Below are 56,571 nucleotides of genomic sequence, written 5' to 3'. Positions count from 1 at the left end.
CGAAAAGGACACTGCATGTGTAAACCGATCACGTCACCACGAAGCCCAGCAAACTCAACCACACCCATGCCTGCAGCCCTGCCGACAGAGTGAACTTTCGCACCCTGGAGGAGTCCTCGGGTCTCAGCCATCTGATCGTCAACAGCCACCGAACAACCCCTTTCCCTCTTCCACGATTCGGTGATAGTCGTACCCCTGCCTAGTGACTCTATCATGCAGGGATCGACGCTCTGCGGGCGTTATCTCCCGACCAATGCTTCGTTCGACCTCGTGCAGCGCATCCCCTGAATTCCTTGTTCTCTGCCTGATTTCCTCGCGACGCATGATAGCCATCGTCATCGAGATCACCCGGATCCCAGTTCCTCTTGATATTCTCGAGCTCCCTCATTCCCAAGAACACGAAGCGCTTTCGACCACTCAACGAGGCGCGGATCAAGCGCTCCACTATCCTGCATCATCGCGAGCGATTTCATTAGATTTCGCTCCGCTATTCCATGAAGAGCCGCCACGCCTTCCAAGGTTCTACGAACCATAACCACGACCGCCGTGAAGGCATTCGCCTCCAAGCATTTAGTGGCCTCCGCGTGCTCTTGCCTCAACTCTTTAGGTATCGACCAGCTAAGCCTCCTAGGCGCTCCTGGCCAAACCCTGTCCATGTCATCCCAGGCATCTCCATCAGCTTGATATTGCCTAAAGACAAGCGGACCCCCGCATTCGTCACATGATACCAGGGTGGTCCTTTCCGGAATGAAGGTACGTGGACCGTCATCATGCACAACACCTGCCTCAGTCGCGTTTACCGCCTTTTTGCAGTAGTAACAGCGCACAAAGTGCTTCACTATAGCCCACGGGTCACTCATGGACGTTCCATCGAAACTGAACGACACTCCGTTACCTCGCGTTGCAAGAATGTTGCCAGCCACAGCGCGCGTCGTTCACCGCCACCATGCCCGAGAGTCGACACTGTTCACCATGCTAATCAGCCTTGCCGACGAAGCTACGGCAGCCGACTGGATTGCGGCCATCGGGCAAGCAGTCGGCGCAGTGTTCACCGCAGCAGCGGTCGCTGTTGCCCTATGGATCGCGCTTTCGGATCGTCGACGACAGACGCGAGCGGACTCGGAGAAGTCGTGGCGCGAAGCCCGCATGGTTCGAGTCGGCGGCACTGGCGTCAGAGAGGTTGGACATGATGAAAATGGATACCAATACGAACTGATGATCTACTTCACGAACTACAGCGAACAACCCATCTTCGACGTCCACGCGGAGGTGTGGCCGTCGGGCACAGCAGTGGACAAGCAACCAAGCTGGGCGGTCCAATCTGAGATCGTTCAACCCGGAGAACCAGCAGAGCCAAAGCGCTACTTCATGATGAAGGTGAGCACCCCGACACCTCCGCCTCTGGCACTGACGGCATGGCGGCTGCGCTGGAGCGATGCCGCCGGGCATCAATGGTGTGTCGATGAGCCCCGCCAGATACAACCACAGCCCTTCAAGGGGCAGGCTCCCCGCCTCTACTAGGCCGGACCCAACTGGCATCGCATAGTCACTCAGTTAGTCACTCGGAGACGCGTCAGGCCCTGTCCGCTGAACTGCGAACAGGGCCTGACCTGCGTAAACGACCGTCGGGCTGACAGGATTTGAACCTGCGACCCCTTGACCCCCAGCGTCGTTATCACAATCCCCTGACCTGCGGAAATAGAGAATCCCCTGCGTAAAGGAGGGTAGTTCAAGTCTGTTGAATGCAGTTCACGTCACCAACAGCATAGTGAACTCTCCCGATTTTCTCCTTCTCCTTCATCCACACTTGATCGCCCACAGCCGAATATTTTCCGTGTTTCTCCCCGGCCGAACCATCGTGACCGCATGGCCTCCATGTGCCAACCACCCCCGTGCCCCCAAGCCCGTGGTACGACTTGTCGTATGGCTACCTACCGCACCAAGGACGGTCACACCGTGGGCCTGGGCGCCACCGTGTGGGGTATCAACGGACAGGGTCCCTTCATTCTCGCCGCGCCCGACTCAGCTCCGCCCCACTGGGTCTGCGTGGTCAGCGTCGACGGCGAGGACTATCGCCTGCACGCTCCCGAAGACATCACGCTCTACTACAACGTGAACCGACGGGTGGAGATCTGACCATGCCTGAACCGCTTCCCGACCAGGGTGCCGCCCGCGTGCCGTACGCCTGCACGGTGACGGTCTCCGAGCTGGCCGACGTCGGTCCGCTGTTCCGCCGCCTCACCACCATCCCCGAGGCCACCGTCACCAGGCAACACGCCCGCCCCGAAGACGACGAACTCGGCGGCGCCGAGGTCCTACAACTGCTCGTGCCGTCCGCAGCGGTGCTCAGCCTCGTCATCCGGACTCTGCCGGCATTCATCCGGTCCCGGCGCTCGTCGGTCACCGTGACGATCACCCGAGGCGACCGGTCGGTGACCGTCGACGGCACCAACCTCCCTGACCCCGAGGAAGTCCTGGAGATCACCCAGCGTCTGATCGGCGATGACTGACCTGGCGCACCGGGACTTTTCCCGGTCACGTGCGGTCCTCATGGGCACATGGGAATACCAGGACTTCGACCAGGTTCCCGCGGTCAACCGCAGCTTCCACCGGATGCTGGACCTGCTCCATGACCCCGTGTGCGGCCCATGGCCGAACGACGACTCCGCCATCAGGCTGTTCGCCAACCGTCCCACCCTCGACAAGATCCGCGTCGAACTCATCGACACGTTCCTCGAAGCCACCGACGTCCTGTTCTTCTACTACGTCGGACACGGGATCTACGATCACCGCGAACGGTTGCACCTCACCGTGGGCGACACCCGGACCGATACGAACTACGTCGCTGCCACGGGCCTGCCGTTCGAGGCCGTGCGGGACGCGTTCCGTGCCAGCAAGGCCACCGTCAAGATCGCGGTGCTCGACTGTTGCTACGCGGGACTCGCCACCGAGGAGTACGGCCGTCTGTCCGCCAGCCGTCTGCCCCCGGTGTCCGGTGCCTACGTGTTGATGAGCAGCAGCGCGTTCGAGACCTCCTGGCACGAGCCGGAGACGGTCGCTGACGCACAGACCTGCTTCACCAAGGCCCTTGTCCAAACGGTGCGCGAGGGCATCCCCGGCGCACCCACCCAACTCACCTTCGACCACATCTTCACCGTGGTCGCCGACCGACTGATCGAGGACGGCAGACCCGAGCCTGGCCGACGCATCGAGGATCACGCGGCCAACTGGGTGTTCGCCAACAACAACTCCCCCGACCTCCCGACCGGGCCCGCCACCGACCTGAACACCGTCTTCCAGGAGGCCTACCGCCAGGAGACCAGAGACGGAATCGAGAGACTGCCGATGATCACCGCGACGTACCGCGCGGCAGCCGAAGCCGGTCACGCTCCTTCGATGAACCGGCTCGGGCAGATCGCCGAGGGCCGAATCCAGGCCAGGATGCAGGGTGTCGAGCCAGGGCCGATTACCGGGAAAGCCCTCCTGGAAGCCACGCACTGGTACACGAAGGCCTCGGAGGCCGGCGACCCCGTCGGTCCGCTACACCTCGGACAGCTCTACGAGCAGCGATACAAGGATCCGCGCCAGGCCGTGTTCTGGTATGACCTCGCCGCGCGCCGAGGCAACGGCGCCGCCAAGGAACTACTGGCAGGACTACGGCAACGCATCCGCCTCGGGATCGCCTCCACGGACCCCGAGACCGTGCGCCACGAGAAAGAGTCGGCGCCCACACGCCCCCGCCCCACCGCCGAGACGTCACGCCAAGGCTGGCTGGCCGACTGGGATGGCAGTACAGCGCTGGCAACCGCTCAGTGCCTCGACGTCCTCCTCGACGCCTGCGGCGGTCCGCACGGCGAGTGGTCCACCCTCACCACCCCAGAGCAGGAGCGCGTCCTCATCGACTTCCTCGCCCAACGGCCCCCCAAGGCCACTCTGGCGCGCGCGGCGCGCGACTACTACAACGCCGCCGGCCCGGGGAAGCTCCGCGACCACGCAGCCGGACTCCCCCGCACGACACCGAGCAACGAGGTGACCCAACCACACCCCAGGAGAGCACCATGACGACCCCCGACGTCAGCCCGGAACTCCGCCAATCCCTCGAACGTCATCGGTTCTCGCTACGACCAAGGCTCGGCGAGGACAAGGTGGACGTGGTCTGCGAGGAGAACGCGGAGACCTTCCACGCCGGCTGGGCGGAACACCACCTCGGCCTGTGGTCGGCCTTCGCCGTCGTCCGAAACACCGGACTTCTCCGTGTGGACGAGGTCGGCCGCCGCCACGAATCGTTCGAGGATGCGGTGCTCGACGTCCTGATGAGTTTCACCCACCTCGAATAGGAGGCCACCGTGCCAGTGGAACCGCGGTTTCGTGACCAGATCAGATGCCTCGTCCTCAAGGACCGCCGGACGAAGGCACTCAACGACGCCCTCTCACCGGAAGACAGAATCGCCTTCAACGGATTCCTCGTCTCCGTGACCGCAGTGCTCGTCGGACCACGACTGGCCAACCCCAGCGACATCAACGACATCGCCAGGTTCAGCAAACAGGTCGCGACCGCGCACCGCCGTGAGCGACGGCCGGTCAACGAGTTCGTGATCGAGGAAATCCTGCGCGAGATCTACGGGTTCCCACCGCTCTTCCGGACTTTCCAGCCGCCACCCGCCGCACTGTCCAACGCCGGCGCGGCGATCGTGCGCCACCTGACCAACACGGATGCCCGTGTCGCCGCCACCATCGACCACATCCTCGACACCGCAGAAGATTTCCACGAACGCCGCGTCCGACGCTGACCGGTACAGACCAGCCGATGTCACGTCGGTGGCGGCGGTGACGACGGGATGGCGCACCGCAGGCGTCTGATCGTTCGCAGGATCTCGTCGCGGTTCTTCGCAGTCTTGAGCCAGGTAGGTAGTCGTTCGACCAAGCTCTGCGGCGCTCCGGGTTCCATCCTGCCGCGCTCACGCAACCGGGCCGCCACGTACGACTTCAGCAGGTCGAGGTGGCGGCCGTTGTACGCCCACAACACATGTCCTCGACATGTCGCCCGTAACCAGACCGGCCGTCGGAACCAGGGATCGACCGGGCCGCCAACAACGACGGAGTTGACCGTCTTGTCCTTGGCGTAACCACACGCCGCGCAGCGCAGGCGCCGTCGGACGCTCGACCTCTCGGGGCACGGCGCGACAACCGCACAGCCATCGCAGTGAGGGCAGACCACCAGCACCTCGTCGACGAAATCATACCCGTACTTACGCTCCCGCCGATCCCGAAACCGACCAGGTTCCGTCACGCTTCCAACCACCCGGTCATTTTGTCAAAAGTGCGCCGAGGTGACCACAAACCAACATGCACGAATCGAACTTCAACCAGCGCCGATCCGGAGGCCCGGTGTTGGCGGCAGCAGACGACCTGACGCACGCCGTTGCAGGCCGTGCTGAACAGCTGTACGAGCAGCCCAAGAGCGGGCAGACCTGGACCCACGTGTTGCTCGCCAGTCGCACCGGCCTGCCGCCCGAAGACGGACGAGCCACCTTCGCATCACGATCGCCGTAGCCGCCGCGCTGGCCGCCGCCACGCTTGTGGTCCTGCGCGACCGGACGCTGCGAACCCGCCACCATCCGGTGCCCGCGAGAACGACCTGACAAACGACGACACGATCACCCTATATCAGAGCTACACGGCGGGCCGACCGTGTACGACTACGTCAACCAGTGGACCGTCGACATCACCGAGGTCCTCCGGCGCACCCATACCCACTTTCTCGCACGGATCGCCGCTGGTCATCGCTCGAGCCCGGAGCATCCGACAGATGAGAAACTCATGATATCCGCCACCCAGCGACCGTTCTCTCGATTCAGGTCGAGTTCCTCGATCCGACATTGTTCGTTGATGACGCCGGGGATGGCGCTGACTATCTTGATCTCTGCGGCACTGTCCTCCCTGACCTCGCCTGACTCCTCGCCCACAAGGTCGCTTAGCTCGATATCCTCCACTGCCAGACTCTGGATCCATTCTTCCAGATCCGGATTTTCCCCATACAACTCATCGAGCCATCGATCCATTCCTTGATCACATTTACCAAATGTCCATGTCCCCGAGGGGATGGCATCCTCGAATTCCATTTTGCTCTCGTCGGACATCAGGCCACACAGCTGTTCGACGTCCCGGTCCGCGAACGCATCCAGTACCGCTTCGGCGGTTTCCTGAGCACCAGCCGCACCGCGCTCCGTGCCGATCGTGGTCGGATCCGGAGGGCCGCTGCTGGCGGCGACCACCGCCCCGGTCGCGCCACCCAACAGGACCACGGCGGCTATGACCAACCAGACCAGGCCGCCGGTGCCGATGCGGATGTTGCGGCGCTTATCGATGTTTCCCCCGGCGAAATCGGCTCCGCGAATCGACAGGCGCCCGCTGCCGCCACTGACATTCACGGGGTGGTAGCGCCCCGCCTGTCCGACATTGCCCTGATGGACGGCCGGCATGCCCACAGGGAGAGGGATGGGGGCGGTCAGCGGCTCCGAAAGCACAGCCGGGTCGCCCGATTCCGCAATGTCGAGGCTGTCAGAATCGGGTGGGTACGGGCAGTCGGGCAGGGCGATCCACGCACGGTCGTGGACCTCCTTCACGGTCACGTCAACCGGCCGGAACGTGGCCAGATCCACCCTTGCGCTGTGCCGCACGACATCGTCGAAAATCAGTCGGGACACGATCATTCCCACGACGCCAGGCGATCGAACCAGCGCCTGCTTCAACGGCTCGGCGTCGAGCAGCCGGAAGGCCGTTGTCAGCGCGGTGGACGTGACACCGTGATCGTCGAAGGCGACCTCGCCGGCGTGGATCGCCAGGCGCAGTCGGGTCGCGGCCGCGCTGTGACTGGTGGCGTTATGCCCACGCGCCGCACGTGCCAGCGCCCCAGGCAACTCCTCCACCATCGGAGCCTTCGGAAACCTCGGCGGCACGAGCACGAACACGCTGTCGCCCCGGTCCTCGTGGTAGCACTCGTCCCAGGGCACCCCGGCGGCGGCCAACGCCTCGGCCACCATCGCATACAGCCCCGCCCGCGTGCGCACCTGGTGGGGCAGGGTGCGCGACGAGGCCCCAAACCCCTCGACGTCGACCAGAACCATGGTGTGGTGAACCGCGAAGTGACCAGCGTCAGCCATATCGATCCTCCGTCGGGAGAACGCCCAAGCACCGTGGAACTCAGGCCATGATGGCCCGCCCGGCCGTCGGACTCTGTGTCAGATGACGCGTAACCACAACCTCTGACGGGCTAACACCGTTAGCTTCGAACGCCGCTGGTGGCCAGCCGACGAGTTACGGCAGTGCACGGACAAGCTGCCGCCCGCCAAACTATCCGCCCTGCTCGGCGACTGGTCGCCGACGCGTTTAGCCCACACCCCTCACCCTCACAAGCAGAGGGCATTCGTGGTGGCCGACCTGGCAGGTGTGGACACCTGACCTACGGTGCACCGTGACCGACACTTCGCAGGGCCTCGCCGGGCATCCCGCCGAAGGCGCCGGCCGAGCCGGGCGCCTACGCCCAGCCACTCACGGGCGCGCAGTTGGCCGCCGTCGAGGACGCTGAAGGCCGGCGCTGCGCTGATCGCGCGGTCGTCGCCGCTCACGTGCGCACCGATGATCGCGGTGATGGACGCCACGGTCTGCTTGTCAGGGCTCTTCACCCGCGCGAACATCGTCCGCTTCACGCTCTTGGGAGCACAGCCTAGAAGGGTGATCTCGCGCTGCTCGGCTACGCCGTGAATGACGTCCCACGTCCTGGTGCCCTCGTGATACATCGTCACCCCCCGAGCAGGGGTCGACGTGATGCGGTCCTCGAAGGCGCCGATCAGAGAGAGCGAGAGGCCACCCTCAAGGTCGTACCGGAGCACTCCCGGGACCTGCTCGTCAGTGTTGTCCGGCAGCCACCACAGGCCAGCCCACTCGCCCGACTCGTCGAGATTCAGAGGATCGTTGGCCATCGTTCTCCCCCTGCGGCGAACACTTCTCCCCCGCTGCCAGGTGTTCCTTCGTGCCGGAGCTCGACCAGCACACTGCCCGCGCCTCAGCCGAGCGCGACGACAGGACGATCATCTTATGACTCGGCAACCTCATGCAATCCAGCTCCAGACCATCCAGAAGCGACAGCCCGAGAAAACCGAGACCCAGGCCTTCTTCCGGGCCCGCCATACGGACGGCCTGCTGAACGGCGAACGTCTGAGACATCCTCAGCTTGGGGAACCTCTCACTCAGGTTGTCCCGAAACGCCTGGACCGCTGGCCGCGGCCCCGAAGGTTGACACCACCGTCGAGCACACGCAACTGACCGCCTGTTCGACTTGGACGGCGCCGAAGGTGAGATGGCTTGATGATCACCATGAGAGCCGCCGCCAAGACCCAGCGGCCGTAACGTCGTCGGCGCGTTGTCGATGAGGGTAAGCCCGGCACCGAACACTGTGACCTCTAGCGGCGCGTTACGGAGCGGCATCGTGGCGGGTATTATCGCACCCTCCTCCAGATTCTCGAGGACCGCTTGCGAAACATGGGCTCCGAGACGCGTACTTCTCTTCCAGAGTTCCGCCAGCCGAAACATGCGTGATCGTCATGACCAACGTGCAACTCTAGGGTTTTCTCGCAGAACCCCTTTACTGTCTCGAGGATCATTGTTTCGTCATCCGGATCATCGGCATCAAACTCGACGGCATCAGAGTCATTTATGTCCAACAGAATGGTGGCCTCATTCAGTCGGATGTTGACCACATCGCCGTAAGCAGCGGCGGATTTCGCGGACAGTGCAGCATCGCCTTCGACTTGAAAAGTCGATACCTCCATCTCTTTCGCCGAAGCGCACCTCTCCAGGATTTCAACAAGGCTGCGATAAAGCTCGCCTGCATTCTGTTCCATACATCTACTTCCCAGACCAAAGGTCCCAATGCCTGACTTTAACATTCAGTCGCCTGCCACCGAACCAAGGTAGCCCTCGCTTGGAGTGGTCGAGAAGATCCAGACCGACAACGGTGCGGAGTTCCAGTCCACCTTCCACTGGCACGTCCTGGACCAGGGCATCGGCCACGTCTACATCCGGCCCGCCACACCGCGGCTCAACGGCAAAGTAGAACGCTCCCACCAGATCGACTCCGAAGAGTTCTACCGCCTCCTCGACGGCGTCGTCCAAGGCGACCTCGCCGTCTTCAACGACAAACTCAAGGAATGGGAGGACTACTACAACTACCACCGCCCCCACGGCAGCCTCGCCGGTCAGACACCTTATGAGAGGCTGCTACAGAAGACCCAACCCCACACCCAACCTGTCAACGACCAACAACAGCAGCACAGCTAGGGAAGGTGCCAGCGGAGGTAGTGAGTGCTCGTGGCTCGTCGCCTGAGGTGTTCGTGCACTCGTTGGAGCCCTGCCTAGCCGCGATCACCTCGGCAACGCCGTCGCGAGCTTGCGGCACGACCACCCGCACCCCAACGCATCGTGACCGTCCCCGGCGACGAACGCGGGTCACCGACCTCATCCGCGCGTATGGCGCGCGGCGCAGGCGGACGGGTCGCTGCGCCCCGACGCCCGAGCCGTCCACCGTCGGCCGGCTGCCCTGGCTCGACGCACAGGCGATCAGCAGCGGGCTCGGGCGGCGCGGTCGCACGTCCCGCTGCTGGAAACCGGCGAGCACCACCAACGGCCGCAACTCAGGTCGAGGTGTTGACGACGGACGATCGCGAGGTCCCGCCTATGCGGAGCGAGCGCTGGCCTGGGTCCGTGCCACACCGCGCGGCCGGACCGTGGCGCGACCAGTTCACGGCGCAACTTGGCGCCCAGCTGGGCGTAGACCCGTTGGTAGATCGCTAAACGAAAGATGAGGTCTGACCCGCTGAGATCCCACCATCGAATGACACTGCCTCACTCATTAAACCCGGACTGAAATCGATACCAATCTTCCCGGTGATCGCGCCATGCAGAACTCTCGTAGATCGCGCTTTTAGCCTCAGGCAACGTCATATCAAGAACACCTGCGGCAGCATATATTGTTTCAATTGGCGACAAACCTAGTTCACGCAGCTCTCGAAACACTATCTCCGGTTCATTTTTCGGACGATCCGCCATGCTTGATATCAATCTATCCAAGCGAATCCGATCCATACTTCCACTCTCCCAGAATTTGGAAACATCGAGCGTCATCTACCCGGGATAACGCGTGTAGCCGGTGCCATTCACCTTCGGAATATGGTGCTCATAATTAGCACGACAGTCTTAAATCCTTGATTTCTTGCCTGCTCCGGAATCGGACGCTTGATTTGCCGAATCGCATCAGATCCGACTGGTTCTTGATTAAGCCCTTGCGCCCCTTTCGCAAATACTATCAGCCCGTCAAGATGCACAGTATCCCCCACCATCCTGACCGTCGCCATGGTTTCAATATTCTGACCACCGACGTCAAACGAACCATCCCAGATTCCTCCATCAGTAAACGGCGAACATCCACTGTTGTGAACAAGGATCGGCGCGCTACCGGCCAGTACATAGTACGTGTGGATGTCGTCGACGGTGAGGTTGTAGGCAATGGCGGTGCGGACGGAAGGGAGGAGTGGGCCGTTCGCCGGGTCTACGAGGTGATCTGGGATTTCGGCCTCGACCCAGCAACTTCCGGCGGAAACTGACACGCACGGACGGATTCCTCGAACCCACCGGGGACTTCCGGGTGGCCACCACCGGCCGCCCGGCGGCCCTGTACCGCCGGGGCCCGCCATGCTACTGCTCCCCCCGTTTCTCCACCCCCACGACGACACCCACACCTCGACCTGATTACTACTCGACGACCCGCGCAATTGATGCCTGAAGCTCAGTACGACACCCTCGACGACATCGCCGCCCCTGGGTCCACCATGGTCCTTGCCGCCGCCGATGCGCTCATCCGGCCTGAACAAACGTACACCGACCTGCCGGAGTCACGATCCTGCAGGTCAGCACGCTACTTGATCTACATTTATGAGAATTTCCACGGCGACAGGCAGCCGTTGTCGCACACAGGAAAACCATCCCCTCTGCGCCATTCCAACCACAGCTCCGCTAACAGACCGGCCCCATGTCACTCTTTCGGGTGTCATCACGGTCAGCCGCTTGGGTGCTTGCGTTCTCGTCGTCGTCGGAGGATCACAGAGATAGTGGCTGGTCTTGCGTGGAGGTGGGTGTCGTGGCGTGGATCGAGCGGACTAGTGGTGAGCACTGGCGAGTCCGTTACCGCAGCAACGGATCGGTCACGTCGGAAGGCGGGTTCACCAGCGTGACAGCCGCCCAGCACCGCGCCCGCGAGATCGAAGTCGGCCTCCGGCACCGAGCCTTTCGCGACCCGGCGCCGGCACGGACGACTCTCGATGACTGGCTCACCCGTTGGTGGCACACCCTGTCCGTGGACGACCTCACGGTCGAGAACTACGCCTACCTCATCGGCAAACACATCCGTCCTCGGTTCGGCCACACCACGCTGGGCGACATCCGCAGCAGCGACATCCAGCGCTGGGCCGCCGACCTCTACGCCTGCGGCTACCAACACACCACCGTCCACGGCCTACTCAGCCTTCTCGGCCGAATCCTCGGCGACGCGGTCGACGACGAACTCATCCCCGCCAACCCCGTCCGTCACCACCGCAACCGCGGCAAACGCGCCCACCACATCATCCGCGAAATGCTCTGGGCCACACCCGAAGAAGTCCTCCGCGGCGCCCTGCAAGCAGCACAACTACACCACCAGAGCAGCGCTCTACTCATCGTCACCGCCGCCTGGACCGGCTGCCGCTGGGGCGAACTCGCCGCACTCCAACGCCACAATACCCACCCCGACGACCGCACCATCGTCATCGACCCCGACACCGGCACACTCAAGGAAAGCTCCCGACGCCAATGGCTCGGCCCACCCAAAACCGCCGCCAGCGCCCGCACCATCACCCTGCCCGCCTTCCTCGCCGTCCTACTCAAACACCATCTCGAGACACACGACCACTCCCCCGTCTTCCCCAACACCGACGGCGGGTTCCTCTGGCGCTCCACCTGGCGCACCCGAACCTTCAACCCCGCATTCGACGGCAACCACCACCTGCCCAACCCACACACACGGCTCCATCCCATCCGGCCAGGCCTTACCTTCCACGAGCTACGACACAGCCACAAAACCTGACTCATCACCGCCGGCATCCCCGAAATCGCCCAAGCCCGACGCCTCGGCCATCGCCTGGACAAACGCGTCGTCGAGGTCTACAGCCACATCGCAAACGGAGTCGAAGCCCGCATCCAAACCGCCCTCAAACAGGCTTGGCTCGACGCCCGCCACACCATCGCCGCACACCCCACACCACCACCGGTCACACCCCGCACCGGCTTCGTCCGCCGACACCTACCCGACCACGACACCGGCACGCACCCCGCAAGCACCATCACGGGCTCCTCCACCCACATACCCAACCCAAGGGCCCCGACCAGCACGAACACCCCAACAACCGGACGAGGAAAGATCAGACATGGAGCAGCCACGCCCCACAACCACCCCAAACCCGATCAAGCACACACCTGACCACGATCACCAAAGATCAACCACACCAACAAGAAAGGGCCGCTGACCTGGCGAAACAACCACCAAGTCAACGGCCCACACCGGTCGGGCTGACAGGATTTGAACCTGCGACCCCTTGACCCCCAGTCAAGTGCGCTACCAAACTGCGCCACAGCCCGGCCGCACCCCACGTCCTGTCGGGGTGCGGGATCAGCTTAGCGTAGGTCGATCCTCAGCTCTTGCGGGGGCGCTTCTCGCGGACTCGGACCGAGATGCGGACCGGGCTGCCGACGAAGCCGAACCGCTCCCGGAACCGGCGTTCGATGAAGCGGCGGTATCCGGCCTCGAGGAAACCGCTGGTGAACAGGACCAGGGTGGGGGGTCTGGTCTGGGCCTGGGTGGCGAACAGGACCTTGGGCTGTTTGCCTGAACGTACGGGCGGGGGGGTCGCGGCGATCAGCTCGGAGAGCCAGGAGTTCAGCTGGCCCGTGGGCACTCGCTGGTCCCAGGACGTCAGCGCGGTGCGTAGCGCGGGGGCCAGTTTGCGGACCGAGCGGCCGGTCAGCGCGGACACGTTGATCCGTTCGGCCCACGGGAGTCTGACGAGGCCCCGTTCGAGTTCCTTGGTGAGTTGGTGGCGGCGGTCCTCGTCGACCAGGTCCCATTTGTTCATGGCCAGGACGCACGCCCGGCCGGCGTCCACGACCATCGTCAGGACTCTGAGGTCCTGTTCGGAGATGGGTTCTGACGCGTCGAGCAGGACGATGGCCACTTCGGCGGCTTCGATGGCGGCTCGGGTGCGCAGCGACGCGTAGTACTCCATGCCGCTGGCCGTCTTGACGCGTTTGCGGAGGCCGGCTGTGTCGACGAAGCGCCACATCTCGCCGTCGAGGTCCACCAGGGAGTCGACGGGGTCGACCGTGGTGCCTGCCACGGCATCGACCACGGCCCGGTTTTCGCCGGTCAGGCGGTTGAGGAGGCTGCTCTTACCCACGTTCGGCTTGCCTACCAGGGCCACCCGGCGGGGGCCCCTTGACTCGCCGAGGGATTCTCGGGGGGTGGCGGGAAGCGCGTGCAACACGGCATCCAGCAGGTCGCCGCTGTTGCGGCCGTGGAGAGCGCTGACGGGGTGCGGCTCCCCCAGGCCCAACGACCACAGGGACGCCGTGTCGGCCAGCAGGCGCTCGTCGTCGACCTTGTTGGCGGCCAGGAGAACCGGTTGCTTGGCCCGACGCAGCACCCTCGCGGCCGCCTCGTCGGTGGCGGTGGCGCCCACGGCCGCGTCGACCACCAGCAGCACCGCGTCGGCGGTCATCATGGCCAGTTCGGCCTGTTGGGTGACCGACGCCTGCAAACCCTCGGCCTTGGGGTCCCAGCCACCGGTGTCGACGACGGTGAAACGCCGGCCGGACCAGAGCGCGTCGTAGGCCACACGGTCACGGGTGACGCCGGGTTTGTCCTGTACGACTGCCTCGCGGCGGCCGATGATGCGGTTCACCAGGGTCGACTTGCCGACGTTGGGCCGTCCGACCACCGCGAGCACGGGCTGGGGCGGCTGCCCGCCGTCCTCGTCGGGGTGGCCGAACTCCTCGTCGACGGCGGTCCAGTCGGACTCCTCGGCCCAGGTGCCATCCAGCTCAGTCATGTCCGTCATTTCTCATCACACAGCGTCGGTGCGCTGCTCGTCCAACTCCCGCACCAGGTCGGCCAGGCCGCGGCGGATCACCTCGGTCGCCTCGGCGAGCCCGGTCCGTCCACGGCCGACAGCCAGCTCGAACGGTTCACCGACCAGCACGTCCAGCTTAGGGCGCAACCGCCGCCGGCTCCCCGGCGGTCGCCTGGTCCCCCTGGTCGCCACCGGTAACACCACCGCGCCGGACATCCGCACCAGCCAGGCCGCGCCCTGCTCGGCCCGGTCGACGTCACCCGCTCCCCTGGTGCCCTCGGGGAACACGCCGACCAACCCACCCGCGCCCAGCACCCGCACGGTCGTGCCCAGCGCGGTGCGGTCAGGGCTCCCCCTGGTCACCGGCACCTGGCCGATCGCGCGCAGTGCCCTGCCGAGCGGGCCGACGAACAGCTCGCTCTTCACCAGGAACACCGCGCGCCTCGGCAGCATTCCGAAGATCACCTGCGGGTCCACCAGCGAACTGTGGTTGGCCACCAACACCACCGGGCCGGTCAGCGGCACGCGCTCCACACCGGTCACCGTGATCCGGTACCACGGGCGCTGCACCCACCGGCCGATCCACCGGCCGACGTCGTGCAGCCACGGGACGGTGCCCTCAGGCAGCTGCCCGGTCACCACCGACCGGGGCCGGCCGCCACCCCGCGCAGGCCGCGCTCGTCGACCAGGTCGAGGATGCGGCCCAGCACGCCCTCGATGTCCAGGTCCGTCGAGTCCAGCCACACCGCGTCGTCGGCCGGTTGCAGTGGGGACGCGGCGCGCGAGGAGTCGAGGCCGTCGCGGCGCTCGACGTCGGCGCGGGTCGCCTCCAGGGTGGAGCGGCGGCCCTCGGCGGCGTCCTGGTTGGCCCGGCGCAGCGCCCGGGCGTCGGCCGACGCGGTCAGGAAGACCTTCAGCGGCGCGTCCGGGGCGATGGCGGTGCCGATGTCGCGGCCCTCCACGACGATCCCGCCCTGGACCGCGCACACGTCCTCGATGATCCGCCACTGGCGCAGCCGCAGGACCTCACGCACCTTCGGCACGGCAGACACGGCCGACACGGCCATCGTCACGGCCTGGCCGCGGATCTCCGCGCTGACCGACTCGTCGCCGAGCCGGACGTCCTGGTCGACGGGGTCGGTGCTGATCCGCAGGTCGACGTCCTCGGCGACCTGGCCGACGGCCGCGGCGTCGCCGGGGTCGACCTCGGCGCGCAGCACGGCCAGCGTGACCGTGCGGTACATCGCACCCGTGTCCAGGTAGCCGGCGCCGAGCGCGGTCGCCAACCGGCGCGCCACCGTGGACTTCCCGGTTCCCGACGGGCCGTCCAGCGCGATCACGCCACGCAGCTCGCCCTCAACCACCACGGTTCTCCTCCGTCCCGCCAGCCCCTCATCCATTGTGCCTGGTGCGGCACCGAGGTGGTCGTCAGGGACCGGTAGCTGGCAACTGGTGAACCCGACACACCCCACTATCAGCGGATCTCAAGGCCCTGACCTGCGGCCTAGCATCCGGAACGAGGGCAATAACAGGAGGTAACGATGATCAGACGCACAGTCATCTCCCTGCTCGCGTTCGCGTTGGCTCTCGTCGCCGTGGTGGCCCAGCCGGCCGTCGCGGCGCCGAAGGCCGCGGCGGACGTCGGCGTGGCTGCCGTCACCATCACCTACAACGACAGCCAGGCCGGGGAGTTCGTCGACGCGGTCGCCCAGGGCGTGGCGATCTGGAACGAGACGGTGACCAACGTGCGGATCGTGCGGGCCGCTCCGGGCACGCGCGCCGACGTCCGGGTGATCGCCGACGACGGCTGGCCGCGCGCGACCCTCGGGCCGGTGCGTCCCGGTGGCAGCGGCACGGTCTGGATGGGCCGCCAGGCCGTCAACCAGGGGTACTCCGTGGTGCGGATCGCCGCGCACGAGTTCGGGCACACCCTCGGGCTGCCGGACATGAAGCCCGGCCCGTGCACGAGCCTGATGTCGGGCAGTTCGGCGGGCGTGGCCTGCACCAACCCGTACCCGAACAGCACCGAGGCCAGCCGGGTGCAGAGCCTGTACCGCAGCGGTTTCCTCGGCACGCTGGCCGACACCGGCACGGTCGTCGTCGACTAACGCGGCACGTTCACCAGCTCGCCGAGCGTGGCCATGGCCTGGTCCAGCTGGTCGTCGGCCAGGTAGGGCGCGGGACCGAACCGCAGGTACTCGCCCCGGCTGTCGGTCAGCACGCCACGCTCGGCGAGCGCCAGCGCCAGCTCCCCCGCCCGGGGTGAGCGCAGCGCCAGGAACCCGCCGTGCGCCTCGCGGGGCGCGTCCCGGTCCCGGGTGATCACCGACGGCGGCGCGTCGAGCGCGTCGAACCGGTCGGCGAGGCGGGTGGTCTGGTGCAGGGACACCGCGCGCAGCAGCGGCTGGACGAGCCCGTGTTCGGCGAAGAAGTCCAGGACCCGCGCGGCGCGGTAGTGGCTGGTGGGGTCGTAGGTGGAGCCGGCGAACCGGTCGCCGCCCGGCGCGTAGCCGACCTGGCCGGCGGGGGCGGTGGACAGGTCGCCGAACTCGGCGTACCAGCCGGTGACCACCGGGCGCAGGGTGGCGGCGTGCGGGGGCAGGCGCAGGAAGCAGTTGCCCTCCCCCAGTTGCAGGTACTTGTAGCCGCCGCCGGTGACCCAGGCGTCGGCGAGGCCATCGTCGGGCAGCGAGAACGGGACGACGCCCAGGGCGTGGTAGGCGTCGACGAGCAGTTCGGTGCCGGTCCTGGCGCAGGCGCCGGCGAGTGCCCCCAGGTTCGGCACGATCCGCGAGGTGGCGAACAGCACCGAGGAGACCAGCACGGCCGCCGTCCGGTCGTCGACCTCGGCGGCCAGGCGTTCGGCGAGGGTGTCGGCCGGGGCGGCCGGCAGGCGGACGACTTCGACGCCGGCCTCGGCGAGCCGGGCGAGCTGGCGGCGCAGGGTGTGGAACTCGCCGTCGGAGGTCAGCAGTTTCGGGCGGGCGCGCAGGTCCAGCGCGGACAGGAACCGGACGACGAGTTCGTGGGTGGAGCCGCCGAGGGCGAGGTCGGCGGTGGGGTCGCCGAGCAGGGCGCGGAAGCCGGCGCGCAGGCGTTGCGCCTTGGCGAAGGCCAGGTCCCACTTGGCGTCGACGGCCTGCGCGGCGTCGGTGAACGCGTCGACCTGGCCCGCGAGAGCGACGTCCGGCCAGGCCTGGTGGGAGTGGCCGGTGAGCAGCAGCCGGTCGGCGACCCGGAAACGGCTGTAGTGCGGGGAAAGCGCGTTGGGGGTGCGGCGCAGCGAGTCCAGTGTGGTCGTCACAGTTCGCTCCGCACGGCCCACAGGTCGGGGAACACCGACTGGAACAGGGTGGAGCGCAGGTAGGCGGCGCCGGCGGAGCCGCCGGTTCCTGGTTTGCCGCCGATGGTCCGCTCGACCATCTTCACGTGCCGGTAGCGCCATTCCTGGAGTCCCTCGTCCAGGTCGACCAGCAGATCGGCCACTGTGGACGGTCCGGCGTCGTCCTGGTAGACCATGACGAGGATCCGCTGGACCTCCTCGGAGGGCTTCCAGGTCTCCCGCACGTCGCGTTCGAGGTGCTCGGTGGGGACGGGATAGCCGTTGCCGGCCAGGTAGTGCAGGAACGAGTCGAACACCGAGCGCCGCGACATCGCCGAGGTGATCCGCTCGCGCGCGACGCTCCCCTGTGGATAGTGGCCGAACGCGCGCCGGTCGCGGCGGCCGAGAACGGCCTCCAGTTCACGGAACTGTCCTGACTGGAATCCGCTGGAGGCGTCGAGCAGCGCGCGGAAGCTGGTGAACTGACGCGGCGTCATGGTTTCCAGCACGTCGATCTGGGCAACGACGACCTTGAGGATGGTCAGCGTGCGGCGCAGCGCGCGCACCGAGTGCGGGGTGTCCGGCTCCTCCAGCTTGTTCTGCAGGTGCTTGAGCTCGTGCAGGAGCTGTTTGAACCACAGCTCGTAGACCTGGTGGATGATGATGAACAGCATCTCGTCGTGCTCGTCGGAGCGCGGCCGCTGGGCGGCGAGGACCTCGTCCAGCGCGAGGTAGGAGGTGTAGGTGAGGGCGGCGGTCTCGTCGGCCAGCGGGTCGTTCACGGGGTCGGTCATGGGTCACCTCATCGATGTCGCGTGGTCGAAGTAGCGCCGGGCGGGCTCGGCGAGCGCCGGGTACAGGTCGTGGAACAGGGCGAGCGCCTCGGCGCGGTGGCGTGGCGGCGGGACCAGGTCGGCCGGCAGTTCGGGGTCGAGGAACGGGAACTCGCGGAAGGTGTGCACCAGGCGGGTGCGCAGCAGCAGCGCCTCCCGGTCGTCGGTGGCGGTGTGCCGGCGGAACCGGTCCACGAAGGACTCGTAGTGCGCGGCCAGTTCGGCCAGGTCCCAGACCCTGGTGACGAACACGGCGAAGTCCACGGCGGTGGCCGGGCGGCCGAGCAGCACGCCGGCGTACTCGGTGACGTCGTGCTCGGCGAGCAGGGTGGCGACCTCGTGCTCGCGGTCGTGCGGGGCGAGCCAGGTGCCGTCCTGGACGGGGCCGAAGCCCAGGAACCGCAGGCGGCGGACCAGGCGGGTGCGGGCCAGGCGGCGTTCCTCGGGGATGGCGTGCCAGAGCACGGTCCAGGTGGTCTCGGCGCGCGCTGATCTGCCAAGGCTGAAGATGCGCCGGTCGCCCTCGGCGAGGACAGTGATCGTGCGGGGGGTGAGGGCGTAGTGCACGTGCCGGCCGTCGCGGGTGCGGGCGAGCAGGTCGCGGCCGACCAGCCGGTTGAGCGCGACCCGGGCGGCGCCCGGCGAGAAGCCGAACTCGCCGAGCAGTCGGACCAGACCGCCGGACCAGACCTCGGCGCTCTCGCGCGGTTCGAGGTAGGCGCCGAGCAGCGTCAGGACCAGGCCCTGCGGGGCCGGCTCGAAGCCGCGCAGCAGGTCGGACATGGTGTGAGCATAGTTGACGCCTCAGCCTGGTCAACCGTAATGTGTCGCACGTGAGGGTGGGCATCGGACTTCCGAACACCATTCCCGGGACCCCCGGGGCACTGCTCGTCGAGTGGGCGAGACGGGCCGACACGGGGCCGTTCTCGACCGTCGCCGTGCTCGACCGGCTGGTCTACGACAGCGTCGACCCGTTCGCCGCGCTCAGCGCCGCCTCGGCGGTCACCGAGCGGGTGCGGCTGGCCACCAACATCGCCATCGGCCCGCTGCGCTCACCGGCGATGCTGGCCAAGCAGGCGCTGTCGGTCGACGCCCTGTCCGACGGGCGACTCACCCTGGGCCTCGGGGTCGGCGCGCGCCGCGACGACTACGCCGCGGCCGGGGTCGACCGGCGCACCAGAGGCGCGGTGCTCTCCGAACAGCTGGCCTACCTGCGCGGACAACTCGACGAGTCCGGGGTCGGGCCGGCCCGGCCGCCGGTCGAACTGCTGGTCGGCGGGGCGAGCGGGGCGGCGTTCGCGCGGGTGGCCCGCTACGCCGACGGCTACGCGCACGGCGGCGGGCCACCGCGCGCGTTCGGCTCGGCGGCGGCCAGGGCGCGGGCGGCCTGGCGCGACCTGGAGCGGCCAGGCGAGCCGATCTTGTGGGGCCAGGGCTACTTCGCCCTCGGCGACCCCGACCGGGGCAGTGCGTACCTGCGTGACTACTACGCGTTCACCGGGCCGTTCGCGGAGAAGATCGCGGCCGGGAACCTGACCTCGGCGCGCGCGGTGAAGGACTTCGTGCGCGGCTACGAGGCGCAGGGCTGTGACGAGCTGATCCTGTACCCGACGGTCGCCGACCTCGACGACCTCGCCCGGCTGGTGGAGGTGCTGGCGTAGTGCGCGTACGGGTGGTCGGCGCGGGACCGTCGGGGCTGTACCTGGCGATCCTGCTGAAGAAGGCCGACCCGGCGCACGAGATCACCGTGCTGGAGCGCAACGCCCCGGACGCCACGTTCGGCTGGGGTGTGGTGTTCTCCGAGGAGACGCTGGGCGCGCTGCGGGACGCGGACTACCCGACCCATCTGGAGATCACCGACTCGTTCGCCCGCTGGTCGGCGATCGACATCCGTTACCAGGGCCAGGTGCTGCGCTCGACCGGGCACACGTTCTCCGCGATCCGGCGCACCCACCTGCTGGACATCCTGCAACGCCGGGCACGCGAACTCGGTGTGGCACTGCGGTTCGACACCGAGGTCGCGGCCGAGGAGTCCGCTGAGGACGTCGACCTGGTGGTGGCGGCCGACGGGGCCAACAGCGCGCTGCGCCGGGCCGGGTCGTTCGGCACCACGTCCCGGCCGCAGGGCTGCAAGTACGTCTGGTTCGGCACCGACCTGGTGTTCGACGCGTTCACGTTCATCTTCGAGCAGACCGAGTTCGGGCTGTTCCAGGTGCACGCCTACCCGTTCGACGAGCACACCAGCACGTTCATCGTGGAGACCACCGAACAGACCTGGCGGCGCGCCGGGCTGGACACGATGTCCGAACAGGACAGCATCGCGTTCTGCTCGGAGCTGTTCGCGTCCCACCTGGATGGTCACCGGCTGATGTCCAACCGGTCGGTCTGGTTGGACTTCCCGTTGGTGCGCAACAGGAGCTGGCACGACGGCAACGTCGTCCTGGTCGGCGACGCCGCGCACACCGCGCACTTCTCGATCGGCTCGGGCACCAAGCTCGCCATGGAGGACGCGATCGGCCTGGCGAACGGCTTCGTGCGCCACCCTGGCAGCGTCGAGCAGGCGCTGGTGGACTACGAACTGGAACGCCAGCCGGTGGTGGACCGTTTCCAGCAGGCCGCCGGGGACAGCGCCGCCTACTTCGGCCGGGTGCGCCACTACCAGTCGCTGGCGCCGATCCAGTTCGCGTTCAACCTGCTGACCCGCAGCGGCCGGATCAGCCACGCCAACCTCACCCAGCGCGACCCGCAGCTGATCCGGGTGCTGGACGCCTGGTTCACGGCGACCGCCACCGGACAGACGGCCCTGCCCGGCTCGGTGGCGCCGCCGCCGATGTTCGCGCCGCTGCGGCTGGGCGAGAAGACCGTGCGGAACCGGATCGTGCGCGTCGGCGGGCCGGCGGGCGGCGCCGGGCTGGTGCTGACCGGGCTGGTCGCGGTCAGTGCCGAGGGCCGCACCACCGAGGACTGCCCGGTGATGGACGACTCGTGGGCCCCGCACGTCGCCGGGGTGCACGCCGCCGGGGCGCTGGCCGGGCTGCGCCTGGGGCACGCCGGGCGGCGCGGCGCGGTCCGGTCGTCCGGTGTGGACGTCGCGCTGCGCGCGGGCTGGCCGCTGGTCTCGGCGTCCCCGCTGCGCTACGCGCCGTTCGGCGCGGTGCCGGCGGAGCTGACCGAGCAGGGCATGGAACGGGTGCGCGCCGAGTTCGTCACTGCCGCGCGGCGGGCCGCCGCCGCCGGGTTCGACGTGCTGGAACTGGACCTGGCCGACGGCTACCTGCTGGCGAGTTTCCTGTCGCCGCTGGCCAACCGGCGTACCGACGTCCACGGCACCGACCGGCTGCGTTTCCCGCTGTCGGTCGTGGACGACGTGCGGGCGGTGTGGCCAGGGGTGCTCGCCGCGCGGCTCACCGCCACCGACTGGGCCCGGGGCGGCCTGGGTGTGGCGGAGGGCATCGAGCACGCCCGCGCGCTGGCCGAGCACGGCGTCGACCTGGTGCACGTGCGCGCCGGTCACAGCAGCGGCACCTCCCGCCCGGAGTACCGGCGGGGCTACCTGACGACACTGTCGGACCGGATCCGCAACGAGGCCGGCGTGCCGACCCTGGTCGGCGGCTACCTGACCACGCCGGACGAGGTGAACACCGTGGTGGCCGCCGGTCGCGCGGACCTGTGTCTGTTCGAGCCGCCGCCCACGCCGCTGGAGGCGGTGCCGTGAGCGCGTTCGCCGAACTGACCACCACCCAGGTCGCCGGCCTGCTGACCGGGCCGAGGGTGCCGGTGCTGCTGCTGCCGGTCGGCGCGGTCGAGCCGCACGGCCCACACGCCCCGCTGGGCACCGACGGGCTGATCTCCACCGGCATGTGTGAGCGTGCCGCCGGGCGGCTGGCCGACGACCCGACGCTGCGGGTGCTGGTCCTGCCGGCCATCGGCTACGGCGTGACCGACCTGGCCGCCGCGTTCGCCGGGTGCGTGTCGATCGGCGCGGACACGCTGCGGGCGCTGGTGACCGACGTCTGCCGGGCGCTCACCGCCCAGGGCCTGCACCGGATCGTGGTGGTGAACAACCACTTCGAGCCGGCGCACGTGACCGCGCTGCGCGAGGCGACCGCCGCGGCGGGGGTCGCCTACCTGGACCTGGTGCGCCGGCGCAACGCCGCGCGGCTGACCGAGGAGTTCCGCTCGGGGTCATGCCACGCCGGCCAGTACGAGACCTCGCTGGTGCTCGCCGACCGGCCCGACCTGGTCGACCGGCCGGTGGCCGGCGCGCTGCCCGACGTGCCGGTCGACCTGCCGGCGATGATGGCCGCCGGCCACGGGAGTTTCGCCGAACTCGGCATGGACCGCGCCTACTGCGGCTCGCCCGCCGGCGCGACCGTCGAGGAAGGACAGTCCAGTTTCGACACCCTGACCGACATGCTGGTCGAACTGATCCGGGAAGTGGGGCGCGGCTGATGCACGGGTACGACGACCTGCCCGAGGACCTCAATGTCGCCACGTACTTCATCGACCGCAACCTCGACGCCGGTCTGGGTGACCGCACGGCGCTGATCACCCCGGGCGGCACGCTGACCTACGCCGAACTGGCCGACCGGGTGCGCGGGGTCGCCCACGCGCTGCGCTCGGTGGGGGTGTCGGCCGGCGGCCGGGTGCTGCTGGCGCTGTCCGACGGCGTCGAGTTCGTCGCCACCTGGTACGCCGCGCAGCGCATCGGCGCGGTCACCGCCGAGGTGTACACGTTCCTGCCGGCCAAGGACTACGAGTACTACCTGGACTACGTGCGCCCCCGGGTCGTGGTCGTCGACGCGGTGACCGTCGACCGGATGCGCGAGGCGGCCGGCGGCCGGCACCGGTTGCTGGTCGCCGGGGACGTCGAGCCGCGCGACGGCGAGTTCACCCTGGCCGAGCTGGCGGCCGGCGCGCCGGAGACGGTCGAGGCGGCGCCGACCACCAGGGACGACGTGGCCATCTGGAAGTTCACCACCGGCAGTACCGGGGCGCCCAAGGCGTGTGTGCACACCGTGGCGACCCCGGTGATCTCCCACCTGTCCTACGCGCGCGGGGTGCTCGACCTCGGCCCTCGGGACGTGGTGCTGCCGGTGCCGAAGCTGTTCTTCGGCTACGCGCGTGACCTCGCGGCGCTCTACCCGTTCGGGGTCGGCGGCGCGGGGATCGCTTTCCCGGAACGCTCCACGGCCGACCGGATCTTCGAGTTGATCGCCCGGCACCGGCCGACGATCCTGGTGAACGTGCCGACGATGATGAGCGCGATGGTCGCCCATCCCGACGCGTCCAGCCAGGACCTGAGCTGTCTGCGGCTGACCACCTCGGCCGGCGAGGCGCTGCCGGCGGAGCTGCACCGCAAGTGGGACGAGACGTTCGGCGTGCCGGTGGTCGACGGCATCGGATCGTCGGAGGCGTACCACATCTACATCTCCAACCGGCCGGACGCGGCCCGCCGGGGCACCTGCGGGCAGGCCGTCCCCGGCTACCTGGCGCGGGTGGTGGACGACGAGGGAGCCGAGGCGCCGGACGGGCAGGTCGGCACCCTGGAGGTCACCGGCGGCACGGTCGCCCTGGAGTACCACGGGGACGCGGAGAAGTCGGCGGCGACGTTCCGCGGCCGGACCGTCCACACGGGAGACCTGTTCAGTCGGGACGCCGACGGGTACTTCACCTACCACGGCCGCGCCGACGACCTGTTGAAGGTCGGCGGGATCTGGGTGGCGCCCAGCGAGATCGAACACTGCCTGATCGGCCACCCGGACGTCGTCGAGTGCGCGGTCACCGGGCAGGAGACCGACGGCCTGGTCCGCACCAGGGCCTACGTGGTGGCCCGCGAGGGCGTCACCGGTACCCCGGAGCTGGGCCAGGCGCTGCGCGACTACGTCGGCGAGCGACTGTCCGGACACAAACGTCCACAGGAGATCGTGTTCACCGATTGGTTGCCACGCACCACCAACGGCAAGCTCGACCGGCGTGCCCTGCGGACGCTCTCGTGAGGACAGTCGTCGTCACGGGCGGCACCAAGGGAATCGGCGCGGCCGTCGCGCGGCGCTTCACCGACGCCGGCGACCGGGTGGTGGCGCTCAACCACACCGACCTGGACGTCACCGACGAGGACGCCGTGCGGTCGGTGCTCGACGGGATACGGGTGGACGTGCTGGTCAACAACGCCGGTATCTCGGCCAGCGCGCCGGTGCACCGGACCTCGGTCGAGCAGTGGCGCGCGCAGCTGGAGGTGAACGCGACCGGCGCGTTCCTGTGCACCCGCGCGGTGCTGCCCGGCATGCGGGAACGCGACAGCGGCCGGATCGTCACCGTCGCCTCGACCGTCGGCCTGGTCGGCACCGCCTACACCGCCGGCTACACGGCCTCCAAGCACGCGGCGCTGGGCCTGATGCGCTCGGTCGCCGCCGAGGTCGCCGGGACCGGCGTGACCGCCAACGCGGTGTGCCCGACGTTCGTGCGCACCGACATGACCGCCCGCAGCGCGGCGAAGGTCGCCGAGGTGACCGGGAAGTCCGAACAGGACAGTGTGGCGTCGCTGGCCGCGCTGTCCCCGCTGGGCCGGCTGCTCGAACCGGAGGAGGTCGCGTTCGCGGTGGCGTTCCTGGCCTCCCCGGATGCCGGCGCGATCAACGGCCAGACGATCGTCCTGGACGGAGGAGGAGTACAGACGTGAGTCCCTTCAGGGCGTCGCCGGGGTTCACCGGTGACTGGAAGCACTTCGACCTGGTGGTGGCCGACGGCGTCGCCACGGTCACGCTGAACCGGCCGGACAAGCTCAACGCGCTGACCTTCGACGTCTACGCCGACCTGCGCGACCTGCTCGCCGAACTCCCCCACCGGGGTGACGCGCGGGTCGTGGTGATCACCGGCGAGGGCCGGGGGTTCTGCTCGGGCGGCGACGTCGAGGAGATCATCGGCGAGCTGCGACGGATGGCACCGGCCGAGTTGCTGGAGTTCACCAGAATGACCGGCGCGGTGGTCAAGGCGCTGCGCGAGTGCCCGCTGCCGGTGATCGCGTCGGTCAACGGGATCGCCGCCGGGGCCGGTTCGGTGATCGCGCTGGCCAGCGACTTCCGGCTGCTGGCCGAGTCGGCGTCGTTCGCGTTCCTGTTCACCAGGGTCGGGCTGGCCGGCGCCGACATGGGTTCGGCGTACCTGCTGCCCCGGCTCGTGGGCCTTGGCCGGGCCACCGAGCTGCTGATCCTGGGCGACAAGGTCGACTCCGCGCACGCCGAGCGGATCGGCCTGGCGACCAGGGTCGTCCCCGACGCCGAGTTGGGTGAGCACACCGCCGAGCTGGCCAGGCGGCTGGCCGACGGCCCCGCGCTCGCCTACTCGTCGACGAAGGTCCTGCTGACCAGGGAGCTGGACATGGACCTCGGCAGCTCGATCGAGCTGGAGGCGATGACCCAGGCCCTGCTGATGAAAAGCGACGACCACGCGGAGTTCTACGCCGCGTGGACGGCCGGGAGGAAGCCGAGGTGGAGCGGCCGGTGAACGAGATCGTCAACGCCCCGGGCCTCGCCGCGCCCGTCGGCTTCGCGCACGCGGTGGTCGCCGCCCCCGGCCGCACGGTGTACCTGGGCGGGCAGACCGCCCAGGGCCCCGACGGCGTGATCATCGGCACGACGATGGCCGAGCAGTTCGGGGTGGCGGCCGGCAACGTCGTCACCGCGCTGGCGGCGGCTGGCGCGACGCCCGACCAGCTGGTGTCGCTGGTGATCTACACGACCGACGTGCCCGGGTACAAGGCGGCGCTGCCGGAGCTGGGTTCGGTGTGGCGTGAGCACTTCGGCCGCCATTACCCGGCCGTCGCGCTGCTGGGCGTGGCCGCGCTGTTCGACGAGGAAGCCGTGGTGGAGTTGGTGGGGACGGCGGTGATCCCGGCATGACCCTGGCCGAGCGCGCCGAGTCCGCCGGCGCCGCGCTGCGCCCGGTGGCCGCCGCCGGGGAACCGGGCCGGGTCAACCACCCGCTGCTGGCGGGGCTGGCCAGGCACGGTCTGCTCGGCGAGATCTTCCGGCGCGAGGGCGACCGGTACGCGCCGACCTCGGCGATGGCCCTGTGCCGGATCCGCGAGGGTCTGGCCCGGCACAGCACCGAGGCGGAGACGGCGTTCGCCCTGCAGGGTCTGGGCGCGTACCCGATCCTGCTGGCCGGCACTCAGTCCACTGTGGACCAATGGATTCCCGCGATCGCCGCCGGCGAGATCGCCGTCGGCTTCGCCCTGTCCGAGCCCGGTGCCGGCTCCGACGTCGCCTCCCTCGCCCTGCTGGCGGAACCGGACGGCGACGACTACCTGCTGACCGGCGAGAAGGCGTTCATCTCCAACGCCCCGGACGCCGGCGTGTACTCGGTGTTCGCCAGGACCAGCGACCGCGGCGCCCGGGGGATCACCGCGTTCGCCGTCCCCGCCGACGCCCCCGGCCTGACCGGCACCCGCCAGTCCATGGTCTCCCCCCACCCGATCGGCCGGCTCACCTTCGCCGGTGTGCGGGTGCCGGCAAGCGCCGTCCTCGGCGAGATCGACGCCGGCTGGACCGTCGCGATGCGCACCCTGGACATGTTCCGCCCGAGCGTCGGCGCGTTCGCCGTCGGCATGGGCCAGGCCGCGCTGGACGCGGCCGTCGCCCACACCGCCGACCGCCAGGCCTTCGGCCGCCCCCTCCGCGAGTTCCAGGCGGTCTCCCACCAGCTCGCCGAGGTCGCCACCCGCCTGCACGCCGCCCGGCTGCTGGTCCACGACGCGGCCACCGCCTTCGACGCCGGTGGCCGCACCGGCCACCTGTCGGCCATGGCCAAACTCTTCGCCACCGAAACCGCCCAACAGGCCGTCGACGTGGCGATCCAGGTGCACGGAGCCCGCGCGCTCGAACAGGGACACCTGCTCGAACACCTCTACCGCGAGGTCCGCGCACCCCGGATCTACGAGGGCGCCAGCGAGATCCAACGCGAGATCATCGCCCGCCACCTCTACCGCTGAGGGCCTAGCCGGCCGCTTCCGGAACCGACGCCATGGCCAGCCGGATCTCGTCGTCGGACAGGAGGCGGTCGGTCATGTCGCCGGACAGGTAGGTGGCGTAGGCCGGCAGGTCGAGCAGGGCGTGGCCGCACAACGCGGTCAGGATGACCTTCTCCTCGCCGGAGTCGCGGCAGCGCAACGCCTCCCGGACGCACTCGGCCAGGGCGTGGCTCGGTTCGGGGGCGGGGATGACACCCTCGGCCCTGGCGAACCGGATCCCGGCGGCGAAGCACTCGTTCTGCGGCACGGACACCGCCTCCACCAGGCCCAGGTCGACGATGTGCGACAGCAGCGGCGACATCCCGTGGTACCGCAGGCCGCCGGCGTGGATCGGGTCCGGGATGAACGCGTGGCCCAGGGTGTGCATCTTGAGCAGCGGGGTCAGGCCGGCGGTGTCGCCGAAGTCGTAGGTGTACACGCCCCTGGTCAGCGACGGGCAGGCCGCCGGCTCGACCGCACGGATCTCCGGTTGTGGACCACCGGCCAGTTTCTCCCGCAGGAACGGGAAGACCAGGCCGCCGAAGTTGGAGCCGCCGCCGGTGCAGCCGACGATCAGGTCCGGGGTGTCGCCGGCCATCGCCATCTGCGCCAGCGCCTCCTCACCGATCACCGTCTGGTGCATCAGCACGTGGTTGAGGACGCTGCCCAGCGCGTAGCGCGCGTTCGGGTTTCCCGCCGCCATCTCGACGGCCTCGCTGATCGCGATGCCCAGGCTGCCGGTGGAGTCCGGGGTCCGCGCCAGCACGGCGCGGCCGGACTCGGTCAGCTCCGACGGGCTCGCGTGGACGGTCGCGCCGAACGTCTCCATCATGATCTTGCGGTAGGGCTTCTGGTCGTAGGACGCCCGGACCTGCCACACCTCACAGTCCAGACCGAACTGTGCGCTGGCGAACGCCAGGGCGCTGCCCCACTGCCCGGCGCCGGTCTCGGTGGTCAGCAGCCCCACGCCCTCGGCGGCGTTGTAGTACGCCTGCGGCACGGCGGTGTTGGTCTTGTGCGAACCGACCGGGCTGACGCCCTCGTACTTGTAGTAGATCCGGGCCGGGGTGCCCAGCTCACGCTCCAGCCGGCGCGCCCGGATCAGCGGCGACGGACGCCACAGCCGGTAGACCTCGGCGACCTCGTCGGGAATGGGCACATAACGATCCTGGGTCGCCTCCTGCTCGATCAGCGCCCTCGGGAACAACGGGGCCAGATCGTCGGGGGTGATCGGCTCGCGGGTGCCCGGATGTAACGGTGGCGGAGGGGGTTTCGGCAGGTCAGGCACGATGTTGTACCACCGTGTCGGCAGGTCGGACTCGTCGAGTCGGAACGTGGTTCGTCCAGCCATGGTGGCTCCTTGATCGGCCAGCGAGACGCAGCCCACGGTAGGAGTGTGCGGGCCGGGAAGAAAGAAGGCAGTCGGGTGGTTATACCGTGACGTGGTGAACGTCGAGGTGACTCCACTGCCGGGCATCGGCACGCGCCAGGATTTCGTGTTACGCACCGGTCGACGCATCGGCGTCATCACGTATCGGGACGGCCGTTCGGAGCTGATCGTATCAAAACGGGATGATCCGGACACCTGCACGGCCTCGATACCGTTGTCCCCGGACGAGGCGGCCGCCCTGGCGGGCCTGCTCGGCGCACCGCAGCTGGTCGCCGAACTGTCCAAGGAGCACGACGGCCTCAGCGGCGTGAACACCAAGCAACTTCCCCTGGTGCCCGGATCCCCGTACGACGGGCGCACGCTTGGTGACACGCAGCTGCGGAGCCGCACCGCGGTGTCGGTGGTGGCCGTGGTCCGCGCGGGCACCGTGCACCCCTCCCCCCGCCCGGACTTCGTCATGGGCGGCGGCGACCTGCTGGTGACCATCGGCACGAGTGAAGGGCTCGCCAAAGCGGCCGACGTCCTCGACCGCGGGTAGCGGCCGGTGCACAACTCCGCGATCGCGCTGATCGAGCTGGGCGCGATCTTCTTCGGCCTCGGCGTCCTGGGACGCATGGCCTGGAAGATCGGCATCTCGCCCATTCCCTTCTACCTGCTCGGCGGGTTGGCGTTCGGCAGCGGCGGGATCCTGCCACTCGAGGGCATCGAGGGTTTCGCCTCGCTGGCCAGCGAGATCGGCGTGATCCTGCTGCTGCTGTTGCTCGGCCTGGAGTACTCGGCGGCCGAACTGGTCACCGGACTGAGACGGTCCTGGCTGGCCGGTCTGCTCGACCTGGTGCTCAACGCCGCCCCGGGCGCGATCGTGGCGCTGATGCTGGGGTGGGGCGTGATCGGCGCGCTGGCGATGGCCGGCGTCACCTACATCTCCTCGTCGGGCATCGTCGCGAAAGTACTGTCCGACCTCGGTCAGCTCGGCAACCGGGAAACCCCCGTCATCCTCTCGATCCTGGTGTTCGAGGACCTGGCGATGGCCGTCTACCTGCCGATCCTCACCGGCGTACTGGCCGGCGCGACCCTGCTCGGCGGGTTGACGACCATCGGCATCTCGCTGGCCGTGGTGACCCTGGTCCTGGTGCTCGCGCTGCGTTTCGGCCGGTACGTCTCGGCGATCGTCGACAGCAAGAGCCCCGAGGTGTTCCTGCTGCGCGTGCTGGGCGCGGCGCTGCTGGTGGCCGGTGTCGCCCAGCAGTTGCAGGTGTCGGCGGCGGTCGGCGCGTTCCTGCTCGGCATCGCGATCTCCGGCTCCACCGCCGAGAACGCGACCCGGATGCTCGAACCGCTGCGTGACCTGTTCGCCGCGATCTTCTTCGTCGTGTTCGGACTGAACACCAACCCGGCCGAGATCCCGCCGGTGCTGGGGGTGGCGCTGCTGCTGGCGCTGGTCACCACGGTCACCAAGCTGATCACCGGCTGGTGGGCGGCGAAGTGGCAGGGCATCGGCAGGATGGGCCGGGCCCGCACCGGCGCCGCGCTGGTGGCCAGAGGTGAGTTCTCGATCGTCATCGCCGGGCTGGCGGTGTCGGCCAACGTGGTGGACGCCCAGCTCGCGGCGCTGGCGGCGGCCTACGTGCTGATCATGGCCGTGTTCGGGCCGCTGGCCGCGCGGGGCGCCGAACCCGTGATGCGCCTGGCCGCGACCCGGTTCCGCCGCACGGCCACCGCCTAGTTACCGCCCTGGCGGCGGGTCAGTTCGGCGAGCAGCAGGCCGCTGCGGGGCTTGGGCGTGAAGTAGGTGCTCTTGCGCGGCATCCGCCGGCCGGCGGCGTGCACGGCCTGGACCGTCGACAGCGGAACGGGCGCCACCAGCACGACCGCGTCGGCGTCGGTCGGGGGCTCGCGGCCGTCGGGCAGCGGCCGGACGTGCGGGCCGTCGGGCGCCAGGCCCAGCGCGTCACGCAGCAGGACCTCCTCGACGGCGGCGTGGTCCAGGCCGGTTCCCGGCAGCCGCACCCGGACCATCCCGTCGCCACAGCGGACCAGCACCGTGCCCGGCTCGGGCGGCGCGTCCGACTCCTCGACGGTGAGACCGGCGGCCCGCCACGCCCCGACCAGGTCGTCGCGGGTCAGGCCGGTGCCGGTGATGACACGGTGGAAGGCGCCGATGCGCAGGGCCGGGCCCGCGGTGATCAGGGCCAGCAGCCCGCCCAGGCCGGCGGCGGTCGCGGCGGCGACCCGGTGGTTGCCGTCGGCGACCATCAGCGGGTGCTCGGCGGCGCGGGCGAGCACGGTGTCCTGGCACCGGCCGGGGCCCAGCAGCCACAGGCGGTGCCGGCGCCCCCCGGAGTCCACCGTGGTGATCTCCGGGAGCGTGCCGGCGACGGCGGCACGCAGCGTCTCAGTCAGCGTGTTCGTCCCGCTGACCGGGACGAGCATGGCGGCGCTGGTGGCGTGACCCAGGCCGGTGAGCATCTCACCCCGGTCGGCGACGATCTCCGGGTAGACCTGCTCGCTGTGCCGGACCCGGTCGTGCCCGGCGGCGTCCACCGCGGCCGGGTCGACCAGACACAGCAGACCGCACGCCGTCCCGTCCGGACCGTCCACTTCGTACGGGGCGACGACGTCGGTCACCGGCCGGTACGCGGTGCGCCGCAACGTCGCCAGCGTCGCCCTGGCCGCCGGCAGCGCGTCGTGCAGCCCCAGTCCGGCCGCGATCGCCCGCGGTGTCCGATGTGGATGCTGGACGGCCAGCAGCGTGCCGGTGGAACGCCGGCGCAACGCCTCGATCACCCGTTCCGGCTCGGCGAACTCGTCGACGTCCGGGCCAGGAACCTCGTCGCGGACCACCCAGCCGCGCTCGACCGGCCGGACCCAGTCGGGCATCAGAGCTCGACGGCCGCGAACAGTGAACCGAGTTCGGGATGGGTGAGGGCCCGCAGCGAACCGGGCCGCTGGCTGCCCAGCCGCACCCCGGCGATCTGGGTGCGGACCAGCTTGCGCACCGGGTGCCCGACCTCGGCCAGCAGCCGGCGCACGATGTGGTTGCGCCCCTCGTGCAGCACGACCTCGACCATCGCTCGCCCCGCGTGCGTGTCGACCACGCGGAACTCGTCGACCCGCGCCGGGCCGTCCTCCAACACCACGCCGTCGCGCAGCTGGCGGCCGACCGTACGCCCGACCGGACCGGACACCTCGGCGAGATAGGTCTTGAGCACCTCGAACGACGGGTGCGTCAACCGGTGCGCGAGATCGCCGTCGTTGGTGAACAGCAGCAGGCCCTCGGTGTCGGCGTCGAGCCGGCCGACGTGGAACAGCCGCTCCCGGCGGTCGCGCACGTAGTCGCCGACACACGGGCGGCCCCGGTCGTCGGACATCGTGGTGTGCACGCCGCGCGGCTTGTTGAACGCCAGGTAGACCAGGTCGGCGCGCACGATCACCCGGACGCCGTCGACGTGGATCACCGCGTTGTCCGGGTCGACCCGGCGGCCGAACTCGGTGACGACCTTGCCGTCCACACTGACCCGCCCCTCGGCGATGAGCTCCTCGGAGGCCCGCCGCGAGGCGATCCCGGCCTGGGCGAGGACCTTCTGCAGGCGGACCCCTTCGTCAGACGTCATCGATGGAGTCAACCTCCGGTAGCAGGGGCGCGATCGGCGGCAGGTCCTCCAGGGAGGACAGGCCGAGGCGCTCGAGGAACAGTTCGGTCGTGCGATAGAGGAAGCCGCCGGTCTCCTGGTCCGTGCCGGTCTCCTCGACGAGCCCGCGAGCGAGCAACGTGCGGATCACACCGTCACAGTTGACCCCACGCACGGCGGCGACCCGCGCCCGGGTCACCGGCTGACGGTAGGCGATGACCGCCAGGGTCTCCAACGCGGCGCGGGTCAGCTTCGCCCGCTGCCCACCGAGCAGAAGTTTCTCGACGTAGGGGGCGTGCCGGTCCCGGGTGTAGAAACGCCAGCCGCCGCCGGAATGCCGCAGGTCGAAGCCCCGGGCACGCTCGGTGTACTCGGCGGCCAGACGTACCAACGTCGTGCGGACCCTGGCGACGGAGGTGTCGGTGGCGGCGGCCAGCGACTCGTCGTCCACGGGCGAGTCGACAACGAGCAGCAACGACTCCAGCGCCGACTCAAGCTCCTCGTCGGTCAGCTCGACCGGCTCGGCGGGTTCGTCGGAGACGGCTGGTTCGGCTGGTTCGGCTGGGGCCGCTGGGGCTTCCGGGGCTTCCGGGGCTTCCGGGGCCACGGACTCACCAGTGGTTTCGGTGTCGGTCAGGTCCGCCGCCCCGTCTCCGCCAGCCGCCTCGGGCTCGGGCTCGGGCTCGGGCTCGGGCTCGGGCTCGGGCTCGGGCTCGGGCTCGGGCTCGGGCTCGGGCTCGGGCTCGGGCTCGGGCTCGGGCTCGGGACTGACGATCCCACTGTCCGGCTCGGGGGTGGGCGCCAGGTCACCGAGGGTCGCTGGGTCGTGGTCCTGGGCGCTCACCCGTACTCCTCCTCGTCACCGGCGGACATGATGCCCGCGGCGGCCTTGGCCTCGTCGACGGTCCCGCCCGTCCAGCGGACCAGGAGTTCGGCCAGCGCCTCCTCCTGGTCGAAGGCGATCACGTCCTCCTTGTACAGATCGAGCAGCGCCAGGAACCGGGCGACGACCTCGATGCTGTGCTCGCAGTCGGCCACCAGTTCGGTGAACGTGGCCCGACCGGCCGTCGCCAGCCGCACGCGCAGGATCGCGACGTGTTCGCGGACCGACACCTTCCCCATGTGCAGGTGGTCGATCGACACCGTCGGCGGCGGCTTCGGCCGGAACACCGCCGCCGCGACCTCGGCGAAGCGTTGCGGGTTGACCCCCAGCATGACCTCGGGCAGCAGCGACGTGAACCGGTCCTCCAGCGCCACCGACCTCGGGTAGCGGCGCAGCGCCCCCGCCTCCAGCTCCGCGAACAGCGCCGCCACCTGCTTGTACGCCCGGTACTGCAACAGCCGCGCGAACAGCAGGTCGCGGGCCTCGAGCAACGCCAGGTCGTCCTCGTTCTCCACGTCGCCGGTCGGCAGCAGCCGGGCCGCCTTCAGGTCGAGCAGCGTCGCGGCGATCACCAGGAACTCGGTGGTCTCGTCGAGGTTCCAGTCGTCGCCGGCCTGGCGCAGGTGGGCGATGAAGTCGTCGGTGACCCGGTGCAGGGCGACCTCGGTGACGTCCAGCTCGTGCTGGGAGATCAGCTGCAACAGCAGGTCGAACGGGCCCTCGAAGTTCGACAGGCGCACCGTGAACCGTGGTGAGGAGGGATCGGGTCCGGGATCGGTCAACGAACGCTACTTCCCGGCTGTGTCATGGCGCAGTCGTCGCACCAGCACCGAGTCCTCACCGCGTTCGTCCAGGTCGGCGAGGACCACGGCGATCGCCTCGCGCACCACCCGGCCCCGGTCGACCGCCAGGCCGTGGGTCGCCCGCAGCCCCAGGCGCGCGTGTTCCAGCGCCAGCAGCTCCTCGTCCGACACGTACACCGTGATCTTGGACGTGTGCTTCTGGCGCGGTGACCCGCGCCGGGACGAGACCGGCGGCGGCTGCGTCACCGGCCAGTTCTCCTCCGCCCGCTCTCCCGTCTCCCTGAACAACTCTGCCGCACCCGGCAACGAGGCACGACGACTCACCGGGCCATCGCCACTTCCCGGGCAATGACCTCGCGGGCCAGCTGCCGGTAGGCCTTCGCCCCGGCCGAGCGCGGCGCCCACACCGTGATCGGCGCGCCGGCGACGGTCGTCTCCGGGAACCGGACGGTCCGGTTGATCACGCTGTCGAACACGATGTCCTCGAACCGTTCGACGACGCGCGCGATCACCTCGCGGGAGTGCAGCGTGCGCGGGTCGAACATGGTGGCGAGGATGCCGGTGATCTCCAGCTTCGGGTTGAGCCGCTCGCGCACCTTCTCGATCGTGTCGATCAGCAGGGCGACCCCGCGCAGGCTGAAGAACTCGCACTCCAGCGGGATCAGCACGCCGTCCGCCGCGGCCAGCGCGTTGACCGTGAGCAGGCCGAGCGAGGGCTGGCAGTCGATGAGGATGTAGTCGTAGTAGTCGATGACCGGGCGCAGCGCGCGGACCAGCGTGTGCTCGCGACCCACCTCGGCCACCAGCTGCACCTCGGCGGCGGACAGGTCGATGTTGCTCGGCAGCAGGTCCATGTTCTCGACACCGGTACGGATCACGGCGTCCGACGCGGTCACCGAACGGTCGATGATCACGTTGTAGATGGTGCGTTCGAGCTGGTGAGCGGGGATACCGAGACCGACGGAGAGCGCTCCCTGCGGGTCGAAGTCGACGATCAGCACGCGCCGGCCGAACTCCGTCAGCGCGGCGCCGAGGTTTATGGTCGACGTCGTCTTGCCGACCCCACCCTTCTGGTTGCACAGGGCGAGGACCTTCGCCGGGCCGTGCCCGTTGAGCAGCGGTGGTTCGGGAATGTGCCGCTTGGGTCGGCCGGTCGGGCCCAGTGAGCCGTTCGGGCTGTCGTCGAGCGCCTCGTCCTCGTCGGAAGCCGCTCGTGGGGCGAGGCTGAGCTCCCGTTCCGAGGGATGCATTGTCGACATATCGACCTAGCTCCTTGTCGTCCGCGCTGTCCGCCGCAGCTTAGAGATCAGGCCGCGGAAGCGGCAAAGAGGCTCGCCGTTTCTCGGTGTTCCAGTTGTCGCGGGTGGTGAGGGAGCGTGTTGTCGCGGATCAGCCCCTGGCTCTCGGGTGGGCGGTGGCGTAGACCTCTCGGAGGGTGTTGACGGTGACCAGCGTGTAGATCTGGGTGGTGGTCACCGAGGCGTGGCCCAGGAGTTCCTGGACGACCCGGACATCCGCGCCGCCCTCCAGGAGATGGGTGGCGAACGAGTGCCGCAGGGTGTGCGGGGACACCGAGGCCGCGATCCCCGCCCGTTCGGCCGCCACCTTCAGCACCTGCCAGGCGCTCTGCCTGGACAGCCGCCCGCCCCGGACGTTGAGGAAGACCGCCGGGGTGCCCCGACCTCGGGTGGCCAGGCCGGGGCGGGCCCTGACCAGGTACGCGTCCAGGGCGTTGAGGGCGGGACGGCCGATCGGGACCAGGCGTTGCTTGCCGCCCTTGCCGTCCAGGCGGACTGTTCGCTCCGTCTTGTCGATGTCGTCCAGGTCGAGGCCAACGGCCTCGGAGATTCGGGCGCCGGTGGAGTACAGGACCTCCAGCAGGGCCCGGTCACGCAGCGGGCCCGGGCCTTCCAGCGCGGGGGTGTCGAGCAGGCGCAGGACGTCGTCCACGGGCAGCGCCTTGGGGAGTCGGCGGGGGGCGGCCGGGGGGCGGACCTCGCGCGCCGGATCCAGGTCGACCATGCCTTCGCGGACGGCGAAGCGGTGCAGGCCGCGCACCGCCACCAGCGCCCTGGCCGCCGAGGACGCCGCCAGCGGGGGGTGGGTGGCGTCGCCCTCCCGGAGGACGGCGAGGAACGCCGACACGTGCGGCTCGGAGACGGCCACCAGGTCCGGCAGGCCGGAACTGGTGAGGTGTTCGGCGTAACGGCGCAGGTCACGGGTGTAGCTGTCGAGGGTGTTGCGGGCCGTGCCGCGCTCGACGGCCAGGTGGTCGAGGTAGGCGGCCACGGCGTCGGCCAGTGCCGGCGCGACCTCGACCATGACACCTCCCGCAGAGCGGCGTAGCACCGGAGTCGGGTCAGCCTATTCGTCGTCATCCGGCGCCGGGGAGGTGGCGCGCTGACGTATCGTGGAATTCGTACACCGGGAAGGGAAGGTAACCGTGTCGATCGGCAGTGACGACCTCCGCGTCGGCACGTCCGAGCGTGAGGCCGCGGTGAACATTCTCGGTGACCACTTCTCCGAGGGCCGGCTGGCGATGGAGGAGTACGAGCAGCGGGTGGGCGCCGCGCTGGAGGCCACCACCCGAGGCGATCTGCGGCCGTTGTTCCGCGACCTGCCACCGCCCTATCCCGCGTTCATGGTGCCGCCGGTGCAGCGACAACCACCGCTGCCGGCACATCGCGCCAGGTCCGAACCCGCGGTCATGTCCGACAAGAGCAAGCTCGCGGCGGGCGTGTTGCAGATCCTGTTGCCCTTCGGCATCGGGCGGTTCTACACCGGACACACCGGCGTCGGCCTCGCGCAGCTGTTGACCTCGTTCATGTTCGTCGGGATCGTCTGGAGCGTCATCGACGGCATCCTGCTGATCGTCAACGGCGGCGTGGACGGCGAAGGACGCCGGCTGCGCGACTAGAGAAAGCCTCTGAGCAGCGCTTCCGTGCCCTCCAGGTGTTCGGCCATCGCCACCCTGGCGGTCTGGGCGTCGCCGGACAGGATCGCCTCGACGACGGTGTGGTGCTGGTCGTTCGAGTGGCCGATGTTGACGGCCAGCAACGGGATCGCGTCCAGCAGCTCGTTGACCTTCGTGCGGACGTCAGCCACGGCGCTGGTCAGCGACGGCGACGCGGTGACCTCGGCGATCGCCAGGTGCAGACGGGAGTCCAGCCGGCGGTACTCCGCCTCCTCCCCCGCCGCCACCCCGGCCACGTCGGTCAGCCGCACCCGCAGGTGCTGGCGGTCCGACGGGCTCAACGACCGGGCCGCGGCCGCCTGCGCCGCACCGGTTTCCAGGACCCGGCGCAGGGTCAGCACGTCCTCGATGTCGGCGCCGGGCAGGGGCGCGCGGCGCCGGGGACGCGGGCTCGCCGGCAGGTCGTCGGCGACGAACGTGCCGCCGTAGCGGCCCCGGCGGGACTCGACGTAGCCGGCGTCGGCCACCGCGCGGATCGCGTCGCGCAGGGTCACCCGGCTCACCGCGAGGCGGGCGGCGAGGTCGCGTTCGGCGGGCAGGCGTTCGCCGGGGGCCACGACGCCCAGCCGGATCGCCTGGAGCAGCCGTTCGACGGTCTCCTCGAAGGCGTTGCGGGGGCGCACCGGCCGGAACACCGCCTCGGCCGCGTGCGGTCCTCTGTGGACTGACACTAGAGCGGGGTGACGTAGGCGCCGGAGATCCCGCCGTCCACGAGGAACGTCGACGCGGTGACGAACGACGCGTCGTCGCTGGCCAGGAACGCGGTCGCGGCGGCGATCTCCTCCGGCTCGGCGAACCGGCCCATCGGCACGTGCACCAGCCGCCGCTGCGCCCGTTCGGCGTCTGCGGCGAACAACTCCTTGAGCAGCGGCGTGTTCACCGGACCCGGGCACAGCGCGTTGACCCGGATGCCCTCGCGCGCGAACTCCACCCCCAGCTCCCGGCTCATCGCCAGCACCCCGCCCTTGGACGCGGTGTAGGAGATCTGCGAGGTCGCCGCGCCCAGCACGGCCACGAACGACGCGGTGTTGATGATCGAACCCCGGCCCTGGCGGCGCATGTGCGGCAACACGTACTTGCAGCACAGGTACACCGACGTGAGGTTGACCCGCTGCACGTGCTCCCACGCCTCGATGCCGGTCTCCAGGATCGAGGCGTCCTCCGGTGGCGAGATGCCGGCGTTGTTGAACGCGATGTCCACGCTGCCGTGCCGCTCCACGACCTGCGCGTACAGCGCCTCGACGGCCGGCTCGTCGGTCACGTCGCAGGTGATCGCGTCGCCGCCGATCTCGCCGGCCAGGGCGGTGATCGCCTCGGTGTTCAGGTCGACGCCGACGACCAGCGCACCTTCCTCGGCGAAGCGGCGCGCGGTGGCCAGGCCGATCCCGCTGGCCGCTCCGGTGATGACGGCGACCTTGTCCCGCAAGCGATTCATGACTCCCCCTCGGTGGCGATGAACACGTTCTTGGTCTCGGTGAACGCGTCCAGCGCGTCCGGTCCGAGCTCGCGGCCGAGCCCGGACTGCTTCATGCCCCCGAAGGGCGTCCAGTACCGCACCGACGAGTGCGAGTTGACCGACAGGTTGCCGGCCTCCACCCCGCGCGCTACCCGCAGCGCGCGGCCGACGTCCCGGGTCCAGATCGAGCCGGACAGGCCGTAGTCGGTGTCGTTGGCCATCCTCAGCGCGTCGGCCTCGTCGTCGAAGGCCTGCACGGTGACCACCGGCCCGAACACCTCGTCGACGACCGTCCGGTCGGTCGGGGTTCGCGGCAGGACGACCGTCGGCGGGAACCAGTAGCCGGGGCCCTCCGGCGCGCTGCCCCGGAACGCCACCTCCACCTCGTCGTCCACATAGGACGACACGGAGGCCAGGTGGCCGGCGGAGATCAGCGGGCCCATCTCGGTCCGCTCGCTGGCCGGGTCGCCGACGACCACCCCGCGCACGGCCGGTTCGAGCAGTCCTAGGAACCGGTCGAACGCGCTGCGCTGCACCAGGATCCGCGACCGGGCACAGCAGTCCTGGCCGGCGTTGTCGAACACCCCGTAGGGCGCGGTCGCCGCCGCGCGCTCCAGGTCGGCGTCGGCGAACACGATGTTGGCGTTCTTGCCGCCGAGTTCCAGCGTCACCCGTTTCACCTGGGCAGCGCAGCCCGCCATGATGCCCCGGCCGACCTCGGTCGACCCGGTGAACACCACCTTGCGCACCAACGGATGGTCGACGAACCGCTGGCCGACGACCGAGCCACGGCCGGGCAGCACCTGGAACACGTCCTCGCCGATCCCGGCCTCGCGGGCCAGCTCACCGAGGCGGATCGCGGTCAGCGGGGTCAGCTCCGCCGGTTTGAGCACCACGGTGTTGCCGGCGGCCAGCGCGGGCGCGAAACCCCAGCCGGCGATGGGCATCGGGAAGTTCCACGGCACGATCACGCCGACCACGCCCAGCGGCTCGGCGAAGGTGACGTTCACCCCGCCGGGCACCGGGATCTGCCGGCCGAACAGCCGTTCCGGCGCGGCGGCGTAGTAGTGCAGCACGTCGCGGACGTTGCCGGCCTCCCACCGCGCGTTGCCGATCGTGTGCCCGGAGTTGGCGACCTCCAACGAGGCCAGGTTGTCCACATCGGAGTCGACGGCCTCGGCGAAGCGCCGCAGCAGCCGGGCGCGGTCACCGGGCGCGACGGCCCGCCAGGCCGGCAGCGCGCGGTGCGCCCGCTCGATCGCCGCGTCGGCGTCGGCGGCCGAGGTCGACGGCACGGTCGCCACCACCTGCTCGGTCGCCGGGTTGACCACCTCGGTGTTCATCGTCGTGCCTCCTCGACCAGCGCCGCGAACAGCCGCCGGTCAACGTCCATCTCCGGGTGCCACTGCACGCCGAGGCAGAAGGTCTCCCCCGGCAGTTCGACGGCCTCCACCGTGCCGTCGGCGGCCCACGCGACCGGGACGAGCCCCTCGCCGAGGCGGTCGATCGCCTGGTGGTGGTGGCAGCGCACGTCGACCTGCTCGCCGAGGATGCCGGCGAGCCGACTGCCCTCGGCGATCCGCACGCCGACCTCGCCGAAGGTTCCCAGCCGGGGCACGTGGTCGGTGGTGCCCACGACGTCGGGCAGGTGCTGGTGCAGGGTTCCGCCGAGCACGACGTTGAGCATCTGCAACCCCCGGCACACGCCGAGCAGCGGCAGGCCGGTCTTCAGCGCGAGCGCCACCAGGTCGGACTCGGCGGCGTCGCGGTCGGCGCGGGCCGGGCCGGTCGCCGGGTCCCTGGCCGCGCCGTAGCGGGCCGGGTCGATGTCGGCGCCGCCGACCACGATCAGACCGTCCAGACCGGACAGGTGGGCGGCCTCCCAGGTGGTGGCGGGCGGCAGCAGGATCGGGGTGCCACCGACGGCGGTGACCCCGTCGAGGTAGACCCCGGGCAGGACGGCCGAGGGCAGGTCCCAGAACCCGAAGCTGGCCTGCTCGACGTAGGTGGTGAGGCCGATCAGCGGGCTAGAGGCGTTCGAAGCCACGGATCCGCTCCCAGTCGGTGACCGCCGCGTCGTAGGCGGCGAGTTCCACGCGGGCGTTGTTCAGGTAGTGGTCGACGACCTCGTCGCCGAACGCGGTGCGGGCGAGCGTGCTCGCGGCGAGCAGGTCGGTCGCCTCGCGCAGCGTGGCCGGGACGCGGGGTTTGTCGGCGGCGTAGGCGTTTCCGGTGAACTCGGGCTCCAGGGCCAGCTCGTTCTCGATGCCGTGCAGGCCGGCGGCGATCAGGGCGGCGACCCCGAGATAGGGGTTCATGTCGCCGCCGGGGACCCGGTTCTCCACCCGCAGCGACTCGTCGTGGCCGACCACGCGCAGCGCGCAGGTGCGGTTGTCCACCCCCCAGGCCACCGACGTCGGGGCGAAGCTGCCGGGCTGGAAACGCTTGTAGGAGTTGATGTTCGGCGCGAAGAAGAAGGTCAGCTCGCGCAGCATCGCCAGCTGGCCGGCGAGGAAGTGGGTCATCAGCGGGGAGAAGCCGTGCTCACCGTCGCCGGCGAGCACGGGTGCGTCGTCGGTGCCGCGCAGCGAGAGGTGCACGTGGCAGGAGTTGCCCTCGCGTTCGTTGTACTTGGCCATGAACGTCAGGCTCTTGCCGTGCCGCGCGGCGATCTCCTTGGCGCCGGTCTTGTAGATGCTGTGGTTGTCGCACGTGGACAGCGCGGTGGTGTACCGGAAGGCGATCTCGTGCTGGCCGGGGTTGCACTCGCCCTTGGCCGACTCCACGTACAGCCCGGCGCCGGACATGCCGTTGCGGATGTCGCGCAGCAGCGGCTCCAGCCGGCCGGTGCCCAGCATCGAGTAGTCCACGTTGTACTGGTTGGCCGGAGTGAGGTCGCGGTATCCCCTGTCCCAGGCCTGTTCGTAGGTGTCGTCGAAGACGATGAACTCCAGCTCGGTGCCGACGTGGGCGGTCAGGCCGCGTTCGGCCAGCCGGTCGAGCTGGCGCCGCAGTACCTGCCGGGGCGACGCGGCGACCGGTCCGCCGCCGACCCACTCGACGTCGGCCAGTACCAGCGCGGTGCCCGGGTGCCACGGGATCAGGCGCAGCGTGTCGAGGTCAGGGCGCATGACGAAGTCGCCGTAGCCGCGCTCCCAGGAGGACATGGCGTACCCGTCGACGGTGTTCATGTCGACGTCCACGGCCAACAAGTAATTGCACGCCTCGGTGGCGTGGGTGAGTACCTCGTTGACGAAGTACTCGGCCGAGCACCGCTTGCCCTGCAACCGGCCCTGCATGTCGGTGATGGCCACCAGCACGGTGTCGATCACGCCCTCGTCGGCCAGAACGCGTAGTCGGTCGACGGTGAGCATGCCGTCCCGGTGTCCCATAAGAGTTCCTCCAATGGATCAGACCTGACCCATTCCACCTGGGTTACCGGGATGTGTCAACAGATGGAGTCTTGACACTGCCCCAGCCTGAGGATCACTCTCAGAAGGCTCAAAGGACTGCTGCTGGCCCATTAGGGAGCTGCCGTGTCTACTCCGCATCACCGCGAGAATGTTGAGTACCAGACCGCCCCGGCGAGCTACCTGGAGCAGCGCCAGCTGCGCAGAGGCGCGGCGGGCTGGGTCCTGCTGGCCGGCCTCGGCGTCGCCTACGTGATCTCCGGCGACTTCGCCGGCTGGAACTTCGGCCTCGCCGAAGGCGGGTGGGGCGGCCTGCTCATCGCCACCGCACTGATGGCCGTCATGTACACGTGCATGGTTTTCGGTCTGGCGGAGATGGCCTCGGCGATGCCGGTGGCCGGCGCCGGCTACGGCTTCGCGCGGCGCGCGCTCGGCCCGACCGGCGGGTTCGCCACCGGCACGGCGATCCTGATCGAGTACGCCATCGCCCCGGCGGCGATCTCGGTGTTCATCGGCGGCTACGTCGAGTCGCTTGGGCTGTTCGGGATCACCAGCGGCTGGCCGGTGTTCCTGGCCTGCTACCTGATCTTCATCGGCGTGCACCTGTGGGGTGTGGGCGAGGCGCTGCGGGTGATGTTCGTGATCACCGGGATCGCGGTGGTGGCGCTGGTGGTGTTCGTGGTCGGCATGATCGGCAAGTTCGACCCGGACAACCTGTTCGACATCGCCGCGACCGACGCCGCCGGCGCCAGCACGTTCCTGCCCTACGGCATCGCCGGCGTGCTGGCCGCGTTCGTGTACGGGATCTGGTTCTTCCTCGCCGTCGAGGGCGTGCCGCTGGCCGCCGAGGAGGCCTCCAACCCCCGGCGGGACCTGCCCCGCGGCATCATCGCCGCGATGGCCGCGCTGCTGGTGTTCGCCGCGCTGATGCTGGTCGTGGCGCCCGGCGCGGCCGGCTCGTCGACCATCGCCGAGTCGGACAACCCGCTGCCGGACGCGATCCGCGCCGCCTACGGCGGGGACAACTTCCTGGCGCAGTTCGTCAACTACGTCGGCCTCGCCGGGTTGGTGGCCAGCTTCTTCTCGATCATCTACGCCTACTCACGACAGCTGTTCGCCCTGTCCCGCGCCGGCTACCTGCCCCGGTGGATGTCGGTGACCGGCCGGCGCAAGACCCCGTACCTCGCGCTGATCGTCCCCGGCACCATCGGCTTCATCCTGGCCACGGCCACCATGGACGGCGCCCTGCTGATCAACATCGCGGTGTTCGGCGCGACGGTGTCCTACGTGCTGCTCAACGTGTCGCACATCGTGCTCCGGGTCCGCGAACCGAACCTGGAACGCCCGTACCGCACCCCCGGCGGCGTGGTGACCACCAGCATCGCCGCCGTCCTCGCCGTCGGCGCGGTCATCGCCACCTTCTTCGTCGACGAACTGGCCGCCGCCATCACCGCCGGGATCCTGCTGATCGCACTGGCGTACTTCTACTTCTACAGCCGCCACCACCTGGTCGCCAACGTCCCCGAGGAGGAGTTCGCCGCCATCCGCCGCGCCGAGTCCGAACTGGCCGACTAGGCCCGGCCCGGGTGGCCCCGCCGGTCCGGGAACCGGGTCGGCAGGCCGTCCCACGGGGCGTCGGCCGGGCGGTTGGGGGTGGCGGCCGTGCGGACGGCGTGGGCGGCGAGCAGGCCGCTGACCGTGGCGGCGTTGATGATCTCGCCGGCCAGGACCATGCGGACGGCCTCGGCCAGGGGGAACCGGCGGATCACCAGGTCGGCCTCCTCCTCGCCCTCCATCACGCGGTCGACGGTGGCCAGGTCGGTGGCCAGGAAGACCCGCACGGCCTCGTCGGTGAAGCCCGGGGAGACCGCGACGTCGACCAGCACCGACCACTCGCCGGCGACCAGGCCGGCCTCCTCGACCAGTTCGCGCTGGGCGGTGGTCACCGGGTCCTCGCGGGCGTGGTCGATCAGGCCGGCCGGCAGTTCCCAGTTCCGCCGGCCGATCGGGTGGCGGTACTGGTGGACCAGCGTCACCTGGTCGTCCTCGTCGAGCGCCGCGATCGCGACCGCGCCGTGGTGCTCGACGACCTCGCGCGGCGCCTGACCGCCGCCGGGCATCGACACCTGATCGATCCGCAGGGCGATGATCCGTCCCACGTAGACGTCCTGTGTGGACAGAACCTCGAAGACGTGCTTCCCGGGCTCGGTCATGTTCTCGACCCCGACGTCTCCGGCAGCTCGACCGGCAGCCGCTCGGCGGCCCGGCGGCTCAGCGCCGCCTTCACGAACCCGGCGAACAGCGGGTGCGGGCGCGTCGGCCGGCTCTTGAGCTCCGGGTGGGCCTGGGTGCCGACGAAGAACGGGTGCACGTCCGCCGGCAGCTCGACGAACTCGACCAGGTGCTCGTCGGGCGACAGGCCGGAGAACACCACGCCGGCCTTGGCCAGCCGGTCACGGTAGGCGTTGTTCACCTCGTACCGGTGCCGGTGCCGCTCGGACACCTCCCGCGCCCCGTAGGCCGCGGCGACCACCGACCCGCCGACCAGCTTCGCCGGGTACGCGCCCAGGCGCATCGTGCCGCCCATGTCCCGCTCGCCGGCGATCACGTCCTGCTGGTCGGCCATCGTGCTGATCACCGGATTGCTGGTGGTCTCGTCGAACTCCACGGAGTTCGCGTCCTTGATGCCGGCCAGGTCGCGGGCGGTCTCGATCACCATGCACTGCAGGCCGAGGCACAGCCCGAGCAGCGGGATCTTGTTGACCCGCGCGAAGTGGATCGCACCGATCTTGCCCTCGATACCGCGCACGCCGAAGCCACCGGGGATCAGCACACCGTCCAAACCAGACAGTTGGGCGGCCGCGCCGGCCGGTGTCTCGCAGGTGTCCGACTCGACCCACACCACCTCGACCTTGGCCCGGTGGGCGAACCCACCGGCGCGCAACGCCTCGGTCACCGACAGGTACGCGTCCGGCAGGTCGACGTACTTGCCGACGACCGCGATCCGCACCGTCTCCTTCGGATTGTGCACCCGGGACAGCAGGTCGCCCCACACCGTCCAGTCCACGTCGCGGAACGGCAGCCCGAGCCGGCGCACCACGTACGCGTCGAGCCCCTCGCTGTGCAGCACCTTCGGGATGTCGTAGATGGACGGCGCGTCCGGCGCGGCGACCACCGCGTCGATGTCCACGTCGCACATCAGCGCGATCTTGCGCTTGAGCCCGCTGGGCACCTCGCGGTCGGCCCGGCACACCACGGCGTCGGGCTGGATACCGATGTTGCGCAGCGCCGCCACCGAGTGCTGCGTCGGCTTGGTCTTGAGCTCCCCCGACGGCGCGAGGTAGGGGACGAGCGAGACGTGCAGGAAGAAGCAGTTGTCCCGGCCGACGTCGTGGCGGACCTGCCGGGCGGCCTCCAGGAACGGCAGCGACTCGATGTCACCGACCGTGCCGCCGACCTCGGTGATCACCACGTCGGGGGCGTTGCCGTCCTCCCCCGGCTCGGCCATGCCGCGGATCCTGGCCTTGATCTCGTCGGTGATGTGCGGGATGACCTGCACGGTGTCGCCGAGGTACTCGCCCCGGCGCTCCTTGGCGATGACGCTCGAGTACACCTGCCCGGTGGTGACGTTCGCGCGCCCGGCGAGGTCCCGGTCGAGGAAGCGCTCGTAGTGCCCGACGTCGAGGTCGGTCTCCGCGCCGTCCTCGGTGATGAAGACCTCACCGTGCTGGAACGGATTCATCGTCCCAGGGTCCACGTTGAGGTACGGATCGAGCTTCTGCATCGTCACCCACAGACCACGGGCGGTGAGCAGTTGCCCAAGACTCGACGCGGTCAGCCCCTTACCGAGCGACGAGGCGACCCCACCGGTCACGAACACGTACTTCGTCGTGCGTGAGTGCTGCACCAGGGACGCCCCCCGTGGGGTTACCTTCGGTCCGAATCCGTTACTGGCGTTACCGTTCTCAGCGGGACGACCCGCCTGACTCTCCACGGGGTTTCACCGTATCACCTGCCCCGAGGTTCCTCTCACGACACGCTCTCGGGCGGCGTCATTCCACGGGTGCGCCGGGCACCGCCGCCGCCGCGTTGCCGGCGCTGCCGTAGCGCCCTGACCCGCCTTCGAGCTGCTCACGCAGCGCCAACACGGTGACCAACCGGCCGGCCGGGGTCCGTACGTTGTCCACTGTGGACAGAATGTCGGTGGCGGAGGTGTCGGCGCGGATCACCCCGACCGGCCCGGTGCCGCTGGCCGAGCCGTCGGCACCGGCCAGCACCGTGCCGGCGCCGGCCCGGTCGAGCTGGATGGCGACCCGGGCGACGGTCGCCGCCCGGTCGCCCGCGCCGTCGCCCTCGACGGCCCCGCCGGTGAGCACGACCGCGAGCTGGGCGGGCTGGAGCCCGGAGCTGGCTTTGACGAACCCGCCCTCGGTGAGCCCGGCGAGCGCCGCGGCGGTCTCCTCGGGCGAGGCCTGCGGCCGGTTGTCGTCCTTGCCGATGAGCAGCAGCGGGCCGAGCAGCCCGCCCGCCAGGGTGCCCGGGTCCGACGCCGTCGGCAGCCGCACGCCGGCCGGCAGCAGCCGGATGACGATGTCCTTGAGCTGGTCGCCCTTGCCCGGGTCGGTGAACGCCTCGGTGAGCTGGAGTTCGCCGGTGACCCGGGCGCCGGCGTTGCCGAGCTGGGTCTTGAGCGCGTCGCGGTCCAGCGGGTCGGCGTCGGCGGTGGTGACGATCACGACCGTGCGTCGCTCCAGCTCACCCCGCACGACCAGCGGCGACACCGCGCCGATGAACTCGTCGGAGTCGGCGAGCCGGGCGTCCTGGGCGTTGCGCCCGGCCTGCAGGTCGTTGACCTGGTCGACGAGCTGGTCGTTGTCGTCGGTCAGCCCGGAGAGCAGCGTGCGGGACAGGGTGGTCGACCCGAGCACGACGCCGACGGCGAGCGCGAGGAACACGGCGGCGATGGAGACGATGTGGTAACGCAGAGAGATCACGGCAGTAGTCCCTTGATCCAGGTGAGCAGGCTGTTCCAGCTGTCACCGGCCCAGTCGAGGTAGACGCCGCCGACCCCGGACACGGCCAGCGCGACGAGCACCGCGACCAGCGCGGCGATCACGAGCAGCAGCACCGCCCCGAATGACACGCGACTGCGGTGCAGGGTGGCCACGGCCCGCCCGTCGACGATCTTGCTGCCGAGCTTGAGCCGGGTGAGGAAGGTCGACGGGTTCGACCCGGAGCGCCCCCGGTCGAGAAACTCACTCAGCGTGGCCTGGAACCCGACGGTGACCACCAGGCTCGCCCCGTGCACGTCGGCCAGCAGCAGCGCGAGATCTTCGGGATTCCCCGAGGCGGGAAAGGTGACCGCACCGATCCCCAGGTCCTGGATCCGCCCCAGCCCCGGCGCGTGCCCGTCGACATGCGCCGGCACCACAACCTCCGCACCGCTACGCAGGGTGTCGTTGTTCACCCGATCCGGATCACCGACGATCACGTGCAGCTGATACCCGCGCTGGTGAAGCGTGTCCGCCGCCGAGTCGACGCCGATGATCACCGGCCGGTGCTCCCCGATGTAGCGGCGCAGGGCGTTCAGATCCTCGTCGTACCCGTGCCCCGGGGCGACGATCAGCACCTGCCGCCCGTGCAGCGGGAGATGGAGTTGCGGAACCCCCACCCCGTCCAGAATGAGCGTGCGCTCACGGCGCAGGAACTCGATCGTGTTGGCCGAGAACGCCTCGAGCTGGGCCGACATACCGGCCTTCGCACCGATCATCAGATCCGCGACGGTCTCGACGGACTGCTCGGTCCCCCGCCCGACTTCCCGATCCCCGAGAAAGATCCCCCCGTCGAAAAGCCGGATCTTGCTCCCGTCCCGGACGACCCGCAGAATCTCCGGACCCACGCCGTCGATCAGGATGATCCCGGCACCCACAATGATCTCCGGCCCCAAATTCGGGAACCGCCCCGAAATGGACGGTGACGCGTTCACCACCCCGACGACCCCCGCCTCGACCAGGGCATCAGCCGTGCTCCGGTCGAGATCAACCTGGTCCAGAACGACGATCTCGTGACGATCGATGCGCCGCAGAAGCTCACCGGTGCGCTTGTCGACCCTGGCAGTGCCGGCGATACCGGGGCGGTTCTGGCCTGATCGCGTGAGCAGCCCACTGAGCTTCATGGGCGGATGGTGACGTGGACTGATCTGCCGCTGGTCCCGCCACGCCGGCGGGTGACTGGGGATTACCTTTTCGGGTGATGGGTTTTCTTGGGGTGCATGGGTTTCTTCTTGATTTCCGTGCTTCTTACCGACGACGACGCTTACGAGAAGCCTTCTTGTCCTTCTCCGCAGCGGTCAGTAGTTCCTCGGCATGCGCCCGTCCGGTCTCCGTCGAATCCATGCCTGCCAGCATTCGGGCCAGTTCGACGACGCGGTCCTTGTCCGCCACCACTCGGACGTCGCTTCGGCTCACGCCACCCTTGGCGCTCTTGTCCACGACCAGGTGCCGGTCGGCGAAGGCCGCCACCTGCGGTAGGTGCGTCACGACGATGACCTGGTGGCTGGCCGCCAACCGAGCCAGCCGGCGCCCGATCTCGACCGCCGCGCGGCCACCGACGCCGGCGTCGACCTCGTCGAACACCAGTGTCGGCACCGGGTCGGAATGGGCCAGGACGACCTCGATCGCCAGCATCACCCGGGACAGTTCGCCGCCGGAGGCCGCCTTGTGGACCGGGAGCGGGGTGGCGCCGTCGTGGGCGACCAGGCGCAGCTCCACCTCGTCGATGCCGTCAGGCCCCGCATGGACCAGGGCGTCGCCGCCGTCGCCGCCCGCCACGCGCAGGGCGTGGGTTTCGTTGGGTTCGGCCCACCTGGTACTGATCACGACGTCGATGCTGGCCTGACCCATCGCCAAACCGCTCAGCTCGACGGTCACCTCCTTGGCGAACCGGTCGGCCGCCGCCACGCGCAGTTCCGTCAGCGCGTGGGCCTTGGCCGCCAGCTCCACCGCGAGCTCGTCACGGCGGGTGGCCAGCGCCGCCAGGGCCTCCTCGGAGGTGTCCAGGCCGGACAGGCGCCGCTCGGCGTCCTGGGCCCAGGCGAGCACACCGTCGACGTCGGCGGCGTACTTCCTGGTCAGGCCCTTCAGCTCGGCCTGCCTGGCCAGGACCTGCTCCAGGGCCGCCGGGTCGGCGTCCAGGGATTCCAGGTAGCTGGTCAGTTCGCTGCCCACGTCGGCCAGCAGCGCCTCCGCCTCGGCCAGGCGGGGACCCAGGTCGCGCAGGCGCGGGTCCTCCGACGCGGACAGGCGGTGCCGGGCGTCGGCGATCATGCCCAGGGCTCCTGGCGCGTCGGGGTCGCCCTCCGGGGAACCGCTCACCGCGTAGGACGACGCGGTGGCCGACTCCCGCAGCTGGTCGGCGTCGGCCAGGCGCCGTGCCCTGGCCACCAGGTCGTCGTCCTCGCCGGGTTGGGGGTCGACGGCCTGGATCTCGGCCAAGCCGTGGCGCAGCAGGTCCGCCTCGCGGGCCAGCTCCCGGGAGCGCGCGGCGCGTTCGGCGAGCTCGGTGGCGACCGCGTGCCACTGCTCACGCACCCGACGGTAGTCGGCCAGCGCGTTGAGCAGCTCCTCACCGGCGAAACGATCCAGCACACCGCGCTGCTCGGCCGGCCGCAACAACCGCAGCTGGTCGTTCTGGCCGTGCACGGCGATCAGCTGCTCCGACAGCTCCGACAGCACCCCGACCGGCACCGACCGGCCCCCCAGATGCGCCCGGGAACGCCCGTCGGTGGTGACGGTCCGTAACGCGATGAGGGCTCCGTCGGCATCGGGCTCCGCACCGGCGTCGCCGGCGACCTTGGCCGCCGAGCTGCCCGGCGGGGCGTCGAACCGGCCCTCGACAACGGCTTTCGAGGCGCCGCTGCGGACTCTGGACGCCTCGGCCCGGCCGCCGGACAGCAGGTGCAGCCCGGTGACGACCATGGTCTTGCCCGCGCCGGTCTCACCGGTGACGACGGTGAGTCCCGGGTCAAGTTCGAGCGTGGCCTCGTCGATCACGCCGAGGCCCTCGATGCGCATTTCGGCCAACACAGCGCGCACTTTATCCGCTACGGCCGCCGAAAGCTCGTATCCATCCACATGTGTGTTCGATTCGCCGGCCGAAACCGCTCACCGGTTGCGCCAGCCCTGCACCGGCAGCTCGAACTTGTGCACCAGCCGGTCGGTGAACGGGCCCTTCCGCAGCCGCACCAGCCGCACCGGCTTCGCGCCGCCGACCACCTCGACCCGCGCGCCGGGCGGCAGCACGAACGTGCGCCGGCCGTCGCAACACAACACGGCGGGATGGCCGTCCGGGTCGACCTCGACCGCCACCACCGACCCGGGCGAGACCACCAGCGGCCGGGAGAACATGGCGTGCGCGTTCGACGGCACCACCAGCAACGCCTGCACGTCCGGCCACACCACCGGCCCACCGGCGGAGAACGCGTAGGCCGTCGACCCGGTCGGCGTCGCACACAGCACGCCGTCGCAGCCGAACGAGGACACCGGGCGCTCGTCGACCTCGATCCGCACGTCGAGGATCCGTTCGCGGCTGCTCTTCTCCACGCTGGCCTCGTTCAGCGCCCACGTCGAGGCGAGCCGGCGACCGGCCAGCGACGCGCTCACGTCGACGGTCATCCGGTCGTCGACCTCGTAGTTCTGCGCGATGACCTGGCGAACGGCCTGTTCGAGCACGTTCGAGTCGGCCTCGGCGAGGAACCCGACCCGGCCCATGTTCACCGCGATCACCGGGACCCCGGCCGCACGCGCCAGTTCGGCGGCGCGCAACAACGTGCCGTCGCCACCGAGCACGAACACCAACTCGGTGCCGGCGGCGGCCTCGGGCCCGGTGTGCACCACCGACTGGTAGCAGGCGCTGTCCAGCTGCGGGGCCTCGTCGGCGAGCACCCGCAGCCGGATGCCGGCCTCGCCGAACCAGCCGGCGACCTTCTCCGCCGTGTGCAGCGTGTCGGCCCGGCCGGTGTGCACGACGAGCAGCACCTCACGTCCGGTCATTGAGGTCCTTTCCGCACCGCGGCCTCGACCAGCGCCGCCGCCTCGGGATTCGGCTCGCCGCGTCGAAGCCACACGAAGTACTCGACATTCCCGGACGGCCCGGGAAGAGGGCTGGCCGTGACACCGTGCACGCGCAGCCCCAGCGTCTCGGCCTCCCCGACAACAGTACGTACGGCGTCGGCGCGCAGTTCAGGGTCGCGCACGACTCCGCCGGAACCGAGCCGCTCCTTGCCGACCTCGAACTGGGGTTTGACCATCGGCAGCAGGTCGGCGTCCTCGGTCGCGCAGGCCAGCAACGCCGGCAGCACGAGGCGCAGCGAGATGAACGACAGGTCGGCCACGACCAGGTCCACCGGCCCGCCGAGCTGTTCGGGCGTCAGGGAACGCGCGTTGGTCCGGTCCAGCACGACGACCCGCTCGTCGGTGCGCAGCCGCCACACCAGCAGCCCCCGGCCGACGTCGGCGGCGACCACCTCGCGGACACCGCGGCGCAGCAGCACGTCGGTGAACCCGCCGGTCGAAGCGCCCGCGTCAAGCGCGCGCCGGCCCTCGACCCGCACGTCGAACGCGTCCAGCGCGCCGATCAGCTTGTGCGCACCCCGCGACGCCCAGTCCTCGCCCTGCTGCTCGCGGACGACGACGGGCGCGTCGGTCTCGACGGCTGTCGCCGGTTTCCCGGCGACTGTTCCGCGCACGGTCACCCGACCGTCGGCGATGAGCTGCGAGGCGTGCTCGCGGGATCGGGCGAGGCCTCGGCGAACCAGTTCCGCGTCCAGCCGGGTCCGGCGGGGCACGGGTCAGTCCGTGTCGATGCGCGAGAGCGCGTCGTTGAGGGCGGTGTGCACCGTGTCGAACCGGGCCACGTGGTCGGCCAGCGGGACGTGGTCGAGTGACTCGGTGCCGGCGAGCGCGTCGGCCAGGGCGTCGGTCAGGGCCTCGTCGCCGGCGGTCGGCGCTTGTGGGTGCACGGTGTCACGCTAGCCCATCGGGCAGGCCGAGGTGCGCGAGTGCCGCCCTGGCAGCGTCGTCGCCGGGGACCGCGCGCCGGCCCGGTTCCCCGGCGGCCAGCACACGCAGCAACGACAGCGCGTCGGGCTCGCCGGTGCCCCGGTGGACGATCGTGTCACCGTCGAGGTCCCAGTCGGGCTGGGCGCCGACGGCCAACCGCCGCGCCGGCTCACCGATCGCCGCGACGTCAGCGGCGAGGTAGGTGGGCCTGGTCCGCGCGGCGAGCAAGCCGGCGGCCGTGGTGACCCCGGACAGGACCAGCAGCGAGTCCAGCCCGGCGGCGACGGCCCCGTCGATGTCGGTGTCCAGCCGGTCGCCGATGGCCAGCGCCCGGTCCGTCCCGGCCGACCGCAGCGCCTCGGCCATCAACGGAATGGCCGGTTTCCCGGCGACGACCGGCTCCCGGCCGGTGGCCGTGCGCAGCGCGGCGACGAGGGATCCGTTGCCGGGTAAGAGACCGCGCTCGGTCGGCAGCGACGGGTCGACGTTGCAGGCGACCCAGAACGCCCCGGCGTTGAGCGCGACACACGCCTCGGCGAGATCGCGCCAGCCCAGGTCCTTGGACAACCCCTGCACGACGGCGACCACGTCGTCGCCGGCGGTGCGGGTGTGCCGGAGCCCGACGAGCTCGACCTCCCGCTCCAGCGCCGGCGACCCGAGAACGAGAACCGTGCCGTTGCCGTTGCCGTTGTCGTTGTCGGCGAGGTTGTCGGCCAGTACCTTGGCCGCCGCCTGCGCGCTGGTACTGACCTCGGCGGGCTCGGCCGGGATGCCGATGTCGGTGAGGTGCCGCGCGACCTCGTCCGGCCCGCGCGAGGCGTTGTTGGTGACGAACCGAACGGTCACCCCGGCGCGGTGCGCGGCCGCCACCGCGTCCGGCGCCGAGTCGATGGCCTGCTCGCCCCGGTAGACGGTGCCGTCGAGGTCGAACAGGAGCGCGTCGTAGCGTTCGAGCAGGCTCACCGGGACCCCAGTTCGATGGCGCGTTCGGCGGCGTCGGTCTCCTCGTCGAGGTCGGCCTCGGCGGCGTTGAGGAACCAGCGGACGGCCTCCTCGGTGCGCCCGGCGGCCTCAAGGTTGTCGGCGTAGGCGTAGAAGAGGCGAGCGCTCCACGGGTCGCGCTTCGCGGGGTCCAGGTCGGGACCCTGCAACGCGACCACCGCGGCGTCGACCTGCCCCATGTCCCGCCGCGCCCCCGCCGCCACGATCCGCAACTCGACCGAGACGTCCTTGGGCAGCTCCGGCCCGGCCTCCGCGGCCAGGTCGAGAGCACGTTCCGGCCGGCCGAGCGCACGTTCACAGTCGGCCATGACCGGCAGGTGCGCGGAGTCCCCGGTCATCCGCCGCACGGCGCGGAGCTCGCCGAGGGCCTCGGCCCACTCCCCCGCGTGGTAGGCGGTGATCCCGGCGGCCTCCCGCACGATCGCGACCCGCGCGGCGCGGGAACGCGCGAACCTGGCGTGCTCGAGCGCACGCTCCGGGTCGTCGTCGATCAGCTGCCCGGCGGCGACCAGATGCCGGCCGACCATCTCGGCCACGGACTTGGCGAGACTGCGAAGCTCACGGCGGGCCTCGGGGTCGAGGTCGCTGAACTGGATCTCGTCCGGGAGTTCCGGGCCGTCGGTGTCGTTACGCGGCCGGCTGCCCCGCGTGGGCACGCCCCGGTGCAGGTCCTGCTCAGCGAAGTCGGACCTGGACGGTCGCCCGGTGTTTCCGGACCGGGTGCCTTCCGGCCCGGCGCCACCGCCCGGGGCACGGTCGTCCCCGCGCTCGGCGGCGTCCCTGCGATCGCCGTGGTCCGAGCCGGACCCGGCGGATCCGGCGCCCCGATCGGCGGAGACGTTGTGGGAATCGGCGCCGGCGGATCCAGCGGCGCCATCGGCAGAGGCCTGGGTGCCTGCGAGGGTGTCCGAATCGCCACCGGCGCCACCATCGGTGGGTGCTTCGGCGGGGCCGTCATCGCCGGTGGAGCCGCCACGTGTGGAACGGGGCTCGGTCGGGCCGGCTTCAGCGGCGCCCGCCCTGGCCAACCCGCTGTCGCGTGCGACAGAGCCGGGCTCGGCCGCATGCGCAGCGGAAGAACCGCTCCCGGTGTCGCCCGCCCCGGCGGAGGCGGCACCCGTGGAGGTGGCACCGGCAGAGGTTGCGCCAGTAGAGCTGGCACCGGGCGTGCTGCTGTCGGTCGGGCCGGCCCCGTTCGAGTCGGCGTCGGTCAGGTTGCTCTCGGACGCGCCGGCCTCAACCGAGTCGGTTTCGGAACCGGCACTCCTTCCGGGCGAGCTGACGTCGGGCGAGTCAGTCTCGGACGAACCGGGAGAGGTGGACCGGCTCTCGGACGAGTCAGCGTCGGCGGGACCGGGGGACCCGGCGTCCGCAGGACTCGCCGTGCTCAGGTCTCGCTCCGACAACCTCTCGGCAGGGTCGGACGCTGCCTCGGGTGACCCGGTCTCCGGTGTGTCGGCGCCGGGCTCGGTCGAGCTGGCGTCGGGCGCCTCGGAGGCTGCGCGCTCGGCTTCGGTGTCGGGTGTGCCGTGGTCAGGAGCGTCGGAGGTACTGGTCGCCGTGGGTTCGGTCGGGGCGGCGAGAGTGTCCGGGGTGGTGTCGAACGTGTCGTCGTCGTAGGCCGTTGCGGGGCGCTCGTCCCGGTCCCGTGGGGGGCGGCGGTCGGACCAGGTGGACTGGTGGTCGCGGCGGGGGCGCTCGTCCCGGCGGTGGTCCGACTTCTCCGGGGGGGTTGAGCGGCCGAAGCCGCTGCGGGAGGCCGTGCGCTCGTCGCGGGAGTCGGTGTGGTCGCCGCCGGGGCCACGGCGGGAACTCCGGTCGCTGTCGAACCGTCCGCGCGAGGAGCCGCCGGTGCGGTCGCGGTGGTCGCCACGGTCCGAGGAGCGGAAGTCGCTCCGGTTGTCGGACCGCTTCGGGCGGTCGCCGTAGCCACGGTCGCCCGAGTCGGGGCCGTACCCGGAACGGTCACGGTTGTCACGCCCGGGACGGGAGTCACTGCCGGAATCCCGCCGCTGGTAACCGGAATCGGTGCGGGGGCGGTACTCCCGCCGGTCCGAACCCTGGCGGTCGGAATCCTGCCGCCCGAAACCCCGACGATCGGAATCGCCCCGGCCGAAATCGCGCCGACCTGAGTCCCCGCGGTCGAAGTCCCGCCGACCGGAGTCTCCACGATCGGAATCTCGCCGGACGGAGTCGTCACGATCGAAGCTTCGGCGGCCGGAGTCACCCCGGTCGAAGCCGCGTCGATCGGAGTCACCCCGGCTGAAGTCACGGCGGTTGGAGTCGCCGCGGCTGTCGCGGCGGTCCGAGTTCCCCCGGTCGAAGTCGCGACGACCGAAGTCACGGCGATCGGAGTCTCCGCGCGCGGAGTCGCGACCACCGGAAGCTCCGCGAGCGAAGTCCCGCCGGTCAGAGCCACCACGGCCGGAATCGCGGCCGGAATCGCCTCGCCCGAAGTCGCGGCGGTCTGAACCCCCGCGGCCGAAGTCCCTGCGGCCGGAGTCGCCGCGGCTGAAGTCGCGGTTGCCTGAGTCCCGGCGGCCGAAGTCGCGACGGTCGGACGATCCGCGACCCGAATCGCGGCGGTCCGAGTCACCTCGGCCGAAGTCACGGCCGCCGGAGCCTTCACGCCTGGGGGCACCGGAGGAGCCGCGACCGTAGTCGCGGCGGCCGGAGTCGCCTCGGTTGAAGTCCTTGCGGTCCGAATCGCCCCGACCGAAGGGGCGGCGGCCGGAATCTCCGCTGCCGAAGTCGCGCCGGTCGGTGTCGCGGCGGCCGGAGTTCCGATTGCCGTAATCGCGGCCGCCTGAGTCGCGGTTGCCGGAGTCCCCCCGGTTGAAGTCCCGGCGGCCACCGTCGCCTCGGCCACCGTCGCGGCGGTCGAAGTCGCGGCGGTCGGAGCCGGAGCGGCCGAAATCGCGGCGGTTCGAGTCGCGCGAGGTGGAGTCTCGACGGTTCGACTCGCGGAAGCCGCCGTCACGGGAGTTGGAGTCGCGGCGAGGCGAGTCCCGGCGGACGAAATCGCGGGAACCGGAGCCCCGAGAGCCGGAGTCGCGGCGGTCGAAGTCACGGGAACTCGAGTCGCGGGGGCGGTAGCTGGAGTCACGGCGGTCGCCGTCGCGGGAGTTGCGGTGGCTGGGGGCGCCTCGGTCCGAGGAGGACCGGTCGGGGCGGGGGCGGTAGGAGCCACGATCTGCGCCCGAGCCGCCTCGGTAACCCGACTGGTCACCTCGGGAACGGTCCTGGTTACGACGGGCGCCGCTCGACGAGCCGGCAGAGCCGCCGCCGGTGGAGCGGCGGTCGTTGTCGTAACGACGTGATTTGCCGTGAGGTTTACGGTCGGTGTGGGAGCGATCACGGTCGTCCCGGGGGGTGCCGTCGGCGCGTTCGTCCCGTCGCCTGTGCTCTGCCACTTGAATCCTCCACCGACTGAGACGTCGTCCGAACATCATTCAACATGCCGAAACGCCGAAGAGCCCTCCAAGGTGTCGGAGGGCTCTTCGGGAATGAATGCTCGGCGGTGTCCTACTCTCCCACACCCTGTCGAGTGCAGTACCATCGGCGCTGGAGGGCTTAGCTTCCGGG

General features: G+C 69.9%; 58 protein-coding genes, 1 tRNA gene and 1 rRNA gene. 22 read left to right on the top strand and 38 right to left on the bottom strand.

Annotated features, from left to right (window positions below; translation table 11 throughout):
- Positions 1-344: 344 nt before the first annotated feature.
- Complete coding sequence (locus tag BLA60_RS42805; RefSeq protein ID WP_154814918.1) at positions 345-860, bottom strand: DUF4145 domain-containing protein; 516 nt, start codon at positions 858-860, stop codon at positions 345-347.
- A gap of 112 nt (positions 861-972) precedes the next feature.
- On the opposite strand from BLA60_RS42805, the gene BLA60_RS44055 reads away from it, so the two are divergent.
- The 6 genes from BLA60_RS44055 (at position 973) to BLA60_RS39310 (ending at position 4,790) form a co-directional block, all read left to right on the top strand.
- Positions 973-1,521 carry a hypothetical protein gene (locus BLA60_RS44055; protein ID WP_154814917.1) on the top strand — a complete coding sequence of 183 codons (549 nt, stop codon included), beginning with the start codon at positions 973-975 and terminating at the stop codon, positions 1,519-1,521.
- 402 nt (positions 1,522-1,923) lie between these two features.
- Positions 1,924-2,136: a hypothetical protein gene (locus BLA60_RS39330; protein WP_075138182.1), complete on the top strand. Its 213-nt coding sequence runs from the start codon at positions 1,924-1,926 to the stop codon at positions 2,134-2,136.
- Between the two features lie 2 nt (positions 2,137-2,138).
- The gene (locus tag BLA60_RS39325) at positions 2,139-2,510 is read left to right on the top strand and encodes an effector-associated constant component EACC1 (protein WP_075138181.1); all 372 of its coding nucleotides are present in this window, start codon (positions 2,139-2,141) and stop codon (positions 2,508-2,510) included.
- Positions 2,503-4,062, top strand: coding sequence for a caspase, EACC1-associated type (locus BLA60_RS39320; protein WP_075138180.1), 1,560 nt, complete (start codon positions 2,503-2,505; stop codon positions 4,060-4,062). The genes BLA60_RS39325 and BLA60_RS39320 overlap by 8 nt, the downstream gene beginning before the upstream one ends.
- Positions 4,059-4,337, top strand: a complete 279-nt coding sequence (locus tag BLA60_RS39315; protein WP_075138179.1) for a hypothetical protein — start codon at positions 4,059-4,061, stop codon at positions 4,335-4,337. The genes BLA60_RS39320 and BLA60_RS39315 overlap by 4 nt, the downstream gene beginning before the upstream one ends.
- Before the next feature lie 135 nt (positions 4,338-4,472).
- The gene (locus BLA60_RS39310; RefSeq protein ID WP_245812476.1) at positions 4,473-4,790 is read left to right on the top strand and encodes a hypothetical protein; all 318 of its coding nucleotides are present in this window, start codon (positions 4,473-4,475) and stop codon (positions 4,788-4,790) included.
- A gap of 990 nt (positions 4,791-5,780) precedes the next feature.
- Here BLA60_RS39310 and BLA60_RS39300 read toward each other — a convergent pair.
- The 3 genes from BLA60_RS39300 to BLA60_RS44050 all read right to left on the bottom strand — a co-directional run bounded on the left by BLA60_RS39300 (position 5,781) and on the right by BLA60_RS44050 (position 8,903).
- Positions 5,781-7,163 carry a hypothetical protein gene (locus BLA60_RS39300; RefSeq protein WP_075138176.1) on the bottom strand — a complete coding sequence of 461 codons (1,383 nt, stop codon included), beginning with the start codon at positions 7,161-7,163 and terminating at the stop codon, positions 5,781-5,783.
- A gap of 246 nt (positions 7,164-7,409) precedes the next feature.
- The gene (locus tag BLA60_RS39295; protein ID WP_162293082.1) at positions 7,410-7,982 is read right to left on the bottom strand and encodes an ApeA N-terminal domain 1-containing protein; all 573 of its coding nucleotides are present in this window, start codon (positions 7,980-7,982) and stop codon (positions 7,410-7,412) included.
- A 516-nt stretch (positions 7,983-8,498) separates the two neighbouring features.
- Positions 8,499-8,903, bottom strand: a complete 405-nt coding sequence (locus BLA60_RS44050) for a hypothetical protein (RefSeq protein ID WP_154814916.1) — start codon at positions 8,901-8,903, stop codon at positions 8,499-8,501.
- A gap of 85 nt (positions 8,904-8,988) precedes the next feature.
- Here BLA60_RS44050 and BLA60_RS39290 point away from each other — a divergent pair, with 85 nt between their 5' ends.
- Positions 8,989-9,339, top strand: coding sequence for an integrase core domain-containing protein (locus BLA60_RS39290; protein WP_075138175.1), 351 nt, complete (start codon positions 8,989-8,991; stop codon positions 9,337-9,339).
- A gap of 564 nt (positions 9,340-9,903) precedes the next feature.
- On the opposite strand, the gene BLA60_RS44045 is transcribed toward BLA60_RS39290, so the two are convergent.
- Together BLA60_RS44045 and BLA60_RS42800 are read right to left on the bottom strand one after the other, a co-directional pair.
- A complete protein-coding gene (locus tag BLA60_RS44045) occupies positions 9,904-10,182 on the bottom strand; it encodes a hypothetical protein (RefSeq protein ID WP_154814915.1) in 279 nt (92 codons plus the stop codon).
- Positions 10,183-10,214: 32 nt separating this feature from the next.
- Positions 10,215-10,664, bottom strand: coding sequence for a hypothetical protein (locus tag BLA60_RS42800; protein WP_211289009.1), 450 nt, complete (start codon positions 10,662-10,664; stop codon positions 10,215-10,217).
- Here BLA60_RS42800 and BLA60_RS46635 point away from each other — a divergent pair.
- Positions 10,589-10,840 carry an NrtR DNA-binding winged helix domain-containing protein gene (locus BLA60_RS46635; protein ID WP_483860505.1) on the top strand — a complete coding sequence of 84 codons (252 nt, stop codon included), beginning with the start codon at positions 10,589-10,591 and terminating at the stop codon, positions 10,838-10,840. The genes BLA60_RS42800 and BLA60_RS46635 overlap by 76 nt on opposite strands.
- Positions 10,841-11,194: 354 nt before the next feature.
- Positions 11,195-12,175: a tyrosine-type recombinase/integrase gene (locus tag BLA60_RS39285; RefSeq protein ID WP_162293081.1), complete on the top strand. Its 981-nt coding sequence runs from the start codon at positions 11,195-11,197 to the stop codon at positions 12,173-12,175.
- On the opposite strand, the gene BLA60_RS39280 is transcribed toward BLA60_RS39285, so the two are convergent.
- From BLA60_RS39280 to cmk, 5 genes are all read right to left on the bottom strand, one after another.
- Positions 12,152-12,328, bottom strand: a complete 177-nt coding sequence (locus tag BLA60_RS39280) for a hypothetical protein (RefSeq protein ID WP_154814914.1) — start codon at positions 12,326-12,328, stop codon at positions 12,152-12,154. The two genes, BLA60_RS39285 and BLA60_RS39280, sit on opposite strands and share 24 nt — an antisense overlap.
- Before the next feature lie 324 nt (positions 12,329-12,652).
- A tRNA-Pro gene (locus tag BLA60_RS39275) sits at positions 12,653-12,726 on the bottom strand.
- A 53-nt stretch (positions 12,727-12,779) separates the two neighbouring features.
- Entirely contained in the window at positions 12,780-14,192 is a 1,413-nt protein-coding gene (gene der, locus BLA60_RS39270) for a ribosome biogenesis GTPase Der (protein ID WP_075138198.1), read from the bottom strand.
- A 15-nt stretch (positions 14,193-14,207) separates the two neighbouring features.
- Positions 14,208-14,852 (bottom strand): lysophospholipid acyltransferase family protein, encoded by a 645-nt coding sequence (locus BLA60_RS39265; RefSeq protein WP_084736057.1) that lies wholly within the window; start codon positions 14,850-14,852, stop codon positions 14,208-14,210.
- Positions 14,849-15,577, bottom strand: a complete 729-nt coding sequence (cmk, locus tag BLA60_RS39260; protein ID WP_245812474.1) for a (d)CMP kinase — start codon at positions 15,575-15,577, stop codon at positions 14,849-14,851. The genes BLA60_RS39265 and cmk overlap by 4 nt, the downstream gene beginning before the upstream one ends.
- A gap of 177 nt (positions 15,578-15,754) precedes the next feature.
- Here cmk and BLA60_RS39255 point away from each other — a divergent pair, with 177 nt between their 5' ends.
- Positions 15,755-16,321: a snapalysin family zinc-dependent metalloprotease gene (locus BLA60_RS39255; RefSeq protein WP_075138171.1), complete on the top strand. Its 567-nt coding sequence runs from the start codon at positions 15,755-15,757 to the stop codon at positions 16,319-16,321.
- On the opposite strand, the gene BLA60_RS39250 is transcribed toward BLA60_RS39255, so the two are convergent.
- From BLA60_RS39250 to BLA60_RS39240, 3 genes are read right to left on the bottom strand one after another with little or no spacing between them, the layout of a single operon-like run.
- A complete protein-coding gene (locus tag BLA60_RS39250; RefSeq protein ID WP_075138170.1) occupies positions 16,318-17,517 on the bottom strand; it encodes a kynureninase/PvdN C-terminal domain-containing protein in 1,200 nt (399 codons plus the stop codon). The genes BLA60_RS39255 and BLA60_RS39250 overlap by 4 nt on opposite strands.
- On the bottom strand, positions 17,514-18,329 hold the full coding sequence (locus BLA60_RS39245; protein ID WP_075138169.1) for a tryptophan 2,3-dioxygenase: 816 nt from the start codon (positions 18,327-18,329) through the stop codon (positions 17,514-17,516). Before BLA60_RS39245 ends, BLA60_RS39250 begins: the two co-directional genes overlap by 4 nt.
- A gap of 3 nt (positions 18,330-18,332) precedes the next feature.
- On the bottom strand, positions 18,333-19,151 hold the full coding sequence (locus BLA60_RS39240; protein ID WP_154814912.1) for a PaaX family transcriptional regulator: 819 nt from the start codon (positions 19,149-19,151) through the stop codon (positions 18,333-18,335).
- A 50-nt stretch (positions 19,152-19,201) separates the two neighbouring features.
- Between BLA60_RS39240 and BLA60_RS39235 the strand changes: the two genes are divergently transcribed.
- Genes BLA60_RS39235 through BLA60_RS39200 form a run of 8 tightly spaced genes read left to right on the top strand, consistent with a single transcriptional unit; the run spans position 19,202 to position 27,360 of the window.
- Positions 19,202-20,029 (top strand): LLM class flavin-dependent oxidoreductase, encoded by an 828-nt coding sequence (locus tag BLA60_RS39235; protein ID WP_075138168.1) that lies wholly within the window; start codon positions 19,202-19,204, stop codon positions 20,027-20,029.
- Entirely contained in the window at positions 20,029-22,083 is a 2,055-nt protein-coding gene (locus tag BLA60_RS39230) for an oxidoreductase (protein WP_075138167.1), read from the top strand. The genes BLA60_RS39235 and BLA60_RS39230 overlap by 1 nt, the downstream gene beginning before the upstream one ends.
- Positions 22,080-22,820: a creatininase family protein gene (locus tag BLA60_RS39225; RefSeq protein WP_075138166.1), complete on the top strand. Its 741-nt coding sequence runs from the start codon at positions 22,080-22,082 to the stop codon at positions 22,818-22,820. The genes BLA60_RS39230 and BLA60_RS39225 overlap by 4 nt, the downstream gene beginning before the upstream one ends.
- Complete coding sequence (locus BLA60_RS39220; RefSeq protein WP_154814911.1) at positions 22,820-24,367, top strand: benzoate-CoA ligase family protein; 1,548 nt, start codon at positions 22,820-22,822, stop codon at positions 24,365-24,367. Before BLA60_RS39225 ends, BLA60_RS39220 begins: the two co-directional genes overlap by 1 nt.
- Positions 24,364-25,050, top strand: a complete 687-nt coding sequence (locus BLA60_RS39215) for an SDR family NAD(P)-dependent oxidoreductase (protein WP_084736051.1) — start codon at positions 24,364-24,366, stop codon at positions 25,048-25,050. The genes BLA60_RS39220 and BLA60_RS39215 overlap by 4 nt, the downstream gene beginning before the upstream one ends.
- A complete protein-coding gene (locus BLA60_RS39210; RefSeq protein ID WP_075138164.1) occupies positions 25,047-25,874 on the top strand; it encodes an enoyl-CoA hydratase family protein in 828 nt (275 codons plus the stop codon). Before BLA60_RS39215 ends, BLA60_RS39210 begins: the two co-directional genes overlap by 4 nt.
- Complete coding sequence (locus BLA60_RS46375; RefSeq protein ID WP_281257523.1) at positions 25,871-26,269, top strand: RidA family protein; 399 nt, start codon at positions 25,871-25,873, stop codon at positions 26,267-26,269. Before BLA60_RS39210 ends, BLA60_RS46375 begins: the two co-directional genes overlap by 4 nt.
- On the top strand, positions 26,266-27,360 hold the full coding sequence (locus BLA60_RS39200; protein WP_075138163.1) for an acyl-CoA dehydrogenase family protein: 1,095 nt from the start codon (positions 26,266-26,268) through the stop codon (positions 27,358-27,360). Before BLA60_RS46375 ends, BLA60_RS39200 begins: the two co-directional genes overlap by 4 nt.
- A 4-nt stretch (positions 27,361-27,364) precedes the next feature.
- Here the strand turns inward: BLA60_RS39200 and BLA60_RS39195 are convergent, their stop codons facing one another.
- Entirely contained in the window at positions 27,365-28,729 is a 1,365-nt protein-coding gene (locus tag BLA60_RS39195) for a TrpB-like pyridoxal phosphate-dependent enzyme (protein WP_075138162.1), read from the bottom strand.
- 94 nt (positions 28,730-28,823) lie between these two features.
- On the opposite strand from BLA60_RS39195, the gene BLA60_RS39190 reads away from it, so the two are divergent.
- Positions 28,824-29,306: a cation:proton antiporter regulatory subunit gene (locus BLA60_RS39190; RefSeq protein WP_075138193.1), complete on the top strand. Its 483-nt coding sequence runs from the start codon at positions 28,824-28,826 to the stop codon at positions 29,304-29,306.
- A gap of 6 nt (positions 29,307-29,312) precedes the next feature.
- On the top strand, positions 29,313-30,494 hold the full coding sequence (locus BLA60_RS39185; protein WP_075138161.1) for a cation:proton antiporter: 1,182 nt from the start codon (positions 29,313-29,315) through the stop codon (positions 30,492-30,494).
- On the opposite strand, the gene BLA60_RS39180 is transcribed toward BLA60_RS39185, so the two are convergent.
- The 7 genes from BLA60_RS39180 to xerD all read right to left on the bottom strand — a co-directional run bounded on the left by BLA60_RS39180 (position 30,491) and on the right by xerD (position 36,408).
- Positions 30,491-31,648, bottom strand: a complete 1,158-nt coding sequence (locus BLA60_RS39180; RefSeq protein ID WP_075138160.1) for a DUF1015 family protein — start codon at positions 31,646-31,648, stop codon at positions 30,491-30,493. The genes BLA60_RS39185 and BLA60_RS39180 overlap by 4 nt on opposite strands.
- Complete coding sequence (locus BLA60_RS39175) at positions 31,648-32,382, bottom strand: pseudouridine synthase (protein WP_075138159.1); 735 nt, start codon at positions 32,380-32,382, stop codon at positions 31,648-31,650. Before BLA60_RS39175 ends, BLA60_RS39180 begins: the two co-directional genes overlap by 1 nt.
- Complete coding sequence (gene scpB, locus BLA60_RS39170; protein WP_245812472.1) at positions 32,372-33,244, bottom strand: SMC-Scp complex subunit ScpB; 873 nt, start codon at positions 33,242-33,244, stop codon at positions 32,372-32,374. The genes BLA60_RS39175 and scpB overlap by 11 nt, the downstream gene beginning before the upstream one ends.
- The gene (locus tag BLA60_RS39165) at positions 33,241-34,065 is read right to left on the bottom strand and encodes a segregation and condensation protein A (RefSeq protein ID WP_075138158.1); all 825 of its coding nucleotides are present in this window, start codon (positions 34,063-34,065) and stop codon (positions 33,241-33,243) included. The genes scpB and BLA60_RS39165 overlap by 4 nt, the downstream gene beginning before the upstream one ends.
- Positions 34,066-34,071: 6 nt before the next feature.
- A complete protein-coding gene (locus BLA60_RS39160; RefSeq protein ID WP_075138157.1) occupies positions 34,072-34,410 on the bottom strand; it encodes a hypothetical protein in 339 nt (112 codons plus the stop codon).
- On the bottom strand, positions 34,407-35,345 hold the full coding sequence (locus BLA60_RS39155) for a ParA family protein (RefSeq protein ID WP_075138156.1): 939 nt from the start codon (positions 35,343-35,345) through the stop codon (positions 34,407-34,409). Before BLA60_RS39155 ends, BLA60_RS39160 begins: the two co-directional genes overlap by 4 nt.
- A gap of 130 nt (positions 35,346-35,475) precedes the next feature.
- A complete protein-coding gene (gene xerD / locus BLA60_RS39150; protein WP_075138155.1) occupies positions 35,476-36,408 on the bottom strand; it encodes a site-specific tyrosine recombinase XerD in 933 nt (310 codons plus the stop codon).
- A 127-nt stretch (positions 36,409-36,535) separates the two neighbouring features.
- Between xerD and BLA60_RS39145 the strand changes: the two genes are divergently transcribed.
- On the top strand, positions 36,536-37,003 hold the full coding sequence (locus BLA60_RS39145) for a DUF1707 domain-containing protein (protein ID WP_075138191.1): 468 nt from the start codon (positions 36,536-36,538) through the stop codon (positions 37,001-37,003).
- On the opposite strand, the gene BLA60_RS39140 is transcribed toward BLA60_RS39145, so the two are convergent.
- Genes BLA60_RS39140 through BLA60_RS39120 form a run of 5 tightly spaced genes read right to left on the bottom strand, consistent with a single transcriptional unit; the run spans position 37,000 to position 41,908 of the window.
- A complete protein-coding gene (locus BLA60_RS39140) occupies positions 37,000-37,731 on the bottom strand; it encodes a FadR/GntR family transcriptional regulator (protein ID WP_075138154.1) in 732 nt (243 codons plus the stop codon). The two genes, BLA60_RS39145 and BLA60_RS39140, sit on opposite strands and share 4 nt — an antisense overlap.
- Positions 37,731-38,495: a 3-oxoacyl-ACP reductase gene (locus tag BLA60_RS39135; protein ID WP_075138153.1), complete on the bottom strand. Its 765-nt coding sequence runs from the start codon at positions 38,493-38,495 to the stop codon at positions 37,731-37,733. Before BLA60_RS39135 ends, BLA60_RS39140 begins: the two co-directional genes overlap by 1 nt.
- Positions 38,492-39,859 (bottom strand): aldehyde dehydrogenase family protein, encoded by a 1,368-nt coding sequence (locus BLA60_RS39130; protein ID WP_075138152.1) that lies wholly within the window; start codon positions 39,857-39,859, stop codon positions 38,492-38,494. The genes BLA60_RS39135 and BLA60_RS39130 overlap by 4 nt, the downstream gene beginning before the upstream one ends.
- Complete coding sequence (locus tag BLA60_RS39125; RefSeq protein WP_075138151.1) at positions 39,856-40,563, bottom strand: gamma-glutamyl-gamma-aminobutyrate hydrolase family protein; 708 nt, start codon at positions 40,561-40,563, stop codon at positions 39,856-39,858. Before BLA60_RS39125 ends, BLA60_RS39130 begins: the two co-directional genes overlap by 4 nt.
- Positions 40,544-41,908 carry a glutamine synthetase family protein gene (locus BLA60_RS39120; protein ID WP_211289008.1) on the bottom strand — a complete coding sequence of 455 codons (1,365 nt, stop codon included), beginning with the start codon at positions 41,906-41,908 and terminating at the stop codon, positions 40,544-40,546. The genes BLA60_RS39125 and BLA60_RS39120 overlap by 20 nt, the downstream gene beginning before the upstream one ends.
- 144 nt (positions 41,909-42,052) lie before the next feature.
- Between BLA60_RS39120 and eat the strand changes: the two genes are divergently transcribed.
- On the top strand, positions 42,053-43,501 hold the full coding sequence (eat, locus tag BLA60_RS39115; protein WP_075138150.1) for an ethanolamine permease: 1,449 nt from the start codon (positions 42,053-42,055) through the stop codon (positions 43,499-43,501).
- On the opposite strand, the gene BLA60_RS39110 is transcribed toward eat, so the two are convergent.
- The 11 genes from BLA60_RS39110 to rrf form a co-directional block, all read right to left on the bottom strand.
- Entirely contained in the window at positions 43,498-44,139 is a 642-nt protein-coding gene (locus tag BLA60_RS39110) for an NUDIX domain-containing protein (protein ID WP_075138149.1), read from the bottom strand. The two genes, eat and BLA60_RS39110, sit on opposite strands and share 4 nt — an antisense overlap.
- Positions 44,136-45,833, bottom strand: coding sequence for a CTP synthase (locus tag BLA60_RS39105; RefSeq protein WP_154814910.1), 1,698 nt, complete (start codon positions 45,831-45,833; stop codon positions 44,136-44,138). Before BLA60_RS39105 ends, BLA60_RS39110 begins: the two co-directional genes overlap by 4 nt.
- A 145-nt stretch (positions 45,834-45,978) precedes the next feature.
- The gene (locus BLA60_RS39100; protein ID WP_075138148.1) at positions 45,979-46,920 is read right to left on the bottom strand and encodes a copper transporter; all 942 of its coding nucleotides are present in this window, start codon (positions 46,918-46,920) and stop codon (positions 45,979-45,981) included.
- Positions 46,917-48,101, bottom strand: coding sequence for a putative cytokinetic ring protein SteA (gene steA, locus BLA60_RS39095; protein WP_075138147.1), 1,185 nt, complete (start codon positions 48,099-48,101; stop codon positions 46,917-46,919). Before steA ends, BLA60_RS39100 begins: the two co-directional genes overlap by 4 nt.
- Before the next feature lie 124 nt (positions 48,102-48,225).
- Entirely contained in the window at positions 48,226-50,019 is a 1,794-nt protein-coding gene (gene recN / locus BLA60_RS39090; RefSeq protein ID WP_154814909.1) for a DNA repair protein RecN, read from the bottom strand.
- 69 nt (positions 50,020-50,088) lie between these two features.
- Positions 50,089-50,976: an NAD kinase gene (locus tag BLA60_RS39085; protein WP_075138145.1), complete on the bottom strand. Its 888-nt coding sequence runs from the start codon at positions 50,974-50,976 to the stop codon at positions 50,089-50,091.
- A complete protein-coding gene (locus BLA60_RS39080; RefSeq protein ID WP_075138144.1) occupies positions 50,973-51,770 on the bottom strand; it encodes a TlyA family RNA methyltransferase in 798 nt (265 codons plus the stop codon). Before BLA60_RS39080 ends, BLA60_RS39085 begins: the two co-directional genes overlap by 4 nt.
- A 3-nt stretch (positions 51,771-51,773) precedes the next feature.
- Entirely contained in the window at positions 51,774-51,944 is a 171-nt protein-coding gene (locus BLA60_RS44695) for a hypothetical protein (protein ID WP_170108438.1), read from the bottom strand.
- A gap of 4 nt (positions 51,945-51,948) precedes the next feature.
- A complete protein-coding gene (locus BLA60_RS39075) occupies positions 51,949-52,947 on the bottom strand; it encodes an HAD-IIA family hydrolase (RefSeq protein WP_075138143.1) in 999 nt (332 codons plus the stop codon).
- Positions 52,944-53,642: a tetratricopeptide repeat protein gene (locus BLA60_RS39070; protein ID WP_075138188.1), complete on the bottom strand. Its 699-nt coding sequence runs from the start codon at positions 53,640-53,642 to the stop codon at positions 52,944-52,946. The genes BLA60_RS39075 and BLA60_RS39070 overlap by 4 nt, the downstream gene beginning before the upstream one ends.
- A gap of 2,856 nt (positions 53,643-56,498) precedes the next feature.
- Positions 56,499-56,571: ribosomal RNA gene (gene rrf, locus BLA60_RS46605) — 5S ribosomal RNA — on the bottom strand; the annotation flags it as partial.

The organism is Actinophytocola xinjiangensis (assembly GCF_001921215.1).
Taxonomy (GTDB): Bacteria; Actinomycetota; Actinomycetes; order Mycobacteriales; family Pseudonocardiaceae; genus Actinophytocola; species Actinophytocola xinjiangensis.
The sequence above is the reverse complement of the archived record's forward strand: the minus strand, read 5'-3'. Positions and strand labels throughout refer to the sequence as shown.

Bases quoted from the DNA above. Each gene is read 5' to 3' on its own strand.
- BLA60_RS42805 (WP_154814918.1), bottom strand. From the start codon at position 860: ATGAGTGACCCGTGGGCTATAGTGAAGCACTTTGTGCGCTGTTACTAC.
- BLA60_RS44055 (WP_154814917.1), top strand. From the start codon at position 973: ATGCTAATCAGCCTTGCCGACGAAGCTACGGCAGCCGACTGGATTGCG.
- BLA60_RS39330 (WP_075138182.1), top strand. From the start codon at position 1,924: ATGGCTACCTACCGCACCAAGGACGGTCACACCGTGGGCCTGGGCGCC.
- BLA60_RS39325 (WP_075138181.1), top strand. From the start codon at position 2,139: ATGCCTGAACCGCTTCCCGACCAGGGTGCCGCCCGCGTGCCGTACGCC.
- BLA60_RS39320 (WP_075138180.1), top strand. From the start codon at position 2,503: ATGACTGACCTGGCGCACCGGGACTTTTCCCGGTCACGTGCGGTCCTC.
- BLA60_RS39315 (WP_075138179.1), top strand. From the start codon at position 4,059: ATGACGACCCCCGACGTCAGCCCGGAACTCCGCCAATCCCTCGAACGT.
- BLA60_RS39300 (WP_075138176.1), bottom strand. From the start codon at position 7,163: ATGGCTGACGCTGGTCACTTCGCGGTTCACCACACCATGGTTCTGGTC.
- BLA60_RS39295 (WP_162293082.1), bottom strand. From the start codon at position 7,982: ATGGCCAACGATCCTCTGAATCTCGACGAGTCGGGCGAGTGGGCTGGC.
- BLA60_RS44050 (WP_154814916.1), bottom strand. From the start codon at position 8,903: ATGGAACAGAATGCAGGCGAGCTTTATCGCAGCCTTGTTGAAATCCTG.
- BLA60_RS44045 (WP_154814915.1), bottom strand. From the start codon at position 10,182: ATGACGCTCGATGTTTCCAAATTCTGGGAGAGTGGAAGTATGGATCGG.
- der (WP_075138198.1), bottom strand. From the start codon at position 14,192: ATGACTGAGCTGGATGGCACCTGGGCCGAGGAGTCCGACTGGACCGCC.
- BLA60_RS39255 (WP_075138171.1), top strand. From the start codon at position 15,755: ATGATCAGACGCACAGTCATCTCCCTGCTCGCGTTCGCGTTGGCTCTC.
- BLA60_RS39245 (WP_075138169.1), bottom strand. From the start codon at position 18,329: ATGACCGACCCCGTGAACGACCCGCTGGCCGACGAGACCGCCGCCCTC.
- BLA60_RS39240 (WP_154814912.1), bottom strand. From the start codon at position 19,151: ATGTCCGACCTGCTGCGCGGCTTCGAGCCGGCCCCGCAGGGCCTGGTC.
- BLA60_RS39220 (WP_154814911.1), top strand. From the start codon at position 22,820: ATGCACGGGTACGACGACCTGCCCGAGGACCTCAATGTCGCCACGTAC.
- BLA60_RS39200 (WP_075138163.1), top strand. From the start codon at position 26,266: ATGACCCTGGCCGAGCGCGCCGAGTCCGCCGGCGCCGCGCTGCGCCCG.
- BLA60_RS39195 (WP_075138162.1), bottom strand. From the start codon at position 28,729: ATGGCTGGACGAACCACGTTCCGACTCGACGAGTCCGACCTGCCGACA.
- BLA60_RS39180 (WP_075138160.1), bottom strand. From the start codon at position 31,648: ATGCCCGACTGGGTCCGGCCGGTCGAGCGCGGCTGGGTGGTCCGCGAC.
- BLA60_RS39175 (WP_075138159.1), bottom strand. From the start codon at position 32,382: ATGACGTCTGACGAAGGGGTCCGCCTGCAGAAGGTCCTCGCCCAGGCC.
- BLA60_RS39155 (WP_075138156.1), bottom strand. From the start codon at position 35,345: ATGTCGACAATGCATCCCTCGGAACGGGAGCTCAGCCTCGCCCCACGA.
- xerD (WP_075138155.1), bottom strand. From the start codon at position 36,408: ATGGTCGAGGTCGCGCCGGCACTGGCCGACGCCGTGGCCGCCTACCTC.
- BLA60_RS39135 (WP_075138153.1), bottom strand. From the start codon at position 38,495: ATGAATCGCTTGCGGGACAAGGTCGCCGTCATCACCGGAGCGGCCAGC.
- BLA60_RS39130 (WP_075138152.1), bottom strand. From the start codon at position 39,859: ATGAACACCGAGGTGGTCAACCCGGCGACCGAGCAGGTGGTGGCGACC.
- BLA60_RS39120 (WP_211289008.1), bottom strand. From the start codon at position 41,908: ATGGGACACCGGGACGGCATGCTCACCGTCGACCGACTACGCGTTCTG.
- BLA60_RS39110 (WP_075138149.1), bottom strand. From the start codon at position 44,139: ATGACCGAGCCCGGGAAGCACGTCTTCGAGGTTCTGTCCACACAGGAC.
- steA (WP_075138147.1), bottom strand. From the start codon at position 48,101: ATGAAGCTCAGTGGGCTGCTCACGCGATCAGGCCAGAACCGCCCCGGT.
- BLA60_RS39085 (WP_075138145.1), bottom strand. From the start codon at position 50,976: ATGACCGGACGTGAGGTGCTGCTCGTCGTGCACACCGGCCGGGCCGAC.